This is a genomic window from Enterococcus sp. AZ194, from assembly GCF_051713825.1.
Lineage (GTDB): Bacteria > Bacillota > Bacilli > Lactobacillales > Enterococcaceae > Enterococcus_K.
Genome location: NZ_JBIOQR010000001.1, coordinates 798,726 through 856,396, shown reverse-complemented (window position 1 = coordinate 856,396; position 57,671 = coordinate 798,726). Strand labels below are relative to the sequence as shown.

General features: G+C 37.0%; 48 protein-coding genes, 1 pseudogene and 1 riboswitch (2 of these 50 cut by a window edge). Of the genes and pseudogenes, 11 read left to right on the top strand and 38 right to left on the bottom strand.

Annotated features, from left to right (window positions below; translation table 11 throughout):
* From IGI37_RS04035 to IGI37_RS04020, 4 genes are all read right to left on the bottom strand, one after another.
* On the bottom strand, window positions 1-793 hold the 5' end (the start) of the coding sequence (locus IGI37_RS04035) for a ribonuclease J (RefSeq protein ID WP_438760151.1). Its footprint begins 890 nt before the window's first position; 793 of the gene's 1,683 nt are visible here — the first part of the coding sequence; its start codon is at window positions 791-793; its stop codon lies off the left edge, out of view.
* An 18-nt stretch (window positions 794-811) separates the two neighbouring features.
* Window positions 812-1,684, bottom strand: a complete 873-nt coding sequence (gene dapA / locus IGI37_RS04030; protein WP_438760149.1) for a 4-hydroxy-tetrahydrodipicolinate synthase — start codon at window positions 1,682-1,684, stop codon at window positions 812-814.
* 23 nt (window positions 1,685-1,707) lie between these two features.
* Window positions 1,708-2,760 (bottom strand): aspartate-semialdehyde dehydrogenase, encoded by a 1,053-nt coding sequence (locus IGI37_RS04025; protein WP_438760148.1) that lies wholly within the window; start codon window positions 2,758-2,760, stop codon window positions 1,708-1,710.
* A 285-nt stretch (window positions 2,761-3,045) separates the two neighbouring features.
* Entirely contained in the window at window positions 3,046-4,290 is a 1,245-nt protein-coding gene (locus IGI37_RS04020; RefSeq protein WP_438760147.1) for a glycosyltransferase, read from the bottom strand.
* A gap of 318 nt (window positions 4,291-4,608) precedes the next feature.
* Here IGI37_RS04020 and IGI37_RS04015 point away from each other — a divergent pair, with 318 nt between their 5' ends.
* Window positions 4,609-5,073 carry an S-ribosylhomocysteine lyase gene (locus tag IGI37_RS04015; protein ID WP_438760146.1) on the top strand — a complete coding sequence of 155 codons (465 nt, stop codon included), beginning with the start codon at window positions 4,609-4,611 and terminating at the stop codon, window positions 5,071-5,073.
* Window positions 5,074-5,276: 203 nt separating this feature from the next.
* Here IGI37_RS04015 and rsgA read toward each other — a convergent pair whose 3' ends face one another.
* From rsgA to IGI37_RS03960, 11 genes are all read right to left on the bottom strand, one after another.
* On the bottom strand, window positions 5,277-6,248 hold the full coding sequence (gene rsgA / locus IGI37_RS04010; RefSeq protein WP_438760145.1) for a ribosome small subunit-dependent GTPase A: 972 nt from the start codon (window positions 6,246-6,248) through the stop codon (window positions 5,277-5,279).
* 359 nt (window positions 6,249-6,607) lie between these two features.
* The gene (locus tag IGI37_RS04005; protein WP_438760144.1) at window positions 6,608-6,817 is read right to left on the bottom strand and encodes a CsbD family protein; all 210 of its coding nucleotides are present in this window, start codon (window positions 6,815-6,817) and stop codon (window positions 6,608-6,610) included.
* Between the two features lie 72 nt (window positions 6,818-6,889).
* Window positions 6,890-7,492 carry an alpha/beta hydrolase gene (locus IGI37_RS04000; protein WP_438760143.1) on the bottom strand — a complete coding sequence of 201 codons (603 nt, stop codon included), beginning with the start codon at window positions 7,490-7,492 and terminating at the stop codon, window positions 6,890-6,892.
* Window positions 7,493-7,660: 168 nt separating this feature from the next.
* Window positions 7,661-8,695: an aldose epimerase family protein gene (locus IGI37_RS03995; RefSeq protein ID WP_438760142.1), complete on the bottom strand. Its 1,035-nt coding sequence runs from the start codon at window positions 8,693-8,695 to the stop codon at window positions 7,661-7,663.
* Window positions 8,696-8,904: 209 nt separating this feature from the next.
* A complete protein-coding gene (locus IGI37_RS03990; protein ID WP_438760141.1) occupies window positions 8,905-10,386 on the bottom strand; it encodes a helix-turn-helix domain-containing protein in 1,482 nt (493 codons plus the stop codon).
* A 193-nt stretch (window positions 10,387-10,579) separates the two neighbouring features.
* Window positions 10,580-12,319, bottom strand: coding sequence for a putative basic amino acid antiporter YfcC (gene yfcC / locus IGI37_RS03985; protein WP_438760140.1), 1,740 nt, complete (start codon window positions 12,317-12,319; stop codon window positions 10,580-10,582).
* A 384-nt stretch (window positions 12,320-12,703) separates the two neighbouring features.
* Window positions 12,704-19,372 (bottom strand): SpaA isopeptide-forming pilin-related protein, encoded by a 6,669-nt coding sequence (locus IGI37_RS03980; protein ID WP_438760139.1) that lies wholly within the window; start codon window positions 19,370-19,372, stop codon window positions 12,704-12,706.
* Between the two features lie 195 nt (window positions 19,373-19,567).
* Complete coding sequence (locus IGI37_RS03975; RefSeq protein WP_438760137.1) at window positions 19,568-20,599, bottom strand: glycoside hydrolase family 76 protein; 1,032 nt, start codon at window positions 20,597-20,599, stop codon at window positions 19,568-19,570.
* Window positions 20,600-21,853, bottom strand: a complete 1,254-nt coding sequence (locus tag IGI37_RS03970; protein WP_438760136.1) for an ABC transporter substrate-binding protein — start codon at window positions 21,851-21,853, stop codon at window positions 20,600-20,602. It abuts the gene before it with no gap.
* Window positions 21,854-21,869: 16 nt separating this feature from the next.
* Window positions 21,870-22,736, bottom strand: a complete 867-nt coding sequence (locus IGI37_RS03965) for a carbohydrate ABC transporter permease (protein WP_438760135.1) — start codon at window positions 22,734-22,736, stop codon at window positions 21,870-21,872.
* Between the two features lie 11 nt (window positions 22,737-22,747).
* Window positions 22,748-23,653 (bottom strand): carbohydrate ABC transporter permease, encoded by a 906-nt coding sequence (locus IGI37_RS03960; protein ID WP_438760132.1) that lies wholly within the window; start codon window positions 23,651-23,653, stop codon window positions 22,748-22,750.
* Window positions 23,654-23,853: 200 nt separating this feature from the next.
* Between IGI37_RS03960 and IGI37_RS03955 the strand changes: the two genes are divergently transcribed.
* A complete protein-coding gene (locus tag IGI37_RS03955; RefSeq protein ID WP_438760130.1) occupies window positions 23,854-24,951 on the top strand; it encodes a GntR family transcriptional regulator in 1,098 nt (365 codons plus the stop codon).
* Between the two features lie 340 nt (window positions 24,952-25,291).
* Here IGI37_RS03955 and IGI37_RS03950 read toward each other — a convergent pair whose 3' ends face one another.
* The 3 genes from IGI37_RS03950 to IGI37_RS03940 all read right to left on the bottom strand — a co-directional run bounded on the left by IGI37_RS03950 (window position 25,292) and on the right by IGI37_RS03940 (window position 26,309).
* Window positions 25,292-25,504, bottom strand: coding sequence for a DUF2922 domain-containing protein (locus IGI37_RS03950; RefSeq protein ID WP_438760129.1), 213 nt, complete (start codon window positions 25,502-25,504; stop codon window positions 25,292-25,294).
* Window positions 25,504-25,722, bottom strand: a complete 219-nt coding sequence (locus tag IGI37_RS03945; RefSeq protein ID WP_438760128.1) for a hypothetical protein — start codon at window positions 25,720-25,722, stop codon at window positions 25,504-25,506. The genes IGI37_RS03950 and IGI37_RS03945 overlap by 1 nt, the downstream gene beginning before the upstream one ends.
* Before the next feature lie 92 nt (window positions 25,723-25,814).
* Window positions 25,815-26,309 carry a hypothetical protein gene (locus IGI37_RS03940; RefSeq protein ID WP_438760126.1) on the bottom strand — a complete coding sequence of 165 codons (495 nt, stop codon included), beginning with the start codon at window positions 26,307-26,309 and terminating at the stop codon, window positions 25,815-25,817.
* A gap of 163 nt (window positions 26,310-26,472) precedes the next feature.
* On the opposite strand from IGI37_RS03940, the gene IGI37_RS03935 reads away from it, so the two are divergent.
* The 3 genes from IGI37_RS03935 (at window position 26,473) to IGI37_RS03925 (ending at window position 28,382) form a co-directional block, all read left to right on the top strand.
* A complete protein-coding gene (locus IGI37_RS03935; RefSeq protein WP_438760125.1) occupies window positions 26,473-27,282 on the top strand; it encodes a competence protein ComK in 810 nt (269 codons plus the stop codon).
* Window positions 27,283-27,407: 125 nt separating this feature from the next.
* On the top strand, window positions 27,408-27,680 hold the full coding sequence (locus tag IGI37_RS03930) for a hypothetical protein (protein ID WP_438760124.1): 273 nt from the start codon (window positions 27,408-27,410) through the stop codon (window positions 27,678-27,680).
* 72 nt (window positions 27,681-27,752) lie between these two features.
* The gene (locus IGI37_RS03925) at window positions 27,753-28,382 is read left to right on the top strand and encodes a helix-turn-helix domain-containing protein (RefSeq protein ID WP_438760123.1); all 630 of its coding nucleotides are present in this window, start codon (window positions 27,753-27,755) and stop codon (window positions 28,380-28,382) included.
* A gap of 307 nt (window positions 28,383-28,689) precedes the next feature.
* On the opposite strand, the gene IGI37_RS03920 is transcribed toward IGI37_RS03925, so the two are convergent.
* The 13 genes and pseudogenes from IGI37_RS03920 to IGI37_RS03860 form a co-directional block, all read right to left on the bottom strand.
* Window positions 28,690-30,471: a DNA-binding protein gene (locus IGI37_RS03920; RefSeq protein ID WP_438760122.1), complete on the bottom strand. Its 1,782-nt coding sequence runs from the start codon at window positions 30,469-30,471 to the stop codon at window positions 28,690-28,692.
* A 177-nt stretch (window positions 30,472-30,648) separates the two neighbouring features.
* Window positions 30,649-31,517: pseudogene (locus tag IGI37_RS03915) on the bottom strand (IS982 family transposase).
* A gap of 109 nt (window positions 31,518-31,626) precedes the next feature.
* On the bottom strand, window positions 31,627-32,574 hold the full coding sequence (gene rfbB / locus IGI37_RS03910) for a dTDP-glucose 4,6-dehydratase (protein WP_438760121.1): 948 nt from the start codon (window positions 32,572-32,574) through the stop codon (window positions 31,627-31,629).
* 194 nt (window positions 32,575-32,768) lie between these two features.
* Entirely contained in the window at window positions 32,769-33,653 is an 885-nt protein-coding gene (gene galU, locus IGI37_RS03905; RefSeq protein ID WP_438760119.1) for a UTP--glucose-1-phosphate uridylyltransferase GalU, read from the bottom strand.
* 2,043 nt (window positions 33,654-35,696) lie between these two features.
* The gene (locus IGI37_RS03900; protein WP_438760118.1) at window positions 35,697-36,830 is read right to left on the bottom strand and encodes a hypothetical protein; all 1,134 of its coding nucleotides are present in this window, start codon (window positions 36,828-36,830) and stop codon (window positions 35,697-35,699) included.
* Window positions 36,831-36,842: 12 nt separating this feature from the next.
* Window positions 36,843-38,240, bottom strand: coding sequence for a lipopolysaccharide biosynthesis protein (locus IGI37_RS03895; RefSeq protein WP_438760117.1), 1,398 nt, complete (start codon window positions 38,238-38,240; stop codon window positions 36,843-36,845).
* Between the two features lie 15 nt (window positions 38,241-38,255).
* On the bottom strand, window positions 38,256-39,191 hold the full coding sequence (locus IGI37_RS03890) for a glycosyltransferase family 2 protein (protein WP_438760116.1): 936 nt from the start codon (window positions 39,189-39,191) through the stop codon (window positions 38,256-38,258).
* Window positions 39,184-39,714, bottom strand: coding sequence for an acyltransferase (locus IGI37_RS03885; protein WP_438760115.1), 531 nt, complete (start codon window positions 39,712-39,714; stop codon window positions 39,184-39,186). The genes IGI37_RS03890 and IGI37_RS03885 overlap by 8 nt, the downstream gene beginning before the upstream one ends.
* Window position 39,715: 1 nt before the next feature.
* Complete coding sequence (locus IGI37_RS03880; protein ID WP_438760114.1) at window positions 39,716-40,846, bottom strand: glycosyltransferase; 1,131 nt, start codon at window positions 40,844-40,846, stop codon at window positions 39,716-39,718.
* Window positions 40,833-41,681 (bottom strand): LicD family protein, encoded by an 849-nt coding sequence (locus tag IGI37_RS03875; RefSeq protein WP_438760113.1) that lies wholly within the window; start codon window positions 41,679-41,681, stop codon window positions 40,833-40,835. The genes IGI37_RS03880 and IGI37_RS03875 overlap by 14 nt, the downstream gene beginning before the upstream one ends.
* Before the next feature lie 12 nt (window positions 41,682-41,693).
* Entirely contained in the window at window positions 41,694-42,143 is a 450-nt protein-coding gene (locus IGI37_RS03870) for an adenylyltransferase/cytidyltransferase family protein (RefSeq protein WP_438760112.1), read from the bottom strand.
* Between the two features lie 8 nt (window positions 42,144-42,151).
* Window positions 42,152-42,907 carry a DUF4422 domain-containing protein gene (locus IGI37_RS03865; protein ID WP_438760110.1) on the bottom strand — a complete coding sequence of 252 codons (756 nt, stop codon included), beginning with the start codon at window positions 42,905-42,907 and terminating at the stop codon, window positions 42,152-42,154.
* Between the two features lie 3 nt (window positions 42,908-42,910).
* A complete protein-coding gene (locus tag IGI37_RS03860; protein ID WP_438760108.1) occupies window positions 42,911-43,594 on the bottom strand; it encodes a sugar transferase in 684 nt (227 codons plus the stop codon).
* A gap of 402 nt (window positions 43,595-43,996) precedes the next feature.
* On the opposite strand from IGI37_RS03860, the gene IGI37_RS03855 reads away from it, so the two are divergent.
* Together IGI37_RS03855 and IGI37_RS03850 are read left to right on the top strand one after the other, a co-directional pair.
* A complete protein-coding gene (locus IGI37_RS03855) occupies window positions 43,997-44,263 on the top strand; it encodes a hypothetical protein (RefSeq protein ID WP_438760107.1) in 267 nt (88 codons plus the stop codon).
* Between the two features lie 119 nt (window positions 44,264-44,382).
* Entirely contained in the window at window positions 44,383-44,655 is a 273-nt protein-coding gene (locus IGI37_RS03850) for a hypothetical protein (protein ID WP_438760106.1), read from the top strand.
* A gap of 1,005 nt (window positions 44,656-45,660) precedes the next feature.
* On the opposite strand, the gene IGI37_RS03845 is transcribed toward IGI37_RS03850, so the two are convergent.
* From IGI37_RS03845 to IGI37_RS03830, 4 genes are all read right to left on the bottom strand, one after another.
* Window positions 45,661-46,242, bottom strand: coding sequence for a recombinase family protein (locus tag IGI37_RS03845; protein ID WP_438760105.1), 582 nt, complete (start codon window positions 46,240-46,242; stop codon window positions 45,661-45,663).
* Between the two features lie 450 nt (window positions 46,243-46,692).
* Complete coding sequence (locus IGI37_RS03840; RefSeq protein ID WP_438760104.1) at window positions 46,693-47,097, bottom strand: hypothetical protein; 405 nt, start codon at window positions 47,095-47,097, stop codon at window positions 46,693-46,695.
* Window positions 47,098-47,398: 301 nt separating this feature from the next.
* On the bottom strand, window positions 47,399-48,595 hold the full coding sequence (locus IGI37_RS03835) for a 3D domain-containing protein (protein WP_438760103.1): 1,197 nt from the start codon (window positions 48,593-48,595) through the stop codon (window positions 47,399-47,401).
* A gap of 274 nt (window positions 48,596-48,869) precedes the next feature.
* Window positions 48,870-49,748, bottom strand: a complete 879-nt coding sequence (locus IGI37_RS03830) for a putative ABC transporter permease (RefSeq protein ID WP_438760102.1) — start codon at window positions 49,746-49,748, stop codon at window positions 48,870-48,872.
* Window positions 49,749-50,025: 277 nt separating this feature from the next.
* Here IGI37_RS03830 and IGI37_RS03825 point away from each other — a divergent pair, with 277 nt between their 5' ends.
* Together IGI37_RS03825 and IGI37_RS03820 are read left to right on the top strand one after the other, a co-directional pair.
* Entirely contained in the window at window positions 50,026-51,756 is a 1,731-nt protein-coding gene (locus IGI37_RS03825; protein WP_438760100.1) for an ABC transporter ATP-binding protein, read from the top strand.
* Entirely contained in the window at window positions 51,746-53,536 is a 1,791-nt protein-coding gene (locus tag IGI37_RS03820; protein WP_438760099.1) for an ABC transporter ATP-binding protein, read from the top strand. The genes IGI37_RS03825 and IGI37_RS03820 overlap by 11 nt, the downstream gene beginning before the upstream one ends.
* A 138-nt stretch (window positions 53,537-53,674) precedes the next feature.
* On the opposite strand, the gene IGI37_RS03815 is transcribed toward IGI37_RS03820, so the two are convergent.
* A complete protein-coding gene (locus IGI37_RS03815; protein WP_438760098.1) occupies window positions 53,675-54,196 on the bottom strand; it encodes a folate family ECF transporter S component in 522 nt (173 codons plus the stop codon).
* Window positions 54,197-54,232: 36 nt separating this feature from the next.
* A riboswitch (THF riboswitch) is annotated at window positions 54,233-54,332 on the bottom strand.
* A gap of 135 nt (window positions 54,333-54,467) precedes the next feature.
* A complete protein-coding gene (gene mgsA, locus IGI37_RS03810) occupies window positions 54,468-54,890 on the bottom strand; it encodes a methylglyoxal synthase (RefSeq protein WP_438760096.1) in 423 nt (140 codons plus the stop codon).
* A gap of 198 nt (window positions 54,891-55,088) precedes the next feature.
* On the opposite strand from mgsA, the gene IGI37_RS03805 reads away from it, so the two are divergent.
* On the top strand, window positions 55,089-56,198 hold the full coding sequence (locus IGI37_RS03805) for an ABC transporter ATP-binding protein (protein WP_438760095.1): 1,110 nt from the start codon (window positions 55,089-55,091) through the stop codon (window positions 56,196-56,198).
* A gap of 300 nt (window positions 56,199-56,498) precedes the next feature.
* A complete protein-coding gene (locus tag IGI37_RS03800; RefSeq protein ID WP_438760094.1) occupies window positions 56,499-57,548 on the top strand; it encodes a bifunctional transcriptional activator/DNA repair enzyme AdaA in 1,050 nt (349 codons plus the stop codon).
* Window positions 57,549-57,610: 62 nt separating this feature from the next.
* Here the strand turns inward: IGI37_RS03800 and IGI37_RS03795 are convergent, their stop codons facing one another.
* On the bottom strand, window positions 57,611-57,671 hold the final stretch of the coding sequence (locus tag IGI37_RS03795) for a hypothetical protein (RefSeq protein ID WP_438760093.1). 569 nt of this gene lie beyond the right edge of the window; only the last 61 of its 630 coding nucleotides appear in the window; its start codon lies beyond the right edge, outside the window; its stop codon occupies window positions 57,611-57,613.

The following is a 57,671-nucleotide window of genomic DNA, read 5'->3' as shown; positions in this document are numbered from 1 at the left end:
GCATCGCTGTTCGAATAATTCGTTCAAAATCCTGTCCCGTCAAGACAACTTTTCGTTCTGATTTGTAAGCAGCATTTAAAACTTGTTGGACACGTTGTAGATTACTTGCCACACAAGCGACGATAATTCGTCCTTCCCAATAACGGATCGTTTCCAATACTTCATCAGCAATCTGCAATTCAGAAGCAACTGGTGTTGGATTTTCAGCGTTCGATGAGTCACTTAATAACGCAAGCACGCCTTCTTTGCCAATCTCAGCTAACCGACTATAATCCGTTTGATACATTGGAATAGCTGTTTGATCAAATTTGAAGTCACCAGTATACACGATGCTTCCTTCATTGGTCTTTAAGCTGATCCCGACAGAATCTGGAATCGTGTGTGTCGTTCTGAAAAAGCTGACACTTGTTTCACCAAAATCAATCTCTGTATGCTCATCCACTACATGAAACTCTTTGAAATTTTTGGTTTCTTCATTACGACTTACACTCAACTTAGCAAGCTCAATCGTAAGTGCTGTTCCAAAAACAGGAACATTTAGTTTTGAAAGGAAATAAGGCAATGCCCCGATTGCATCCGCATGTCCATGAGTCAAAAAGACCCCTGCCACGCGCTCTGCATTTTCCTCCAAATACGTAAAATCTGGAATGACAATGTCAATTCCTAGTAACTCGTTCTCAGGGTATTTTAGCCCACAATCAAGAACGAAAATATCTTCTCCTACCTCAGCCACGTACATATTCTTGCCGTTTTCTCGTACGCCGCCAAGAGGAATTAGTTTGATGGTACTCAAACACGTTCACCTCTCGCTTTATAAATTTAAAATGCTTAATATCTGCTCTTTTTCTTCTTCTGTACAAGCAACAAGCGGTAGGCGTAGACCTCCAACAGGAATCCCTAATTCGTTTAACGCTAATTTGACAGGTGCGGGTGAAGGCACTGAGAATAAAGCGTTGACTTTCGGTAAATACCCTCGTTGAATTTCTGCAGCAGCTAAAACTTTGCCTGCAGCCAATAATTGAAACATCTGATGGATCTCGTTACCATAAATGTGAGAGGCTACAGAAATAACTCCTTGTCCTCCCAATGCTTTCGTTGAAAAAGCCAGACCATCCTCCCCTGTATAGATCAGAAAATCTTCTGGTGCTTTCTCAATCAGCTCGGTAATAGCATCCATACCTGAACATTCTTTAATGCCAATGATGTTCTCAATCTCAGCTAAACGTAAAGTCGTCTCTACCTCAAGACTTGCAACAGTCCTACCAGGTACATTATACAACAAAATAGGTAAATCGCTTGCTTTGGCGATTGCTTCAAAATGTTTGTATAACCCTTCCTGATTCGGTTTATTATAATACGGGACTACCGCAAGACCTGCATCGATTCCATCCATGCTGGCAATTTCTTTGACAAAATTGACAGAATCTCTAGTATCGTTTGTACCCACACCACAAATAATTGGCACACGTTTATTCACGATTCGAATGACCTCTTCAAACAAAGTAATCTCTTCATCATGTGTTAATGTTGGTGACTCGCCGGTTGTACCCGCTAAAATAATGCCATCTGTATGACTCCCTAATAAGTGTTCGACCAATTTTGGTAGCTGTGAAAAATCAATTTCCCCGTGTTCATCAAACGGCGTAACCATTGCCGTGATAATTGATGCATTCGTTAATTTCATACTTAATTCCTCCCGAAAAACAATTAAACTCTTACCAAATTCATTTCATGTAACGTTTCAGCAATCTGAACAGAATTCCACGCTGCGCCTTTTAGCAAATTATCCGAAACAACCCATAGATGGAAGCCATTTTCTACATCAACATCTTGACGAATACGACCGACAAATGTTTCTTTTTTGCCTGTGCTTGTTAAGGCTTGTGGATAAATCTGTTGACTTGGATCATCTTGTAAAACAACGCCTGGTGCCTTCTCCATCAGTTCTTTGATTGCTTGAACTGATGTCTGTTCTTTTGTCTCAATATAGATCGATTCTGAGTGCCCCATAACGACAGGAATTCGCACACAAGTAGCAACTACTTTTAGCGTATCATCAGACATAATTTTTTTGGTTTCGCGAATCATTTTCCATTCTTCGTTGGTATAATCCTGCTCACCAAAAACATCAATCTGAGGTAATGCATTAAAAGCAATTGGGTAATGTTTCTTGTCTCCTCCCGCAGGTAAAATCTTGGCAGTCAACTCGTCAGCTGACTTATCTGCTAGGTAGTCCTTAGCTTGTGTTTTCAACTCTTCAATCGCACTCGCTCCAGCGCCAGAAACTGCCTGGTAAGTAGAAACTAAAATTCGTTCTAGCCCGACAGCTTGACGGATAGGCTCTAAAGCCACCATCATTTGAATCGTTGAACAATTAGGATTGGCGATGATTCCTTTGTGTTCTTTTAGTACTTCTTTGTTAACTTCTGGCACAACTAACGGAACAGCTGGATCCATTCGGAATTGGCTGGTATTATCGACAACTACCGCTCCTCGTTTGACCGCTTCTGGTGCAAAGATTTTTGAAATCCCACCACCTGCACTAAAGAGCGCAATATCAATTCCTTCAAACGATTCTGGCACGAGCTCTTCAATCGTTAATAATTGCCCCTTAAATGGTAATTGTTTGCCAGCAGAACGCTTAGAGGCTAATAATTTTACCTCTTTAATTGGTAGCGTTGTCTCTTCTAGCATCTCAATCATTTTTGTTCCTACCGCTCCTGTTGCCCCTACAACTGCAACATAATACCCTTTTTCCATTCTAACACCTTCTTCATTTTTTCATAGAAACATACTTTTCTCATTTTACCACAATTCCGATAATTACTATAGGCTCAGTTCATATTTTTCATTTGCGATTAATGAAACTTAAAAATCTGCCTATCGCTGTATATTTTGTTGTGCTGAATAAACGTTTAGCACGGAAGTAACTTCATCAAAAATAGAAAAAGGGCCTGAAACAACTGTCAGAAGACACTCGTTCCAGACCCATGAATTGTATATAAAAATGGCTCTCTAGCTAGATATTTCTTCTCCACCAGAACCTTATCTAGTCGACCAGCCTGTTCTCCAAAGAGTCAACAAAGCATAAATTCTTGCGACAAGGATAAAAAAGCCATAGATAAAACTATATAACGTTGACACTAAATACAAATGCCACCCATACTGTCTAAACCTTATTGCGTTGACTAGGGAGACTAAGACTGAGTAAATGACCCAAAACAAAATAATCTCAATAGAAACTGGTATACCTGTTGTAAATCCTATGTATATTGATATCACTAAATTGACTGCCCATAAGTAGGCTTCTAACATCTGGTATAACAACAACATTGGTTTTTTCCAGCAATGTCTAATCGAATAAAGCGATTGTAGATAAGCTGATTTTAGCCAACGTACCTGCTGCTTAAAATACTTCGGTAGCTTCTCTGGAACCTCAGTATAACAAATCGCTGTGTTTTGATAGACACTATCATATCCTTTTTGCTTGGAGATATCGGTTAACAATCTGTCATCACCGGCCACACACTTGATTCCAAAAAAACGTTCCTTCTTAAAAGTGTCTAGTGCTTCTTCATCAAAGATTTTTTTACGATGCATGCTCAACGCGCCTGAAGCTACGACAACACTCTTAAAGAGACTTTGCGAAGCTCGGCCTACTTCAAAAGCATTAAAGTAGATGATTTCTTGCACCCGTGCTAAAAAACCTGCATTGTAATTTCGAATCATAATTTTCCCGCAAACCGTTCCGACTTTTTCATCAGCAAATGGTTTTCGTAATTCTTCAATCGCATTTTCCTGCAACTCTCCATCAGAATCTAACATTAGGAGCAGTTCGTTCTTTGCATGAGTAATCGCCCAAAGAATTGCTGCTTTCTTCCCCTGGTTTTCTTCAAATCGATGAACAACAATTTCTACCTTCGCATGATTGTAAGTGGATAGATAATCAAAACATTCTGTATTTTGGCTCCCGTCATCAACGAAAATAATCTCATCTACCAAAACCGTCTGCTTCATCAATGAATCAATTGCTTTTTCGACTGATTCAAGCGTTTCGTTGTAACAAGGAATAATCGCTGTAATCCCCTGCTCAGCAATCTTCGAATCGACTGGCTTATAAAAAAATGATGTGACAACTTTAAATAACAAATAGCCAAAATTAACCGAGAGTAATACTTCAAACCATTTGTACGCATCATTTCGGTAACTCTTAAGCCAAAAAATAGCAACAATCAAAGCAACAATCAACACTACATTCATCAAAACGTTCGTTTTATATATTTTTCTCATAAACATCTCCTAACTTGAAACTCCTCATATGATAACATTTCCCCAACAAATTATCAATATACTCGCTATTAATCCGAGATTTCTCGCTTTAACAATAACGAATAAATCCATGCGGAACGAGAGGATGGGATTCAGATAGATTAGAAAAAAGAGTCTTTGTCAAAAAAAAAGCAAATTTTCGAATTTTCTTCCAAAACTCAATAAAAGTTATTTTTTTCTCAACGATTATCACTAAAAAAACCTAATCTTACAACCATTGAAAGAAGACAAAGTTTTTGCTATAGTAACGTTTATGAAAGAATTTTAGGAGGAAACAACATGGCACGTGTAGAAAGTTTCGAATTAGATCACAATACAGTAAAAGCCCCATACGTTCGTCTCGCTGGGACTGAGACAAACGAAGGCGCATTGATTCAAAAATATGACTTACGTTTTTTGCAGCCTAATCAAGATGCCCTTCCAACGTCAGCTATTCACACACTTGAACACCTTTTAGCTGTCAACCTTAGAGATTACGTCAAAGGAATTATTGACTTATCCCCAATGGGTTGTCGAACAGGATTTTATTTAATCGTTTGGGGTGAACATTCACCAGAAGAAATTCGCGATGCGTTAAAGGAAGTCTTAGAGAAACATGTCGTGGGAACAGATTTTGTTCCTGCCGTCTCTGCAAAAGAATGTGGCAATTACCGCGATCACTCGCTATTCTCTGCGCAAGAGTACGCCAAACAGGTACTTGAGGCTGGCATTAGTAGTGACCCTTTTAAACGCTTATTAGGGTAAGAGAAAATTGGGTAGCTTAAAAGATAAAAAATCACAAAAAAACTAAATTTCAGTTTTTTTGTGATTTTTTGTATAGCTAATAAACTTGCCTTCTATCAAAAAAGCCTGAACGCCACCAATGACGTGTCGTAACATCATCTATGGCGTTCAAGCAATTCATTCATTTACATTTTTGATTGTACGTATATTTATTGTTCGAAAGACTATTTTTTTCTTGATTTTTTGTTTTGTAGTTTCTCTTTATATTGCTGTCGGCGTTCGTTATGCCGTTTCTCAGCTTCTAATTTCCGATAATTTCTTAGTCGATCCGGACTCAAGGTTCCCTCTTTAATTGCCTGTTGGACCGCACATGAAGGCTCTGTCTCATGTTGGCAGTCGGTAAATTTGCATTGGTGTGTTAATGACTCAATCTCCTCAAAAAATGAGTGGTTCTCTGAAAAGCCAGTAACAATACCGACCTCTCTCATGCCCGGAGTATCGATAATACTACAACCATTCTCCAAATAAAAGAGTGTCCGACTCGTTGTGGTATGTCGGCCTTTTGAATCCTCTTCTCGTATTTCCTTGGTTTCTTGGCGAGCAGTTGCCAACAATTGATTCGTCAGCGTCGATTTTCCAACACCAGAGCTTCCGACAAAAACAACCGTCGCCTCAGCCGTCAAATAATCAGTCAATCGTTCTTCAATAGGCAAGAACTGGTTGATTGAAATAACTGGGACCCCCATCGTCGCTTCTTCAATCCTTCTAAGCTGCTCGACAGTTTCTTTTTCTGTAATTAAATCCGTTTTTGTTAATAAAATCACTGGATTCGCTCCACTATCCCACGCAATATACAGGTAACGCTCTAAACGAGGGAGATTAAAATCGTGGTTGGCACTCATACAAATAAAAACTGTATCGATATTGGCCGCAATCGGTTGACTATCAGAGGTCATACCAGCAATTTTACGTGTAATTAGCGAATGTCTTGGCCTAATAGCCGAAATAAGAAATTTGCCCTCATCATAGACAGTCCCTTCTACCCAATCTCCAATTACTGGAAAATCTGAAGGCACCTGCGCTTGTCTTTGAAAATGACCACTTACCGTTCCAATCAATTGTTCATTTGTTTCCATTCTGACAAAATATAAATTTTTTGTTTGAAAAACGACTCTTCCTTGTTGCAATTTTTCCATCTATTTCCTCCTAAAATTTGGAGGTTTTCTAGCTAGGAGAAACCTCCATTATGTTGGTAAAGCTTCTTGTGTTTTTCATATGACATTTCCCCTTTCTATAATAGAATTCGTTTTCATTATAACAGGTAAAATTGATTGATAGATAGTAAAAATAGATTTTGAGGTTTCGTATGCCTTTTTTCAGAAGCAATTTCTTGTGTCAAAGTATACGTATAAAATTGCGCACGCAAAAAAAAGAGGGTGGAGGCTGGGACATAACTTCATACGTTATGTCCTAGCCTCTCTTTATCCGAATAAACGGTGGGTACAGAAGCACCCTCTTTTTGGTATTACTTATCGACGGTTCCTGTTTACCCGTCTTATTTTGTAAATTTATCTTTTAAATTTTCGAAGCCTTCTTTTAAGTCATCGCCCAAATCTTGCGCCTTTTCTTTTAAATCTGCACCTAAGGATTGAGCTTTGCCTTCTAACTCTTTGCTTTTATCATCGGCCAATTTACCATATGTTTCTTTTGCTTCGCCAACAACTTTGTCTTTTAAATCATTCGCTTGTTTTTCTAAATCTGCCATTTCAAAAACCCTCCTTTATTTGATAAATCAAGCATAGCATGATTCAATCAAAGAAACAAAAGGAAGGCATTTTTATTTTTGTGTATGCTGCTCTAACCATTTTTTTGCCGCCGTCAGCTCAGGCATTGCCACCTGGTGACCTGTTTTTGTAGTTTCAACCGTCACTGCTGCCCCACGCTTCTGCAAATCCATTACCAATTCTTCAAACGTTGCCTTCTCAACAATTGGATCTCCCTCGCCAAAAGATAGCCAAACTTGTTTATCAGATAACTCTATAATGTTTTTTTCGCCACCCAAAGACATCGGATGTAAAAAAAGCCCTTTGTTCAGTTTGGTTTCGCTCGTTAAAAAGAGATGCGCAGCCAAATTCGCACCGTTTGAATACCCGACAATAACCCAGTCCTCCAAAGAAAAGCCTTTTTCCTGACTGATTCGGGTGATTTCTCCCAATAATCGCTGCCCCTCTTCCTCCAAGCTCTCATAGTCAAATTGATTCAACCCATTTCTCTTAAAAAAACGGTTCATTCCTTGCTCTTGAACTGCTCCTCGAAAAGAAAGAATGGTGCTCTCTTTATCTAAATAACGGGCAATCTCCACTAATGATGTTTCATCACCACCTGTGCCATGCAACAACAATAAAGGCTGGCCTTTTCCTTTTTCGAATAAATACTCCATATATTGTGCACCTTCTTTTACTTACTTATTATAAGTTGGAAATACCACGTTTCCAGTTAGTCGACAACTATTCCGCTTGGCAAAAGACTTTTCACCAATCCACCACAGAAAAAAGACGCCTAAAACACACGATTCTAGACGCCTAGCTCTTTATTCAACTGGTAACTCTTATTCAGAAATAACCTTATAAACCGTTTTTGAAGTAAAAACTTCATTTGGTTGTAAAATAATATGTCCGAAGCCCTCAAACTCAATCGCACCTGGCATCACTTGGGTTTCTAACGTAATCCCACCATGGTGAGCCAGCTTTTGACCACGCATAATCGGTGCCTTTTCACCAAACTGAGCTGTAAAAATTACAACAGATGGTTCTGTTGTTGATAGCTCTACTCGCAAACGATTGTCAGGAGAAATAATTGTCGCTTGTGGAGCAGGCGCCTCTTTTTCAAACACAAACGGGTGGTCCAAGCCGTCCACGAGAACGTTTTGTTGATAATCTGCTTCATACGCTTGGGTCATTTTTTGAGCAGCTCGAAAATCAAACGGCGTTCCTTCGACCGAACGAATCTCACCAGTCGCTGTCGTATCATCGCCTACAACAACAAATCGATCTGCCGCTACTTGCAATTGATGCGTGTCCGTTGCCTGAGTCACATCACCTGTCAAATTAAAGTAGACGTGATTCGTTGGATTAAATAAAGTCGCTTTATCTGTTTTAGCTTCATAAGCCAATTGCCAATCATTTTCATTCGTTAATGTGTAAGTTACTTTGACCTCTAAGTTTCCTGGAAAACCTTTTTCACCATCTGGACTTGTGTAAGAAAAAATCGCGTGCACGCCCTGTTCATCGATAGCTGTTTCCGTTGCCCAGTATACCTCTTCAAAACTGTTCGGACCTCCATGAAGAGTATTGCCATGTTCTTTTTGTGTCGCAACTTGATAAGATGTTCCATCAATTTCAAACTGACCCTTAGAAATTCGACCAGCTACACGGCCAATCGTTGCGCCAATATAAGTATCTTTCTCCAAATATTCTTCTGCCGAGTCAAAGCCTAACACAATGTTTTTTTCACCTGTTTTTGTAGGCACTTTGAAGTTTACCACTCTTGCCCCAAAATCTGTCACCTCTAGTTTGTATCCGTTGTCATTTTCTAAAACAAACAATGTAGCTTTTTCTCCAAAAGGTTGTTGACTAATCTTCATTATTTCCACCTCAACTATCAAATTTACATCTAGTTTACCACATTTTACTAAATATTTTACTTCTTTTTTCAAAAAAATTTAAACTTTCTCAACACTCCCTTCTGAACCTTCAAAATTAGCAGCTGTTAAAATCACGGAGACACTCCCTTTTATCACCTAACTAAAAATCGTAAGCTTCGTTCTCCGACAGAAACGAATCACTTACGATTTTATTTTTTTGCTTTTTCATTTTTACTTTTTACCAACTGGTCAAATTCTTCTCTCAAAATCAACCAGTCTCTTGTATTTATCTCTGAGCGAACAAAAATGGTCTTTTCAAGCTCCGTTCCTTGTATAGGAAAATTGGCAATCACAATGTCATAGTCCTCTTTGGATGAAACAAATTTCAAATCATATACCTGACCAAATGAAGTCGCCAATTTTTCTTTAATATGCTCCTCGAAAACTTTTGAAGAATCTATCTCAATCGCTACTACTAACTGCTTTTCTTTCTCCACTAGATTCAAATACTTCAACGCAATTAGCGCATATCTTGGAAATAGAAATTCTTTGTTAATAAAGGTTTCTTTATACGTTGAGCGTTGCAGTAAGGTGAAAAAGTCCTCTAGCTGCTTATTAAAAATGGGCAGCGTTTCCTTTAACTCATCTGAATACTGATAATGCGGAATAAATTTAATATCATGACGAAGTAGGTATGTCCGATAATGGCAACGAATCAGCTTTTGAAGAAGCTCATCCTTCTTGTCTTCTGGAAACGTCAAGTCAAAAAAATACTCAAAGGAAGAAATCCAAAATTGACTCACCTGATACATTGAGGTATTTTGTTGTCGATGCTGAAGTAACACACTATTCCAAGGCTGGCTATGATCTTCAATACCAGGGGTAATCTCTAATACAATCAAAACGGATAGAAATTCGGATTCATTTTGCAAAACTTGATTTCCAAAATAAAATCCCCCAATCACCTCTTTTAAAGAAGAATATAAGGTGGTCGTCTTCATAAACTCACGTAGAGCTGGCTCGAGATTGATGGCATGGCCCTGCCCTCTTCGAATCGTACTAATCGCATAGAAATAAGCAAATTTTTCTTTTGCACTTGGACTAAACGACAGTGATAGTTTGGTTTCCATCGCTTCAACCATGTGTAAAATATTTTCTCTGACAATTTGCGGAAACGGCCATTTTACGCCACGGAAAATCGTCCAATACAGCTGAAAATAAAAATGTCGGACATCTTCTTCTTTTCCTTCAATCGTCCGATCAATTAAAGAAATTTTCAGTTCCTTTTCTTTTAAAAAGCTGTTTACTTTTCTAATCTTACGCCTCATAGAAGAATGGCTAACGAATTTTTCTTTACAGAATTGTTCAAGTGAAACAAATTCATTGAATAACAACTGCTCTACCAAATTAAAAATAACGTTCTCTTCTAAAATAGAGAGATAGACATTCTGTATACTGAAATGCCTGCTTCTAAAATACTCAATTTTTTGATTGCTGACCTTTAAGAGAATATCTTCTGGTTCAAAATACGTATTAATTTGAATTTCTAACATCTCGAGGTATTTACGAACCGTATTCCGGGAATGCTCGGTCTCTTTGGTAATTCCCTCTATAGTATACGGAACGAGTTGACGATCAATTCGCTCTAGAAGCTCTAATTCGATTCGCTCATTTGCCTCTAACCATACCATTAAGCATCCCTCCTTTTAGGTAGATGTACTCATTTTGATTAAACCATTATTCAAATAATAAGTAAAATGATATAAACTTTTTTATTTTTTTGAATAAATTTACGCAAATTTATTCAATTCTGCAAAAAAGCCCCGCCCATTCGTGAACCACAGCTCACTAAATCGACGAAGTCTTTTTGGTTTTAATTATAAATTATTGTAAGCCTATCGCTATCGCAATCATAATAAAAATCGTTCCTAATATAAACAAGAAAGCTTGCATCTTGATTTGGAATTTCGCCCATTTTGCCCATTCAATTCGAGCAACACCTAAAACCCCAATCAAACTTGCTGAAACGGGAGTGAAAGCATCTACGAAACCCGCTCCTAATTGATAAGCTAATACCGCAATCTGTCTTGGTACACCCACCAAGTCCGCTAACGGTGCCATAATTGGCATAGTTAATGCTGCTTGACCAGAGTTTGAGGTCACGACTAAATTGAATAAACTTTGGAAAATATACATAATCCAAGCACCAATCATCGCCGGTACTCCCGTTAATAGGCTACCAATACTGTGCAAGATTGTATTCAACGCAGACGGAACATTAGCATCTGAACCACCTAAGACTAGGAGGATTCCTTTCGCCATCCCAACCACAATCGCCGTCCCGGCTAAATCTGCTGCGCCCGATTGAAAGGCCGTCGCAATATCATTAACTTTCATCTCATTTAGTTTGAAGATAACCGCTATAATTCCGGCTAATAAACCCATCACAAAGAATTGAGAGGCAATTTCTGGAATATAATAGCCCTTTTGCGTAACTCCCCAGACGATCCAAATTAAAACAGCTAACATTTCCACCAAAATCAATTTGTGACCCAAAGTGAAGGCAACTTTTTCATCTGAGGTTTTCTTAATATGATCTCTGAAATATTGATCAGATTTGTGTGTTAAGGATGCTTCTGGATTCTTTCTGACTTTCTCCGCGTAAAACATCATATACGCTGCAGATAATCCTGTAACAACGACCCACATAATTAAACGGAAAGTTGCTCCTGACAATACAGGAATTCCGGCAATCCCTTGGGCAACCGCCACACTAAATGGACTCATCCAAGACGTCGCATTCCCAATTTGAGAAGCGACATAAGTGACGGTGACCGCGACTATGGAGTCATACCCCAACGCAATCACAAACGGAACCATAACCATCGAAAATGGAATAACTTCCTCAGCCATCCCAAACGTTGCACCCCCGAAAGAAAAGGCAAAGAACAAGAGTGGCAAAGCTAAACGTTCAAGTCCTTTGGTGCGGCTAATAAACGCAAAAATACCTGCATCAATTGCCCCAGTTTTCATAATGATTCCAAACGAACCACCCACAACTAAGATTAGCGCAGCAATCCCGACCGCCGATCCGTACTTATCTCCTGAGACTAAGCCTTCAAATATGAAGTTTAAAAAGCCGAAACCATTAAAATCATCCGTTCCCCAGATTTTTGCCGTTTTGTGAAGCTTTTTAGATGTATCATACATTTTTGTGCCGTACGCATCATATAAAACATCATCCGTTAGTGAAATTTCATCCAGCTTCTCTTGCGTTAAATTCTTTTCTCCATCTGAAAGAACCGCTTCTAAGCCCTCTTCAGGAACCTCTAGTGTACTCATCTCATCCGGATTTTTTGCCAAGTCTTCTAATTTATCATAAACAAAAGCTTTGTCTAGTGGATAATCATAACGAAATGAATCCTGACGAAGAACGGTTCTCGTGCTAGTCTCCCCATTAGCATCCTTATATTCAATTTCTTGCGTACTAAATTTCCCTGCTGGAACTAAGAATGTTAAGATCCATGCAGCAATAACCACCCCAAAAATAATCACATAGGTGTGCGGCGTTCGCATTTTGGTGAAATCTTTTTTCGACTTCACTTTTCCTACTTTTTCTTTCATTTTCTGTTTCCCCCTACCCTTTTCTATATACAAAAAATAATTGCGTTTTGCATAAAAACTCAAAAACCATTACAAATTATAGCATGATTTCTTTGTCAAAAACATAGGATTTCAGTAAAAATTTTGAATTTTTAGCAATCCTACAATTGTTTGGTTTTTCTTGACAAAAACTTTCACCCAACCTCTCTTACTGTATCTTAACCCGTTAATTCCCTGACCAAAATAGAAACCAGTCGTCAGAATACCGTCTATAAAAATAATTTACAGTCTAGCCCGCAAGCGACACTAGAAAGAGTCCGAACAACAAACAGAAGGCCAAAAATCATCCAACGATTTTTGGCCCTCTAGTTTATCTATTCGGTTTGATTCGATTCAGAAACTGTCCTAAAAAATTTCTTTATCTCTTTTTTTCCTTCGCCAAATGGTTAATCCTGCAACCACTAGAATCATCAGACCACCATAAATGATAAGTGTTCCATTCGTTTGCTCATTCGTTTGAGGTAGGAAACGAGAAATACCTGATTTTTTCCCTGGTAGACGTTTGCCTGTCCCACCATTCTTAGGCTTGCCAAGATCCTCAGGTTTTTCGGGTTTCTCAGGAGTCGGTTTATCTGGCTTCTCTGGTTTGTTTGGTTTCTCTGTCGGAACCGGTAATTCTTTATTTACGAACAAACCGGCATCCTGAACAGCTGGCTCATTTTCTGCTTTTGCTTCTATTGTAAATGAAACAGGTTTATTATTGAGCGCATATCCTTTCGGTGCCTTGACCTCAACAAATTGATACGTTCCCGGAGCCAAGCCGTCAACCATTACTTTTCCTCCCACATCAGAAATGAGATTCGCTGCTACTACCTCAGCGTTTTGATCAACCACTTTGAATTCTGCACCCGCCAATGGTTTTTCTTTCGTATCGACTTTAGTTAAACTAGCTACACCGCGATAATTAATAAAATGCTCGCTAATATTCACGACATCTGGTTTCCCCATATGAGTGGCTTCAATCGCAAAGTTGATTCCCTTGGTGTTGAGAATATACGTTTCTGGTGCCTTCACTTCCACTAATTGATAACTTCCTGGAGATAAATTCTCTGCTCTCACCACGCCATTTGCATCTGATACGATCTTCTCTTGAACGATTTTCCCTTGGCTGTCCACAATAGCAAATTCCGCACCCGATAAGGCTTGGTCTGCTTCGTCAACTTTGGTCATGATTACACTACCTTTATAATTCACCAGCTCGCCTGTCACACGCAACGCCTCTTGCCCATTGGCCTCATTAGGAATCACTACTTCAATTGGTTCAGTATTGATGATATATCCTTCTGGCGCCTTGGTTTCTACTAGATAATACGTTCCCGGTTTGATTCCTTGTGCCAAAATGTGGCCCTCAACTGCCTGCAATTCGGTAGTCGCATTTCCCTCTCTATCAATGACCGTGATTGGCTCACTTGCGTCTTTAGTGTTTGATAAAACGAAGGTTCCCCCTGCAAGAGGTTCCTGTTTCTCATTGACTTTTGTTATATCCAGCTTGCCTCGGTAGTTTTCAATCGTACCCAAATCAAGAATATCTGGTTTTCCTGACTGTTCAGTAATTTCAAATCCACGCTCAGTCAAGTCTCTCACATACCCTTCTGGGGCTTTCGTTTCAACTAATAAGTAGCGCCCTACAGGAAGACCTGCTGCATAAATTTGTCCTTGTTCATCAGAAACGACTGTCTCAGAAGGCTGTCCTGTCTTATCCGTAAAAGAAATAGGACCCGCGCCTTCCTTCCCCTCTTCTGTTTGTTCATAAATTTGAAACTCAGCACCGGATAGACCGGTTTCAGTCAGCTGATCACCATCAACTTTTTGACCAACAAGCTCTGATTGATAGTTCTGGAATTCAAAATGATCGACTGCTTCTTGGACATCTGAGTCTACCACAAAATAAATCGGTTGACTGTTGATAATGTAGCCAGGTGCCGCTTTGGTTTCCACTAGTTTATAGTAGCCTGCCCCCAAATCCTCAATAGGTAAGTGACCCGACTCAGGAACGATAACCGTTTTTTCAAATTTTTCTTGCCCATTTTCTATCGTCATCAAAGCAAACTCAGCACCGGCAACGGAACCATTCTCTCCTGTTTTTTGAATCTCCGCTCTTCCCTTGAAGTTTTGGAACTGCCCTTTATCAATCCGAACTGGTTGATTGTCGGTTTTGTTCGGAATTACCACTTCAACAGGATAAGGATTCATCACATAATCCGTGCCATCCGCTAATTTAGGCGCTTTGGTTTCAATTAAATAATAGGTACCTGGAGCCATTCGTTCAAAACGAACCTGACCATCTTTACCTGAAGTTGTCTTATCTACTTCATTCATCTCCTTGTCATATAGAGTAAACTCGGCTCCTTCTAACGGTTCATTGGCTGTATTAACCTTCTGCAGAATGACTTCACCAAGATAGTTTGTCAAGGTGCCTGCAAAAACAACGGTTGGTTTCCCATTGGCGACCTTTGGAATACTAAATGCCGTCGCCTTTGTGTTTAAAATGTAACCAATCGGGGCTTTCGTCTCAACAAATTGATACTCCCCTGGCGCTAACCCTCTAACGTTCACTTTCCCATTCATATCTGAAACGAGATTTTCTCTGATCGTTTGTCCCGTCTTATCAATCACTTTAAAATGAGCATCTGATAAAGGCTTCTTATCCTGATCTTCCTTTACCAACTCGGCGGCCCCTTGATAATTGATTGCTTGGCCACCCGTTACGATTGCGGGTTTGCCTGCTGCTTTCTCATCAATCGTGAAAGAATAGCTTCGTGTATTCAAGATATAACCTGTTGGTGCCTGTGTTTCAACAAAAGCATAAGTCCCTGGTGCCAATCCTGTCACTGAAATTACTCCCTGACTATTGGATTTTAGCCCTGCTTGAATCGTTTTTCCTTTTTTGTCAATGACTTTAAATTGTGCCCCGGCTAACCCTTTGCCTTCTTCGGAAACTTTCATTATTTTCGACGTTCCTTTATAATCGACCATCTCCAGCTCAACTGTTGGAATCTGGTTTTTCTGATTCCTTGCGACGGTAAATTCTAGTGGGGTCGTATTGAGCAGATAACCTTTAGGTGCCTGCGTCTCAATCAACCGATAATCACCCAATGCCAAACTATCAATCACCAAAACGCCTTGTGCATCTGTCATAAACAAGCCTACTGGAAACCATAACAATCCCTCTTGTTTCTCCAACCGGAAAAGTGCATTAGCTAATCGTTCCCCCTGCTCGCCCGTTTTTGTCAAAATAACCCGATTCGGTGTATTAATGATTGCAACAGGTTGAGCTGTACTGGAGGAGGTCTCTGCAGTGATTGATACGCGACGTCCATGAACTAGCTCATCAGGAATCGTGTAGCCAGTCGGTGCCACTGTTTCTACCAGCAAATAATCCCCTAACTGTAAATTTCCAAACGTAATTTTGCCATTTGCATCTACTTGGCCTTCACGAAGAACCTGTGATTTAGTGGTGTCCCACAACTGAAAATAAGCGCCCGTCAAAAAACTGATTTTGTCTCCAGCAATCTTTTGAAACGTAATTTTCCCTTTCTTTCCTGAAGCTGAACCGCCGCTATGGTCGATGGAAACTGTGACTTCTTTCCCACTGGTATCAGAGACTGTTTTTTCTCCAGCACCCGTTACCACTGCTTCATTTGTGACCTTATCTTGGCTACCCGTCGCAGAAGAATTTATCAACGCTCGGTAATTCATCATATATGCTGTACGAATCTCATGAAGAAAGCTTACCTCTATCGTTTGTTCACCTGTCACATTATCTGTGTTTAGAACCAGCGAATAGTCAGTGTCACGGATTAAACGTTTCTCTTTATTAACTGAGATTGTCCCATCCACAGCAACCATCGTTTCGTACAGTTTGATAGAAGCTTCGTCCACAATTTGATTGGCAGACGGTTTATCGACGACTGTCACATTCTTTAAAACAGACTGAGTTGGATTAATCGTCAAATGCCAGTTGACGTAGTCAGGGCTCTCTTTGTCTTGTTCTCCCGCCTTTTGGATGTGTGCGCCACCATTTTTGACTGAAACCTCACCAATTACGTCCCTTTTTTGCCCATCATTTTCGTAGGTCGCCTGATTGTCATAATGACTTTCTATCTCAATCACTTTACCTTCCAACGACGTCTCAAACTCAAGTAAATACGTATGCTGACTTTCGTTAGGAAAATGAACCTCCACCGTCTGATTATTACTTGCAGAAGGCTGAATAATTGAAGGCATCTGCTGATTATCCGGTTCTTCATCTAGTTTGGTTACCGTGCCGTCTGGATTAGTAGTCGCCTCATAAACCTGTAAAGAATCTGCTACATACGATTGATTATTTAAGATTGGGTCAATAAATACTGCGTCCTTCAATAAATTGCCACTCAAATTGACTGCTGTGGTCCATTTAATTGTTTTTTTCTGCGCGTTATACGCCCCACTTTTTTGGGCATTTAAAGAATATGATGGATTAGGTTTGAAGGTATCTTTGTCCTCTGAGTGACGAGACTCACCTGTTTCTGAGATCCAATCCGCGCGAATATCATTTGTAAAATGATCAAGTGCTGAATTATTGGGATCAATCAACTCAATATCAAAATTAGTTGTATAGGTTACGGTAAAGTCGGTATTCGTCGGATTATAGGCTCCTATAAACTTTAACACGTAGCCAGTTTGTTGCCCCTCTTGATTAACCGTTGGCTCCACTTGATAATCCACGCCCTGTTTTAATACCTTGCCAGTTGAACTTTTGACCGTCATTTGATAAGCCGTTAAATCGACTGTTTTTTTCAATTCAAGACCTGGTACTGGTGAAAAAGTATCCGTCAACGTCAAATCAAACATTTCATAATGATTTTTATTCACTTGGATAGTCCAATCAACGGTCTTATTCTGATAATCAATACGATCTTTGATCAATGACTTATTCACATTTTGTTGATTGGCAGTGCCTTTGCCTGTGCTTGTTTCCCCTGTACCGACTGAAACGTTATTCTCAATATCAGTCGGCTCAGTAATAATACCGTTCACTTTTGTTTTATAAGTGACCTTATAAGCATGATTTACCTCATGTAAAAACTTGATTACAAAGCCGTTCCCCGAAGGATTCTTGACTAACTCATAATCCGTACCCGCAACTAATGGTGTAGCCGCTTTAATCTCTTCCCCTTTTTCGCCAAACACAATTGGATAAATAATCGGATCTTCTGACAAGCTCATATTGGGGCTCATCTCATCTTGAATAATAGCCTGTTCTTTCGGTACCACTTTTTCACCATAATTATAGTGAATCTCCCAAGAAAATTCTTGTTTCGTTGAGCTATAGCCCGTCTTCTTTTTCTCAACCATTTTACCAAACGTATTGGTGACCGAAGCTTTTGCATCCAACCCGTCCGGGCGTCCTTTATCCGTCAACGTCGCGGTATTAGTGAATGTCACTTTCCCACCTTGCTTAGGAATTGCACGTTCTTCAATACGGGTCACATAGTCAATCCGATAAGCATCCGTCACTTCCCCTTTGAAGTGCGCATTGCCATTACTATCCACCGTATATTGACTGTCGGGCACCTCTTCACCCACCTGTTTCACCGTACCATCAAAATTCATCACTAGTTTATACACCTTAACGGATTGATAGATTAGCCCAACTGGCCATTTTTCAGAAATAACAGGATTGTCTAACACATTCATCGCTTGGTTAAAATCAACCTGCCAAGCCACTTCAGTCGGATTAGGCGTTCGATCAAACTGACCTTTTTTCGCAATTGAAGTCTTTGTATTTGGCTTAATAACCACTTCTACCGGTGGAATTTTATCCTCGGTTGGAAAAGTGATTTGATAATCGCCCGGTCCGTCAATCTGCACACGGTTAAACTCCGTGCTAAAGTCAAAAGTCCCCTCTATATCAATTTCTTTTGAGACTCTCTCATTAAAAACAATGACCACTTGACCTGTTTTATCTATAGTATAGCTCGCATACGCTTCACCAGCTGCATTCGTTAATTCCCCTGTCTGACTCTTGACCGGAACCACACCTTCTGGTAGCTGAAATGTAAAATGATCTCCTGCTTGAATTTGTTTTCGAACGACTTCTGGAATTGACCATTCATAGTGAATTCGAACCTGCGCATCAACAGGAACTGTGCCCTCTAGCTGCTTCCCCTCATTATCATAGAAGGTCACTTCTGCCTTATCTAAAATTGTTCCTTGACCGTTTGGAAAATAGGTCCGAATATCCATCCCTGATTCAGCTAGCCTACCTGCTTTGTTCGTTGGATTTTGTTTCTCTTTAGTGGTGGTTGTTTCAGTTTGTTCTGAAGAGTCCTCTGTCTCAGTAGGAACCTTCAAATCTGTTGAACCCGTCGACTCTGCTATAGCTTGAGCTGCTGTTGAGCTAGTTGTGTTCGTTTCCTCGGAATCACTGGAAATAGAAGCACTCGATTGATTTAGGTCGCTTCCCTCACTCGAAACAATTGCTTCGGAGTCTACCTCGGAGTCGTTGATTCCCTCTTTTTTTGTTTGCGACTGATTCGTTACTGATGTAGTCTCTTCAGCTTCGTTCGTTGGGTTGTCAAGAACCGCTCTCTTAATGCTATCTGGTAAGACCACTGGAATCTTCTGCCCATCCAATAAAAGAGTTAAACTCTTACCCAAGGTTTTTCTATCAATCGCTACTTGAATAGAAAATTCTCCATTACTTTTCTGCTTTAAATCTATCCGCAATTGATCAGATGTAGTCGTATAAGTTGCTCCACGAATCCCCAATGATTGGCTTTCCTTAGGAAGAAAGTGAGTTGCTTCAGCAAATGAGAGCGTCTTTTCTAGCTCATCCTCACCAGGAACCACAGTCCCTTCAAGAGTCAAGTGTGCTGTTTGAGCATCCACTGCACTAACCTTCGCGCTTTTTACAGTCATCGTCGCTGGATTTTTTGTCTGAGCAATCGCCAAAATAGGCAAAAATGATTGCGTGAAAATCAGTAACGTCATTAAGCTATAGATGATTTTTTCAATTTTTTTATTTTGCATGTTTAACTCCCTCCTCACCCAAATTATATGAAGAAACTTCCACCAGCTCCAATGATATACACTTTAAATTTCAGGAGTCGTTTTCTTCAAGTCAAGCAGCCTTTCGATAGTAAAAAGCTCTCCTTGACAGCTCACAAAAAAGACAAACCTCACGAATAAAATGTGGTTTGTCTTTTTTATTTGATTTATATTTGATTAATCTAAACCGGCTGCACTTTCTAACGCCATCACTCCACTAAGCTCATCTGACAAGTAGATACTCTTTGGTAAATCCTTTGTCAACCAATCACGATACGCCAAAATTTTGCCAGAGTTTGAAGCATTTTCAATTAGAATATCGCAACTATTTTCGATAAATGATTTTATAAACTGCTCATTTGTTTCTTTGTATAAAAGATGTAAATAACGATAGAGGATTCCTTTAAATAATCCGATGTCTCCCCCATCTCCTTGATCGTCAAAGACCCCCTCTTTTGTCAGCGTATCAATTGCTGTTTTGGCACAGGTTAATGCTTTTGACAGATAAGTCTTATCTTTTGTTACTGAATAAAACTCTAACAATGCGCCGATATACACTCCTTGATTATAAGTAAAGCGCCATTGAGTATCAATTTCTCCGTCATTATTTCGATTAATCCCGTCCTCCGCAAACTGAGTGTCTGGCTGAATTAGAGTCTTTTGCAGCCACTCCAACGTCTTTTTACTAGTTTCTATATAAATTTCCTGTGGCTCTATTTTGTACAAGCGCATAGCTAACAATATGATTGGCGCATTGACCGGTGTGTTTTTGTAAGTCATCTGCGTCCTTTTCCAGGCGAAACCGCCACCCATCGTTTCATTCCAAGCAGTATTAAAAATATCCAAGCAAACCTCCTTCGCATCTTCAAAATACACAGTTTCGTCGGTGATTTTGTACAATCTTAATGCAGCAAGAGCATTCCAGAGCATATCATCATAATATTCATGTAATAATGTGCCCTTGTTTCTCGATTTGTTGTATTGATATGTCTCTTTGGCCATCTCTAAATATTTTTCGTCTTTCGTTCTCAGATAGGCATCTATTCGAATATCTACCAAATGAGCTAACCACCAATAATTAAATACTTCATTCTCTTTTTCATCAGTTAATGGATATACGTTATTCATAAATTGTTTCTCGTCATTTGACTTATAATAAAAATCTAAACTTTCCTGTGCTACATTTGCATATTGATTATAATTTGTCATTTATTTTCCTGCTTCCTCTTTCAGAATTTTATCCCCTTGTTCTTGAGCTTTCTCTAATCCCTCATTTATCGATGATTTCCCTGAAACAATATTTTCCAACTGTGGAATAAGTGCTAACCCTTCTACATCTGAGTAGCCTGCGACGGTTGGACGGATTTTCGCAAAGTCCATCGTTTCTATGAACGCTTTATATTTTTCATTTTCTGTAAAATATTTATCTTGTGCAGCTACCTTATTTGCAGGGAGCCAATTGGAAATTTTTGCAAATTCTACGCCATTCTCAGGCTTGGTTGTCCACCATTTTATGAAGTCCCAGGCACCTTTTTGATTTTTAGCCGTTTTAGGAATAACTAAGCCGAAACCACCTGTTGAGGCCCCTTTGTCTCCATTTGGTCCAGTGACAGGAGGAACAATACCATAGTCAAGTCCGTCTACTTTATCATAGTCAGACAACGCCCAAGGACCGTTATATGCCATCGCAACCTTGCCTGCAGCAAAAGCATCAGAACCATCATTAAATCCTAATTGATATACTTTTTTATCATTTAACAATGTCTGCCAATACTCCAGAACAGCTTTACCTTCAGGGGAATTAAAACTTGTTTTTGTTCCATCCTGACTTACGACACTACCACCTGCCTGTTGAATCCAGATGTTAAATAAGCCTACATCATCAAGTGAAAATCCGGCTTGAACTAACTTTTTACCCTCCCATTTTGTTGTTTTTTCAGCCGCAGATAATAATTCATCCCAATTTGTTGGTGGCTCAACTCCTGCTTCTTTTAACAGTTTCTTGTTATAAAACAGTGAGCGATTATCAACTAATAAAGGAATCCCATACTGCTTATCTTTGTAGTTCATTTCTTTAACAGTCTCTTCATAAAAATCATCTAACTTAATATTATCTTTACTAATCAAATCATCTAAATCTAATAAAGCATTTTTTTCGGCATACATCCCTGTATTAAAACGATCCCATAAGATGACATCCGGGATTTCCCCACCAGCCATTCCTGTTAACAATTTTTCTTCTACATTATCCTGTACTTTGTAGGTTACTGTATATTTCTCTTGACTATCATTATATTGCCCAATCAATTCGTTTAATTGCGCTACTTGATCACCACTCCAGGAACCCCAAAAAGTTATCTGCTCTTTTTCATTTCCTGAGCTGTTCTGCTTTCCATCACCACCACATGCAGAAAGGACTAGTAGACTGCCAATCGCGATAAATCCTGTTATCCATTTTTTCATCTTTCATTCCTCTTTTCTATTTTATTCCTGCCTCAGCTAACCCTTGTACATAATTTCTTTGAACGATGACAAACAAAACAAGTACAGGTAGCGTTGCAAGGATAGTGCCTGCCATTAACGGACCATAATTGGTATTATAGTTATATTGAAACGCAGCTAGACCAACTTGAACGGTTTTCATTTCATCGGAATTTAAGACAATCATCGGCCACATAAAGGCGTTCCAACCTGCTTGAAAAGTCATAATTCCTAATGTTGTAAGTGCGGGCTTAGCTAGAGGTAAATAGACAGTCCAAAAAATTTTGAATTCGCTAGCGCCATCCATTCTTGCACTCTCACCTAATTCTTTTGGTAACTGCTCAAAAAATTGTTTCATAAAAAAGATTGAGAAAGCTCCGGCAGCACCCGGCAATAGAATTGCCCAATAAGAATTAATCAAGCCAAGGCCACCTTCACCAAATAAATTGTTTCCGCCTGCTAATGGAAAACTTCTCAATACCATAAATGTTGGAATCATTGTCACAATACTAGGAATCATCATGGATGAGAGAAACAATAGGAATAAACTCTTCTTCCCTATAAATCTTAGTTGCCCAAAAGCATAACCCGCTAGTGAACCAAAAAAGAGATTCGTCGCCACCCCACCCAAAGCTAAGATCAGTGAGTTTTTCAAATACCTTTGAAAAGGCATCGTTTGAAATACTTCTTTATAGTGATCTAGCGTGAATTGCTTTGGAATAAGATTCATTGTGCCACTCAAAATTTCGCTATCCCCTTTAAACGATGTCGAAATCGTCCACAAAAAAGGGACGACAGTGGTCACACTTATCAATACAACTGCAAAATACCATAGGCTTGTGTGTATATGTTTACTTCTCCTCATGGAACCCCTCCTTAATTTATTTCTTTATTTGTTACTTTCATATTAAGTAAAGAAAAAACAAAAATAATTAAGAATAAGATAAAGGATAATGCTGAGGCATACCCCATCTGCAATCCACCAAATCCTTCATTATAAATGTAATACACGATCGTAATCGTTGAATTCCCCGGCCCACCTTTTGTCAGCATATATGCTTGATCAAATACCTGAAATGCGCCAATCACTAACTGAGTTGTCACTAAAAAAGTTGTTTTGGATAGCTGAGGCCAAGTAATACTTCGAAACTTTTGCCAACTACTCGCTCCTTCTATATCGGCTGCCTCATATAATGCTGGGTTAATCCCTTGAAGTCCTGCTAAAAAAATCATCATATTTCCACCAAAGCTCATCCAAACACTCATAATAACAATCGCTGTCATTGCCCAGTTGGAACTATATAGCCAGGCTGGACCATCAATACCAAATACCCCTAAAACTTGATTAAATAGCCCATATTGCGGATTAAGTAACCAATACCAGATAGTCGCTGTGGCAACAGAGGAGCATAGAACAGGTAAGTAGAAAAACGTTCTAAATAAACTGACCGTTTTCTTCCGCTGATTAAGCAACATCGCTGTTACCAGAGATACTATAAGCCCTAAAGGTACATATAAAGCTGTATAGATGAACGTGTTCTTTAGCGAAATAAAGAAAAACTCATCAGAAAAAATTTTCTTAAAGTTCTGTAGCCCAATAAAATTAGGCTTTTCAATAATATTGTAATCTGTCATGCTGTAAAAAATTGCCATAATAATTGGAACTATTGCAAATATTATCAGTAGCAGTATCGGTACCCCAATGAATAAGTACGCGATATTTTGTTGCTCGTTAATCCCTCTTCTCTTTCGTTTCTTACTAGGAATCGTCGACTGATTCATTTCTCCCCCTCCTTCTTATACGCATATTTAATATATCTAACAACTATTAAATATATTAAATATTTTATAACCACATTATATATATCCAAAAAGAATCTGTCAACGCTTTCAAAAAAAGTTTTTAAATTATTCTCATATACATTCGATCATATTTGTTATATATTATATTTAATATAATATATAACAAATGGAGGAACCTTATGAACTCACCTTTATACCATTCAATCTATATAAAGCTAAAGGAACAAATCGAAAATGGATTTTATCAGCTTAACGACACACTTCCAACCGAAAAAGAGTTATCAGAAGTTTATAACGTTAGCACAATTACAGTAAAAAAAGCTCTGGATCTTCTAAAAGAGGATGGATTTATTGTCCGAAAACCTCGAAAAGGCTCCATTGTTGTTAGCCAAAAAAAATTGGAGTTTCTGTCTATAAAATCAAAACCCGTACTAGGATTGATTACAACAAATTTTACGGATTTTTTTGGGACTCAAATTTTACGGAGCATCTTGGCGCATTCTGATTCGGAACTAAACTTTATCGTAAAAATAAGCTATGGCGATCCAGCTAAAGAAGAAGAGCTGATTGAAGAGTTGTTAGCGCTAGGTATTCAAGGGTTAATTTTGCTCCCTACTTCGTCAGAATATACCTCGCCAAAACTACTTGAGTTGATTTCAAAAGACTTTCCCATCGTTGTCATTGATCGTATTATGGCAAACCTGCCTATCTGTAATGTCCAAACAGATAATTTTAATGCTACTAAGGATTTGACAAAATATTTGTTTAATCATGGTCACAAAAAGATTGGCTTGATTACCTCAGATAGCCAAGTAACAACGATTGATGAACGAGTGAACGGCTTTTTATCTTCACATATTGATGAAAATATCGCGGTTAATCAAGATCAAATTTTATCAACCATTGATTCTGTCGTTCCCAATTCAACCCGTGATATTTCAGAAGATATTAATGACCTATGTACCTTTATAAAAAAAAATAAAGACATGACTGCAATGCTGACGACGGAGTATAATATTGCACTCTTAGCAAAGAGTGCTGTCGAACAGTTGAATCAATCAATTCCAGAAGACTTCTCAATTGTCTGTTTTGATCATCCCACTGTCAATATTTTCGATATTAATGCTTTTACTTTCACTCATATCAAGCAAGATCAAACAAATATCGGAAATAGCGCCGTTCAACTATTGTTAGACAAAATTGCAGAGCCAACTCTTATTAAAAAAATTAGCTTAGGGTATAATTTAATTGAAGGTCAATCCGTTCGACAGATCTAAACTCTAACACTCAATTTTATTAAAATAGTAAGATAGGTTAAAATAACTAAGGTGTTAAACTAAAGGCTCCTAGGTAGAATCTGTAGGTATTCGACTTGAATGATATCCTCTGATTAGACCTATAAATTTGCACAAACTATAACAATTGTATTATAATTGTCCATGTAAAGAGTTTTGGGGAAAGCTCTTTCGTCAGCGTGTATGGGAGAGACATTTGATTGGTCTCTCTCCTTTCTTTTGTTAAATCCACATTTAATTTACTTATTTCAAAACAAAAAACTAGCCACTCCTGTTAATTGGAGTGACTAGTTTTTTTATCTAATTGATAGACTAATTTTGATTAAAACAATTCTGTTTCAAGCGTTTGAACATATTTCGCACTGTCTACTTCGCAAAATAAATCAACTTCATCTTTTTTAAAGATGTGTAACGCTTTAAGAGCTTCCATCTTGGTACGAACTTCATCTGCTGTCCAATCCTCTTTGGCTAGGCTTGGGATAAATGTGTGTTTTTTTCCTTCTGAGTTTTTAAAAGTTAAGTGTAAGACTTTCATTAGGCTTCCTCCGTTCTTGTATAACTAACTTGTTCGGTCTTAAGAACTGACGCACAAACGGTTGTTTCTGGGGCAAAACTCTGGATAACATCCCCGAGCGCTAAAATCTGCGCTTCCTCTGGGTTTGCGATAATTGTCGCGATCGTTTGTTTTTGATCTTTCTCAACACCTGGTTCGTTTAAAATGACAGTTAATTTTGTACTTTCTAATGTTTGCATTTGGTCCATCTCCTTAGTTTTTGTTAAGCTGTGCACGGCTTACATTAGTAGTAACGAAAGTTAATCGCCAAAACAAACATTTTTTTTGAAATTTATTTAAAATATTTATTCAATAGGCGCTTTTTACGCGTCCGAATCGCTTGTGGACTGACTTTGTAGTGTTTTGCTAAAGAGGTCACTTCCTGATTCTTTAATAAAGAATAAAGAAAGGCTTTTTCCTTTTTGGTCGCAGAGGCCCAGATGCTTTCAAACAAACTCAGCTCCTCCACCTCATCTTGCCCTTCTTCATTGACAACTTCTTGATAGTACACGGTCATCCGCTCAAGCAAGTCCTTTTGATGCTTCTCAAACCGTTGTAAGTCCACAATCTTCCAACGTAATTTTTGAAACAGATACCCGACAGGATAAGCCTCTTTAAATAGCGCTTCCGTGCGAAAAGATACAGATAGCTCAAAAAACGCAATTCTCAGATACTGCAGGTAATCCTCATATGCAGGACTGTTCAGATACACGTGACACTTTGACAGCACACTTCTAAGTAACCCCTCATAACTAACTAATAAAGTTTCAAACGCTCTTTCTTCCATGGTACACACCTTTTTTCGGTTATTCCGGCCGGTACATAAATCATAGAACGACTTTATTCATAAAACAAAAATGAAAAACGCACGAAAATAGGCAAAATAGCCGCACTATTCTTGCTTTTTTCATGGTACACTATCTCTGAGCGTTCAAGAGGAGGAGTACTTTATGCGGCATCACTATATCTTTAGAAAAGAAGAAATTACGAATCAACCATTCTATCAGGCAGACACCGATTTTCAGACATTTATCGAGGCGCAACCCGTCCATTCACTTACTAGCTGCACGCAGTATGCCAACCAATTAACACTCCACTTTTCTGAAGAATTTCTTGATGAAGTCTACGCTTTATTTCCTATTGGTACTCAACCGCGAACCCTCATTATCTATAAAGATCATATACGCTTCGTCAACCATACCCCCATTAACTGTGCACAAATGATCCTCACCCAACATCACTATCTCAATTATGTCACCTACTGTAAGACAATCTCTCTGCTCTTTTCAAAAACCATTTACAAGATACCTGTGGCCACCAAGGACTATGTTTTATTTCCCATAGAAGCGCCAACCAATCAACGATCAACCGTTTGGGTCAACCCTGCACAAATCTCAACCATCGATCCTACTGACTTTTCCACTATTGTGACCCTGTCAAACAACTTCTCTTTTAATAGTCCTGTTCAAAAAAGAGCCCTCCAAAACTTGATGACTCGCGCGTTTATTGTATGGGGAATCGTCCATCAAGAATATGTTTCCCCTGATAAGTTGCTTAGCCGTACACACCTTGCAGAATTCCTCCATGTCAAAATCACCCCACTAACCTCAGAAATTTTCAGTAAATTACACCCATCAGACTATGTATTTGAGAAATGGACATTCACGCAATGCTACCGCAAATCCACTGAACTAGAACTTATGCAACAATTAGAGGGAGAAGTAGACCCTCTTTATCACAGGAACAAAACGAATGAATAGTAGGCCCATTATAGCTCAATAAACGCTTCAGACAAGGCTTCCTAAAAGAGGTAACGAGAGAAAACACTAGCTATTTCACTCAAAAAATGCTAAATTAGTACTAGTCGATGTTGGAGGTAAGATTTTTGAAATTATTTAAATTTATATGTGGTCTATCACTATTTTTATTTGCCATACAGTTTATAGCCTCTTCCTTTATGGATCTTTCACAAGGAATTCGCTACTTTTTTATGGGCGCTCAAGGACTATTGCTCCTAAGTTATAGTTTATTATTTATCACTTACGTACGCGTACGAACGAGTTACAACAAAAAAAAGCAAGTAACAGTAGAAGAGAAGACACCGACTATTGTACGAACACGTAGTAGCTATCGGAACAAACGCGATAACGCTGCGTAAACAGCCCCCTTCACCCATTCTTTATTTCAAAGACTGCGTGAGGGATTTTTCATATTATGAGGAGAAAACATCATGAACAAAAAACAAATTCAACACTGGGCACAAATTGCTCAGTTTTTTATTCATATCAGTACCACCCCGTGCGAAGTTCTCCTTCAATCGGTTGGAAGCAATGCCAAAATTTTGGAGGTCTGGTCTAAAGGCGAACCGACTTATCAAAAAGATAAACCTCTACCCTTTTTCTCAAACACGATTTTAGAAGGGAGCAAAGAGCGCTCATTCGACCAATTTTTTGTCGACACCTCCCTTACGCCCACAAAAAAAGCCGTCACTTTGTTGATTCGTGAAGAGAACAAGCTCATTGGTTTATTCAGTATCATTCAAGACTACTCCGCTTATCAAGAAGCCGCCTCAAGCCTTCTCTCATTAGTCAATTTAAGTCAGCTCCTTGAAGAAAAACCAACTGCCATCACTACAGGAGCAAAAGAGACGACAAATCTGATTTCTGATATTATTCAAGAAGTGCTCTTAGAGTTGCAACTAGAAAGCCACCGCAAATACAACAAAAAACAAAAACTGGCCATCATCTCAAAGCTAAAAGAACGCGGTGTCTTCCACACAAAAGGTGGCGTCTCGGAAGCCTCGAAGCTACTAGAGATTCCCGAACCCAGCATGTACCGCTATTTATCAAGTCTGTCATAAACATAGGACTGCTCATCTTTTGGTAAGCTTGAGTGATACAGCGGGATCGTTTGGTTCGTAGAGCGGTTCGCTATACTCGCTAGATTCGTTGTATTTATTACGTTTGCTTAAAAATGATTCAGTAGCCAACGTCTTGACTGCTTTTAATTTATTTGCCAGAGAACAAAAAAATATCCTCTCAATCTTCAACTAGCAAATTTCTATGACAGAGAACAAAAAATACCTGCTAAAAAGCCGTTTGAGCTTTCTAGCAGGTATTCTATTTTATTTGGAGAAAAATGGAGACTCTCATTTTAAAGAGAAGCGTTTATTCTAACCCTTCAATCACCAAGTTTTCAATCGTCGCGGCTTTGGCTTCGGTTGTCACAACTGCTTTGAAGGACACCTTATCGCCTTCTTTTAAGAAAAGAGCCATCGGACTGTTATTGGTCGTTACACTGTAAATTGTTTTGTCTTTATCTAGTAAGAAAGAAACAACCGTCTGTGCTTCAGCCGCAACAATCGTCACACGAGAAACCGTTCCCTCAATCGTCTCAAGCTGACTTGCGTCTGTACTTGTATTGTTACTACCTTTTGTCGCAAGCTCAATCCGGTACGCATCCAATGCGCTCTGTGCTGCATCAGCATCCACTACGATATCATTATCTACAGCATTGATATATACATACTTTTTGAAAATCCCTTTACTATCCATCAGTGAAACAATCCACGTAGGAACCCCATCAATATTGTACAGAACTGGCATACTTGCCTTCCATTTTTTCTCAGGGTAAATTTTGGAAGCAATCGAAATAGCTCCATCACTATCCATAATCCCGACTTTCGAATCACGGTAATAAGTAACTTGACCCGTTCTCGCATTAATTAATGAATAGCCCAACGCAGAATCCTGATCCTCATCACCACTTGTAAAGTCAGTGAAATACAATAATTGTTGCCCTTCTGTATCCATCATTGGTGTAATTTGGCCTGATGCGTAAATACCATTTTCAGTTGGTACCTTAACATCCTTTTTCGCACCAAACATGGTTTGATTCCACCAGCCTTGACTATATCGGCCAAAATACTCATTAATACTATTCGCCGCCGCACTTGTAATCGGTGCATCCACAAAGCTTGGCGCCTTCAAGCTGTCATATACCTTAACTTCACCAGTGGTCGCATTTAGAACGGCAGTCTTAAACTCATTGTAGTTCATCCGACCAGAAACGCCATACTCTTTATATAAGGTTTGAATATAGTATGGATTTCCTTCTTCGTCAATCTCTAAGTTAATTTTACCCGTCGCTGCAAATCCTGGGAAGGCCGCATAAATTTTACGCGCCGCATCTTTGCCAAAATAAGCGGATGGTGTATAAACAATTGGTTTCTCAACAAACTCAGGCTGCGCATTAATATCTGTTGCACTAATAATAAAATAGCCTGGCACCTCGCCTAACTTCATCCACTTGAAGAAGCCGTTAAACTCCACCGTCGCCACGTAAACATACTCGCCATTAACGACTTGTGCGGTAATCCCATCCAATGTAAACATGTTCGAGTTGGGAATTACTGAGAATTTCTGAAGCATCTTTCTTTTCGCCGTTTCTGGTGCAATCGCAATCGGCGTTTCCTTTGCTGAAGTCAAGACCTCCGCCTTTTCCTCCGTCTTCAAAGGAATCGTGTTATACACTTCATCCGTTGAAGTCAGCTGTGTAATTGAGCTTATAGCAAACAACGCAATCATCCCAACAATACTAAGGCCAAGAACCCGGCCAGACCAATCATTTGATCTTCCAGTAGTTTGAACAACCTCTTTACGGCTTTTTCCTTTGCGTATAACCTTAGCTGTCGCTACACTCACCGACCCAAGCGCTACAAGAAACCCTGCTGCAACCGCCGCTCCAAGTAGATTAATCCATAGAACTGTCGAAAGTGTCTTGCTTGGCAACAGCACATAAAGTGTAAGACCTAAAATAACCAATTCAAAAACAAGCAACCCAATTGTACTCTTCCATTTACTCGCTTTGGTCACAATTAAACTAATCACATTCGCCAAAACAATTCCAATCCCAAAATACAACGTTAACCCTATAAAATCTATAAACATCCTTTTCCCTCCTTTTAGATACTAAAATGCTCCCACCAAAGGCAGAAGCATCACTTGTGATAAATTAATTATAGTGGATAGGCTGTCCACTTACAACTGCCACGCTGAAAAATCGGTCTAAGGACGTAGAGATTTGTTTGTGCGAACCCTACTATTGTATAGTATATACGCGTGGTGCTAGTTAGTCTCAATATCAAAATAGCCCAAATTGTACACTAATAGAACACACTCTATTTTCACTTGAAATCCTGTCAAGCTGCGTGCGATGTTTCGCTCGATGCCATATTCTTGTGCTAAAATGGCAAATCGACTTTCGATGGTTCTTCTAATAGACTTTAAAGGGTCTTTATTATGTTTTTTTGCCCCAGCCATGTTGGAACGGTAAGGTGTCCAAAGCTGATCCCCTTGTTGGCGAAACTGCTCTTGAAGTTTTGTTCCCAGATAACCAGCACCCGCAAGAATAAAAGGGCGCGGACAATCACGAATCAATTCTGGTGCTTCTCTGGCATCATGGATAGCGGCAGGCGTAATGACATAATTGACTATATAGCCTGACGGTATGACGACAAAGTGCCCCTTAAAGCCGTAATGCCACATTTTTTTGTTGAATTAAACCCGATATCAGCATACCCCGAAAAGAGTTTCGTTCGGAAGTTTCTGACTGGTTGACAGAGAGGGATCGGTAGGTTATCAATAATTGCCACTGTTTCATCTTCTATGTTATCTGCTGTTAAACTATTTCCAATAGCATTTACATGTGACACACTCTCCGGTTAAAACGAGAGCGCTCAATTGGGCATTGTTGTGGAAAGAGCAGTTGAATAACTGAAACAAATTTTCTTTGAGAAGAAACGCCTAACATTGTTTGTAAGCAAAGAAAGTGCCAAACAAGCGACATCACTTATTTTCGCTTGATTTACATTACGACGGTCCATAATAGAAGCGGGACAGTACTCTTGATACAGCATGTTGAAAAGACAGCGTAGTTTATAAAAATCTTCTTGAAATTGGTGACGATAAGGTTTAAAGTGAAGGTGATCTAACATAGTCTTGAACTCCTTTATTGGTTTTATCACCTTTGTGTTTAACTGTGTTAGGCCTTTTGTTAAATATTTTGTCAACTAGCACCACGCGTAGTATATATAAATTACTATTTTACAAAAATGAATTATCTTCATACCATTGAATAGTATTTAATATACCTTGCTCGAAACTATAGTTAGGAGACCAGCCAAGAGTAAAGTGGATTTTTTCAGCACTCAGAGCATAACGAAAATCATGACCTTTTCTATCCTTTATATAACGAATATTTTTTTCTACATTCATATACTTACAAATTTGTTCAACTAACTCATTATTACTTAACTCTTGATTCGAACTAACATTATATATCTCGCCAGGAATACCTTTTTGTATTACTAAATGAATAGCGCTACAAAAATCCTCAACGTACAACCAATCTCTAATATTTTCACCGTTTCCATAGATTGGGATATGCTTTCCACTTGTCAAATTAGTAATCATTTTAGGAATAAGTTTTTCAATATGTTGTTGTGGACCAAAGTTGTTGGTGCTTCGTAAAATATTCATATTAATCTGGTGCGTTTTGTAGTAAGCATTCACTAGCATCTCTGCTGAAGCTTTAGTTGCTGAGTATGGATTATTAGGATGAATAAGACTTTTTTCAGTAAATTTATCCTTCCCCGCTATTGATCCATATACTTCATCGGTTGAGATATAAATGAATTTTTTGATAACCTTTGACACACAGCAATCTAATAAATTCATTGTTCCAATTATATTCGTTTCTACAAAAGGCTGAATATCAAGAATACTTCTATCTACATGACTTTCCGCCGCAAAATGAATAATATAGTCTATTTTAAATTGTTCAAATATAGACTTTAGAAACTTTTTATCTCGGATATCCCCTTTTCTAAATTGATAGCGTGGGTCATCTATCACAGTCGATAAATTCTTCGTGTTCCCAGCATATGTCAGACTGTCAATATTGATAATGGTAATATTCTCCTGACATTTTAGTATATATTGAATATAATTAGATCCGATAAATCCGCATCCGCCTGTAACAAGTATATTCATGTGTTTCCCTCCCTAGAACCAAACATCGACGAACAAAATTATCTTACCTTCTAAAATAAAAAAGAGGTTGGGACAGAAGAGTTTAACTCCGAGAAATAAGAAGGATCTGCTTCTTTACCCATCGTTTATTCTGAGAATAGGAGCATGGGCATAATTTTTAAGTTATGCCCATGCTCTTTAGAAACTCATTTGACTTATAAGTCCTTCATTAAGTCCTTCATTAAGTCCTTCAAATAAGTTTTTAATTCAGCAGAAATTTCAGGGTGCTTCAAACCAAATTCAATATTTGTTTTAACAAACCCTAGCTTATCACCCACATCATAACGAGTTCCTTTAAATTGATGAGCAAACACGCGTTGTGTATTATTTAATGTGTTAATCGCATCTGTTAATTGAATTTCACCACCAGCGCCAGGCTCTTGATTTTCTAAAATTTCAAAAATCTCAGGCTTCAATAAATAACGACCAATAATCGCTAAGTCACTAGGGGCATCTTTTGGATCTGGTTTTTCAACAAAACTAGAGACATTATATAAACCCTCAGAAATCTCAGACTCCGGATTAATAATCCCATAACGAGAGGTTTCCTCATGAGGAACATCCATAACAGCCAATGTAGATGACCCTGTCTTTTGGAAATTATTGATTAGTTGTTGCGTCAATGGAATCTCATCTTCCATCACATCATCTCCAAGCATAACAACAAACGGTTCATTGCCAACAAATGCCTTCGCCTGTAGGACAGCATGTCCTAATCCTTTAGGATGAGATTGACGGATGAAGTGGAGATTGACATCTGTTGTCTCCTCAACTAGCTTCAATAATTCTATTTTTTCTTTTTCACGAAGATTCGTTTCCAATTCAATATTCGAATCAAAATGATCCTCAATCGGGCGCTTCCCTTTCCCTGTAACGATTAAAATATCCTCAATACCTGATTTTAATGCTTCCTCAACGATAAACTGAATCGTTGGTTTATCAACAATCGGTAACATTTCCTTAGCAATCGCTTTGGTAGCCGGTAAGAAACGAGTCCCTAATCCAGCTGCCGGAATTACCGCTTTACGTACTTTTCTCATAATAATAACTCCTCGTAAAATATATTTTTAAGTACCTAGTTTGGTACTTACACATTATTTTTAAAATTGAAATAAATTATATCTAACACTTTACCTGAAATCTAGCAATCCAAAAAGAGTCGCAGCAACTTGAATGATTTTATATTTGAAGAATTTTTGCCTTGATATAGTGCTTTTTAGTATGTAATAGTCTATGAAAAAAATCCAAAAGAGATTTTCTAGAAGATCCTTTCTATCCAAATTTATTTATAAAAATAATTATTTGAATACTTACAACCGAATTTGAAACAATTACAAAAGTATATTTTGAAAAGTGAAAAAATAGATATAGATAGCTCTATTATAGCTACTGATGACATTTTATTGCATCTATAGAGTTCCTATTGTGGATAACTATATTTCTTTTAGAAAATAGTCCTGGGAAACATATAAGTTTTTTATTAATTTGATAAAAATATTTCAATGTGTACTCAGCATCTACAAGCTATAATAACCGAATAGCTTAATACTGTTCAGGCTATCCATTCAAAAAATACACTACTTTGAAAAAATTTTGTGAATAATTGATTCAACGTTTGAGTTAGTCCATCCAATAGGCTCGCTAAAGATGACAAAGCAGACACTCAGTCCAGCTCCTTCACCTCATCACATAATTCATAAAATAAACCACCTAATGCCCAAATGTCTGTCGCATACTGCTGCTAGCTCAACACAGTGTAACGAATAAAGACGATGGTTGTGTGACAAATAATCCTGTTGAAATTCCGGGTTTGGATTTCTTTCGCTAACTTCAATAACGATTTTATGACTTAAAAAACGTTTCGATGTCCCAACGAGTGCCGCATCGCTTCACGATTTCTTGTGAGCTTAACGTCATATCCGTTGTCATGATAGCTAACCAATCGCTTTTCTCTTATTTCGGTTTTGAATAAAAATAACATGCAGAGGGATTCCTGCCTGTAGTTTGGCGGAGACTGTACAATCACAAAATTCATCTACCAATTTCTTATAGATATCTTCTAAACGATAGAGTTCCCCTTGATAAAGATACTTTTTTTAACTATCCCAATCACATGAATGCCAAGTTCTGTCAGAAGTTTAGTAAAGGTGAGCCAGCTACCCATTAACACATAGCTAGCATAAATTCCAATAACAATGCACGAGCGACCATTTCCACAATAAGTTTTGGCGGGGTCATTTGTGCTTCTTTCGCTCAAATTCCACCACCTGAAAAACTGACTGACAACATGTGAAAGATTTTGTGGGTACGGTGTACAGCATGATCGTATTACCAAGCAAGATTTTTAACTCGCTGACTACGTAGGTGATAAAAAAGGAGCCATCAACAATCAAGACACGTACTTGTGAGGAGATATCAGTTAATTGGTGTAGTTTCCCAACAACGAATGTGCTACTACATCAAAAGAAATTTTTGCCAGTTATTCAACGGATTATTAATAAAACGAAAAAACGTATTTTTTGAAGTTCTTGGATGAACGTCAATTGGTCATCAGGGAAAATAGAATAGAGTAATGGCTGACGTGCCTCTCGCTTAGATAATCCCCGCTTTTCTTTAAGAAGAGAGAGCTTTAACTCAGAAAATTCATGAAATAATTTTCTGAGTGGACTTGGCTTAACATAGGGATGGGACATCCTTTCTTTTGTTGATTTGTTATAGTAAACCAAGTATAAACGATGACTGTCCTTTCTGAATTTTTTAAATCAGAAGTATTGAATTTCCTTTGTGCCTTACAAGATAGTTGGGCTTTAGTGATCCTTCCATGTGCGAAACTTGAGTAATGATTTAAGAACATAGTTTTTCACCAATATTCTCGATATTAATACCTTATATTTCTTGAAATTCAGGAATTATTAACAAATTTTATTTGAATAAGAAAAATTCAACCCATCTAGAATTCTAACCTAGATATATTTTCCCCAAAGTAATCAGTGAGGAGGCTCTAATTCATTAACTTAAATCTCACTGCTTTTCGACTTCCTACAACTATACCACAAATCAAATTAAACTCGATATTTTCGTTTTCAAAGTTCACCCCGTCTTTTTGAATAATATATATAGTTCATTATTATTATATAAGAGAAGTTAAACTCAAAAAAAGTAAAGTAGGATTCCGAAAATCCAAATATGATAAAGATCAGGGCATAAACAATTCGCTTTTTTTGATCGTATTTCCAAGTTTGATATAATCCAATCATGAAATAAGTACACAGTATGACTGTAAAAATAATTCCGAATTTCAATAGAATTGACATATATGCGTTATCCAAAATTTTAGTAGTTGCACCAATAATATCTTGCGCTTTCTCAGTAGTTAACATTTCAATTTTATTTCCTAATAAACTAGGTGGTGATTCCTGGTAAAACATATTAGCAAAACGGACTCTCCCACTAAGAATCTTGTCGATTGAAATCCAAAAAGCATCAATGTTAGAGTAACTTTTCGCAGCCCAAGTACTGATAAAAAACGAGAAAGGTAATAGTAAATAACAGGAAAAAGTCAAAATCCTATTTGAAGTTATTATCTTAGAAATTAATATTATACAAAAGCCCACTATTAATGATATAACCGCATTTCTTGAACCTGAAAATTGATTAGTGCTGTACAAAGCTAATAGAAATAATACTACGTTTAACTTTTTACTCTTATCACCATATATATATATATATTCAAAAAACAGCACAAAAATAATTGCACCAAAAAAGTTCGGATGTGAAAATCCGAAAGAATGACGAATCGTACCATCCCTTACTAAGATAAATTCTGAGATTGTTCCAAAATAGTTTAGTATAACCACTAATAAAAATGCGGAAAAAGTTGCAAAAAACATACTCTGTATAATCTTCTTCAAATTAAATTCTTTTAATGCTAACAATGATAAAAAAGTAATTATCCATGTTTCATTCTTTAAATGAACAAATTGAACTACCAAAAAAAGCAACACTATTAACAATATCAATATCTCATCTATATAAAAGCGGCTAGTTAATACTACTGCTAGTGCAGAAAGAAAGTAAACTACTAGAATAATATTATAAAATTTCATAAATGAAACCTGATCATTTATTTTACTGTACTTAATATAGAATAAAAAAATGTGTAAAAAGAACTGGATGGAGAAATTAAATTTTATTACTTTTTTTAACTGTATATTCATAATAGTAAAACCTCATCTGATTTTCTTTATTATTGATATTGAATTCCTAATTTTGTCTTTTGTTATGCAAAGATATGCTACGACTAATAATGAGTAACAAAAAAAGGCAACTACTTTATTGAAAGATATATTTAATAGAACAAAACCAAAAGTCATCATCAACTCAAATAATATCAGATAGTTATACTTAACATCAAGTAGCTTTGTTACATATAGTTCTGATAAATTCGACCTTATTATGATAACAAATAAGATTGAAAATACTGCAAAAGTTAAACTATTAATTGCTATTGACACTATTGCCATTATAATACTCATACTTAAACTGATAATATTAATTAATAAAATTGTTTTCTCTTTTCTGAAAGTTTTTAAAAAAGTATTTGACAACAACGAAACTTTTCCTTCATAAATAAATATTGGAAATAATACACCCATGTAGAAAATACTGTCTTGATAGCTTGGTAACCAATATGAAATAAAAATCTGAAGCGGATAATATAAAATTAAACTGACAAATGAGAGAGGAACTAAAATATTTCTGAAACTACTAAAAATATCTTTTTGACTTTTCTCATCCATTCTTCTTAGAATTGGAAATAATACAACACTGACTGCATTAATGAATGTCATCATCATATTCGAGAGACTAAGAACTAGCGACACTTTACTAAAATCTTCAATTGACCACTTTAACTCGATTGAAAATCTTATTATACCTATTATCAATATACCAGCTACATAAGATAGCATAAGTTTACTACCTATAAGTATATTGTTTATCGCTTCAAATAATGCATTTTTCCATTTTATTAATCCTGTATGAACAAATATATCTTTCATGACAATCATAAGGAGAAATAGTACAACTGATTTAGCCATAATATCCAAACCAATTACTACAGTATAATTATTTCCAATAAATAAAACATAAAATATACTAGAACAAAAAAACAATATTCTATCTAGTCTAGTATATTTTGCATATTCTTTAATCCTATTTGTTGTTTGTAGAATAAACAACAGATAGACTTTTAAGTTAGTCATTACTATACTCAATATAGATAAACTTAATACCATTTTTTTTGTTGAATCATTAGAAAAACCAAAGAAAAATATTGAGATGCAGCCTAGAAGAATACTCATAATACTTAAGATTGTAAATTGACCCTTCAACATATTTTTATCTAATTGTTCATAATATTCCCCACCCAATTTCAAATAGATACCATCTGGAAGTCCAAAATGAAAGATACTTGCATATGATGTGTAGAATAAATATAACTGATAAAACCCATAGTTAGAAACACCCAATTTGCGAGGAAGTACCAATGTTATTATAACTGATATTACCAAAGTTATTGAATTTGCCGCAACTGTATATTTTAAATTTTTCAGTATATTTTTCATTAGTTTCTTCCATTTCTATAAAATTCTACTAAGAATTCCCAATTTATTTTTAATCGACAATTCTCTATTAACACAAATAAAAAAGATGTTTTCTTTTATAAAGGAAATCAATTTTTTATTCATTACTATGTCGTCAGAAAACTTTAATAGCTTATTGGCAACTATAATCTTTTTGGTTTTGACACTATTACTTATAATACTAGAATTTTTATACCTTTCAAATAAATAATTTTCAAGAAACAAGATTGCCTCCCATTCATCAAAATTTTGATTAGAAAAAGTTTTTTGATACCTTATCTTCTTCATAGCACCTTCATTATTTATTCTATATCTATAGATACATTCATTAGTTATTATAAGCTTATTTACTTTAGTCAAGTATATCCCCAAAAAAATCAAGTCTTCTCCTATTGATACATTTTCGTTAAATTGAAGTGTATGTCTCTTGATAATCAAACTTCTGAACATCTTATTCCATAGACTTGATTTTACACCTGTCTTATCCACCAGCATATTTTGAATGACATTCTCAGCACAAGTCGATGAAATATTACTAAAATCAGATACCAGTAATTTGTTTTTCTCATTATTAAAATAGGTATAGCCTCCAATTACCATATCTATGCCTATTTCAAAGTAACTATACAATACTTGTACATAATTTGGCTCTAGTATATCATCCGAGTCAATAAAGCATAAAAACTCCGCCGTAGAATTTTTTATACCTATATTCCTTGCCTTTGAAACACCATTATTTTCAGTGGAAATAATTTTCAAACTAGATATTTCACCCTCAAAAGCCTGACATATTGCCAATGAATTATCTGTTGAACCATCATCAACTATAATTAAATTAAATTCTTTGTAAGTTTGATTTAATATACTATTCAAGCATTCTTCAATCACACCCTGAGCATTATAAACTGGAAGAATAATATCAATCTTATTCATTTCTTGTACCCACTTCATAAAGATCTTGTTTAAGTCTACTCACTAACATTTTATTGGTATCAATATTATCCTTCACTATCGTTCCAGCAGCCACCACAGAATTATCGCCAATAGTAACACCTTTTAAAATCACTGAATTTGCACCAATCCAGACATTATTTCCTATTTTTACTGGCTCACAAATAAAATTTTTTAAGTCATTCTTATAATCATGATCATGATCCACAATAACCACATTATTTGCTATTTTGCAATTATCACCTATTTCAATTTTCCTCATGGAAGTTACACTTACATTTTGATTAAAAAAACAGTTCTTTCCAATTGTCATATTCCCTGATTTTAAAGTTCTAAGCGTAACATAGTTTCGAAAAGTACAGTTTCGATTTATAAATAGTTTTGATGTATCAAGGCATTTAATTGAATCATTTTTCCCTAGCCTTATATACCCAACTATCTTCAGTCTATTATAATTCTTAATTACTAATATATATTTTTTTAGAATATTAAACGGGTTAATCATTTTATTCACTCACTATTCGTTTATAAAAACACTCATATTTTTTAGTCACATCATCAATAGAATATCCAGCACTTATTATCTCATCTCTTTTAGACTTTCTACTTTTATCTATATTTTTTGAAAGTATATTATCTATCCATGCTTCTTTATCTCGCACATTAATAAATTCAACTGAATCAGCAATATTTACTTCGTCGGTAATCTCACTAGATGCAATCAGTTTCAAACCTGTTGCCTGTGCTTCAACACCAACTAATGGTAACCCTTCATATAATGACGGCAACACAAACAAATCGAATGCTGAATATAAAGAATTGATATCTTTTGTCTCATTAATCAAAAATACATTCTGATTTAAATTCTTTGCATCAATAAATTTTTTTATTTTCTCATAATAAGGCCCCTTTCCAATCAAAAATAAAACAAATTTTTTATTGGACTTAACAACCTCTTCAATTACTTCAAGTAAAAAAATTTGATTCTTTTGATAAGACATCCTACCGATAGAACCCACGACAAAATTATCTTCTTTAATCCCATATTTTTTTCTAACACGCTCCCTTTCTGGCAAGCTATAACTGAAACGCTCGATATCAATAGCGTTAAAAAAAATTGAGACTTTTTTTAAATACCACTTTGGAAACATAGATAATGCTGCAGACTTAGAACAAGCCAACTGATAATCACTAGTCCAAATTAACAGTGGATTTAATATTTTCACTAAAACTAACTTTAGAGTTAGTTTTTTTTCCAATGAGTTATGAGAATGAATGATTACCTTTGCATTCATCTTGGCAAATTTCAAACCTAAGGAAACGAATAAATTGAATAAGAAGCTCCCTGAATTGATATGAATAACATCATAATCGCTCTTTAAAACAAACTTTCTAATCAACACCATTGAACTTACTAATTTCGAAAACCTTTTCTTGGTTATCCCAAATTCAAACAATTTACCTCCAAATTTTTCTATGTCTTCTTTTACCAAACCATAAGTAGTAAATTCAGGAGTTAAAAAGTCAAAAATCACTTCTTCCTTATCTATTTTCATAAATAAATTATATAGTATAGAAGATACCCCACCAAACTCCTTAGAACCTGAATTAATCTGAAGCACTTTAATTTTGTTCACTGCTCGTAACCTCTTCTTTAATTACTAAAGTTTCATGTTTATTTTGCTCAGATTCATCTGGAATTTGCATATAGTCACCATATATTTGAGTCAAATATTCATGATAATTTTTAGGTCCATTAAAGTAGCGCCCCTCAAAACTGTAGTCTGCTCCATCACCATAAATATTTTTTTTATTTAATATGCTTTTAAATTTATACGAACCCATAAAATTCATATATGTGTCAGATTTATCTTCTGGAAATCGTTTTAACGACCGAGTAATTGAATCCATGATTTTTTTTGAATTTAGTTTATTAAATAAGTTTGTATTTTTTCCTATCCACACAAAAATCTTCTCAAGTAAAGGTCTATTCTTCTTATTTACTTTAACAATTTGGTTAAAACTAGACATATTATACATATATCTTTTAAAAAGAAGTATTTTCTTATGAAAATATGCCCGTATAGCATTGGATGGAAGTCCATCTAATGGGAAGATATCTACCCATGCAGGTATTATTTTTTCATCTACAGTTGATCTATCTAATAATAACACAGAATTATCTACTACTTTAGGTACATAGTAAGGATAGCCTAAGTCAAAGCGATAATCTTTAAGTTCAAAATTAGCTTGCAATTCTTTTTGTGCAATTTCAAGAAATCTGTCAAATTGTTTTCTCGGCATTGCAATGTCAGCATCATCATCCCATGGAATAAAACCGTTATGTCTAACAGCACCTAAATACGTTCCACCACTAATATAGTATGTAATTCCATTCTCATTACAAATTCTAACTATTTCATCAATTATAGCTAATTCTGCCAATTGGACTTTTCTTAATCCATTCACCATTTAAACAATCTCCTAATCCAGTTTATGATACTTCCTATTTAGCTCACTATCAATTATTTTTTTTGATAAAATAGTTGACGATACATGCTCAGTATACTGTAAAAACTCCAAACTTACTCCTTTTTTTGTTAATGCTTCTTTTGCATCTTTATACCTCTGAGAATTTTTATAATCTGACCCTATAAAAACAACATCAAATTTAAATTTATCATAAGCATCAATTTTGTCCAAATTATTCATCAAGTGAACTTCATCTACATATTTTATTGCAGAAACAATTTCAAGACGGTCATTTTCGCTTATAAGCGGTGTTTTATTTTTATAATTTTCTACAAGAGCGTCCTCATTTATACCTACTATCAACTTATTACACATCATCTTTGCAGATTTCAACAGATGTAAATGCCCTACATGAAACATATCATACGTTCCTGCTGTAAATCCAACATCATACTTTTTCATGTCGTACCTCACTCATTTACAATTTTATTTTTTACAAACTTACTACCTTTTTTTAACCAATTCTGTCTCTCAGTAAATTTATAAGGAATCTCTCGATAGTTAACTTTTTGTTGTTCAACCCATACATCTAGTAGTCTCTCAGAAATAAACCCAAATACTCTTTTTTGATACGGGTCATACTCACTAGTATCGATTTCTTCTTCTAACGCAAACAAAATATCAAACAGCCATTCGGCATACTCATGAAACATTTCCTTACGCATAACAAACATATTAAATCTATGACTTGATTTTTGTTTCTCGACTTTTTCAAATGATGCGAGAAATTCAGGATACTTGCGTTCAATAATTCCTTTCGTTTTAATTAAATCTTGGATATTATGATTGTGTTTATAATGACTCCACATATTTTCAATAAAATAATTCCTTTTTTTTGGCAACAGTACATCTACCTCATTGAACAAAGATAACAACTCTTCTTTTGGGGCAATATTATTTTTATTGTCTCTTGACATAAAAAATCTTCTGTAATGAACAACCCCTATGTAATCAGCATCCAAATTTTTCCATGCCCAATACATCGCAGTTAATTCACAGTAGTTTTCATTTTTCTCGCTTATGTTATCACCGCTATCATCTCTATAAAATACCTTATAGTTCAATTTTTTTTTGTTGCGTCCCACAATTGTTGGTACATATAAGTCACTATCCTTTGGCATAGGACTGTCTTTATGTGTTACAACCATAATTTTAATACTAGGCACTCTTTAATACGCTCCTTCTTTTTTTAACACTTTATAAAAAGTCTTAAAAATAATTTTCAAATCAAAAATAATACTTGTATTTTTTGAATAGCTAGTTTCCAAGTCTACTCTTTCAGGATAGCCAATAGTACTTCTGCCAGATGTTTGCCAAACCCCAGTAATCCCTGGCTTCATAGATAGAAATTGCTCTTTTTGAGACAATCTTTCATATTCATTTAGCTCTTCAACAACAATTGGTCTTGGTCCAACTAAGCTCATATCGCCTTTTAGTACATTAATAAACTGTGGAATTTCATCAATACTATACTTTCGAATAAAAAGACCCAATTTAGTTATACGTGGATCCTCATCTGCTTCCAACTTATAATCATTTTCTATATATTTTTTATATAGATATTCATTTTTTCTTAAAATAGCATCTGCGTCAACTTTCATTGAGCGAAATTTATAAACATAGAATATTTTCCCCTTTTTTCCAACTCGTTTTTGCTTAAAGAATATCTCTCCTTTATCATTCCCAAACTTATATGGCACAAAAAGAATCAGATAAACTAGTAAAATTAAAATGACACCAACTAATCCCCCTATGATATCTAGAAGTCTTTTACAAAACAGATACGATATCATTTTACCCGAGCTGTTCTGTTTGGGTCTTTCAACGCTAACATCTTCATTCTCTTCATTCATTTAAATACTCCTCCAAAAAACTATTTCAACTTTCAAATGTTGATACCTAAATTCCATTCTTACGATATTATATCTGCACTTTAAACTATAGACTTAGACCAACTGTCTTCTCCGGTGTATATGTACATTTTGTTAATATTTTAGTCATCTATTTTTTTATATACACCTATAGCATTTAACAACACACTATCAGTGACCTGTTCCAAAACAATCGTTATTAACCTGATGTGTATAGGTTCTCTTAAATTATATAAAGATTTTAACCTAGTTACTCAGATGAATCAATTTCATAATTATAAGCACTTACTACAGAGGGATTCATAAGCATAGAAAAAAGAGCCTCCCCATGTGTCACAATTAGTTAGTCTGCTAAGGGTACGTTATCATAAGGAGAGGCTCCCTATGACCATTACGCAACAACCTACGCTTTTTAAGTTAGATATTTTAGCAGCTGTTGAGTGCCATTATGAAAGTCTTATTCGTGCTGTTTTGACGCAATTTTTAGAGCAAGTAACCACAATGAATGAGCCGATTCGACGTCCAGAAGAAGACTTTCCCTTCAAACTAAGCTCATTCTTTTTATATTCTAAAGTCGTCCCTTCTAAATCAACAGCCTCTCGCGTGCTCACCATACTTTCAGAAAATATTATGCTATTAGAGAGAGCCTAACATAAGAACTCTTTCAAACAATTAATCAAGAAGTTCCTGTGCTTACCTAACCTGTTTCGTTTGACACAACAGAAGTGGTTACTCATACGAGTCATCGAAAAATAAAAGACAAGAAACTGATGAGCACTGTTTTGCAGCAATTGTTACCAACAGAAGCCCTCTTAAACGAGCTTCCTCCTCATCCAATGGGGGTGACCAAAGCCAGCTGTGAAGGAAAACATAATTATTGTTTGGGGTACGAAGTCCATCTAGCTGTATCTAGCCATATTCAATACATTTTGTCTACACTAACGATGAGTGTCTTTGTATCTAACTTGTCTGTTGCAATTCCTTTCATGCGAAGTGTCTTTTTGCTTGGAAGTACCGGAGTGTATGCGATTTTATATAAATGACATGATGCAACAGCCATTTACGAAGAAGCATATACACTGAGACTTGAACCCATCCTACCACTTAAACGCTTTGCAAAGGGCGACAGTACAATAGATAAGTACTTTGCGCTAACCTGCTTAATTGAAGAAAGTTACCTCTATAACAGCTATGGCAAGCGATATGCGTATTAAAATATGTACGCCCGAAAGCGTATTGTCAAGAATGTCCACTAAAGAAAGAAGGACTCTGTCAAAAAGTACAAAAGATTAAGTAAACAAAAAATTTTCGTGGCTATGCCCGCCTCGGTCGAGGAACGAATGGAATAAAATTTATTAGTTGCGAACAGCAGTTGAACGAGTCAACGCTTATTTGAAACGCTCGTTTCAGCTCAATGATACGAATCATTTTCAAGGCAAAAGAGTAAACGCAGAACATCAGCTAATTCAATTGATTTATAATGCAACAAAATTTACGATCCATCAATTACAAAAAAAAATAGCCGCTTAATAAAAAAAATTTTTTTAAATTGGTCGAGTGTTTGTCTTCTATAAAGAACTAATTATGAAATTGATTCAAACATCAACGCAAATAACTCTTATGACATTTTATCATACATAATTGACAAAAAAAACGTCTAATTCACATAACCTTGCTTATATTTAATGTTTTTCCTCCTCTACTCCCCTTTACTTAGCTAATTCTGTCCTGATTTTTTGTTTTAAAAAAGTTCACGTTATTTTCAACGCTACCTTTTTTGCTATAAACCTAGAAATATCTTCGTTGCATTTGCTTATAACCTCCATTTTTAATAGATAGGGCTGAACTATTCTTCTTTCTTTTAAGAACCGAACGAACGTTTAACACACCAAAAAAAAGATGATTCGAATGGTTAGATGAATCCCATCAAATCAACTTCTGTATGTATATAATAATTTTATCCGTTCACTCGTACTAAACGTTCGTTTGGTTCTTCCTAATAACACAACATAGATATGTTACCACATTTCTCTATAAAGACAAAGATTCTATAAGCATTTTCTTATCAGTTTATTTCTTTTCGCAACATTATAAACAGTTCTTGTACAAACATGACATTTTTCAGCTATTTCGCGTTGGGTAAGACTACTATTTTCATAAAGGTCGACAATCTCCACTATCGTTTTCTTATCTAACCCTTTATTCCCGAGTTTAACCCCTTTTTTCTTGAGTTCTTGTAAAGCAGAACGCGTTCGCATCGATACATTCTCACTTTCCATCTCTGCAAAAGTTGCTAAAATATTAAAAACTAACCTACCCATTACAGTTGCTGTATCGATATTTTCATGAATAATCTTCAGATGAATGTTTTTCTCACGCAAGTCAGCCTCCAAATTAATTAATTGACGAACACTTCTGCTTAATCGGTCGATTCGGTAAATCAGAAATGTGTCTCCAGTCTCCAAACTACTGAATGCCTTAGCTAACTCCTCTCTATCTTCTTTCCTTCCAGAGACTTGTTCTTGAAATATCTTATCAGGTTCGTAGATTCTAAACGCCTCTAATTGTACCTCAATTCCTAAATCTTGTTTGCTTGTGCTGGTACGGGCATATGCCACTGTCTTGCTCATATGACAGATTCCTCCTCTAAATTTTTCGTATTCAATGATTGCAAATACTATTGTCTCATAGAGAATTCGGCGATATTTTCTTGCGCCGCTTTAACGCCTTCCACAAGAAAATGAACCATAACATTCTGAATTTTTCCTAGCTACACGAATCCCATCTACTAAGAATTTTTTACTCTTAGATAAATCATCCAAAAAAGCAGTATAAATGTTTTTATTACTTATGAATAGCAATAACAAATGTCTCGAAAAGATTTTTGAATCATTCCTTTCATCAGTCCCTTATACAACAAGATAATGGATAGAAACTCCACCTTTCCAAAGAAAAAAACAACCCTTCAGACGAAAGGTTGTTCCAGTCTCCTTTATGTATATATACAGGCGCTCTAAAAATTACAGATTACACAAAATAAATAATTTTTCTATCTATTGGCCCCACTTCTCTTTGAGTTCTTACTGAAGCTCAACATTTTTTACTTCGTAGAGTTTTTTCAGTGAATCCAGACCGACTTCATGGCGATCAGCTTCTGAGACATTATCAGCAACATATTTTGCTTTTTTGTCTTTTTCAACTTTATATAAATGGTAGTCAACGCTTTCTGTTCGGTTCTCTTTTTTCATTTTCTCTAGCAAGATGTAATACGCATCATCCTCTTCTCCATCATAGACTGTCGCATTAGACTTATCCTCGACAAAACGTGGTGTGTCTGCTCCTTGTTTTTTCGATTTTTCTTTTACATACTCATAGACGACGGCAGTTACTTGCTTCTCATCGTCACTCGTCTTCTCTTTAGCACTACAACCGACTAAACCGATTGTCACAACCAAACCTAAAACGAATAGCCAAGTTTTTTTCATACTCATTCCCTCCCTCTGACTTCTTTTCGATTATATCAAAAAAAATATGAGTAACGAACGTTTTTTTATGAATTAATTTCTTTTATAAAAAAGCGCCCGTAATTAATATTCCATTCATATTTCTGACAGATTAAACAGTCCTATTTTTTGTTATTCTTTCCATTCTAAATTGGGGGACTTACTCAACGATTTCAGCTAAATTATTTTAAAGAAGTATTTGAACTAGGACATAGAAAAAACTCCTCAAAATTGTGTTACCAATTTTGAGGAGCATCATTTATTTAATTCGAATAACTGCTGTTTACATCACTGTTACTTGCACATTATAACGACGTCCCCAGGCATAACATTGATCTCTTGTTGGGAAATGCACATCAATAATGTGACCTTTAATTGCGCCACCGGTATCTCCAGCAATTGCCACACCATATCCTTGGACTTCAACAACTGATCCTAATGGAATGACACTTGGATCAACCGCAATCACCATTGGATTTTGACGAAGATCAATTCCTGTTGCTGTATAGAAACTAGCTCCGGGCTCTGAATAAGAGTAGGCTGTTGATTCCATCAGCATAGTTTTGCCACCTGTATTTCCAGTGTTTCCTCCATTGTTGCCACCATTCCCAGTATCACCAGAATTGCCATTATCATTTGGTTTGGCAGGTGGATTGGTTGTGCCGGAATTGTCATTGTCTGTATCTGAACCCTTATTATCGGTGTCAGTACTTGGTTTTCCTTCATTAGCTGCTTTATTTGCTTCTTCTGCTTCCTTAGCTGCTTTTTCTTGTGCAGCTTTGGCTTCAGCAGCTTCTTTGGCTTCGCGTTCTTTACGAGCTGCTTCTGCTTGGATTCTTGCTTCTTCCACTTCTTTGCTTTGAGCAATCTGCGAAAGAACTGCTTGATTATCCGCAAGCTGTTGTTTTAAGCCACTCACTTTTCCATTCAAATCCTTCATCTCTGATTCAAGATCAGTTTGGTTATCTTTGAGTGTGGCTTGTGTTGCTTTCACTTCGGCTTGTAAGTTCTCTAGTTTGGTTTTTTCTTCATTTAAACTAGTTACTTTTTCTTTTTCAGCATTTTGCATAACAGACATTCCGTATGCTCGATTGAAAAAGTCACCAAAGTCCTCAGCTTCTAATAAAGCTTGTAGCGTTCTTTCTGCGCCACCATTTAGCTGAATATCTTGTAAACGTTCTGCCATCGCATCTTTACGTCTCTCAATATTTTGTTCGGTTACTTCTATTTCGCTCTGCGCCTCTTTTAAAGAGCTCTCGTTTTGAGAAATCTTTTCTTTCAGCTGCTCTACCTCAGCGTACTTCGCGTTGACATCATCTAATGTCGCTTGCACCTGTTGGCTGATTGCTTCCCCTTGACGCATCGCTGCGCCCTCTTTTTCATTTAAAGTATCGAGCGATTCTGCACTAGCAAACATAGGGAACAGTAAGTTTGTTGTAATAAACAAGGTTACTATCGCCTTAAGTTTTTTTGCTTTCACTGAATCCAACACCTTTCCTATGATTTCCACCCTTTCTATTATACAAATGAATACGGCTAGAAATATTTCATAAAGATTACATTTTGTTACAATTTGAAAAAAATGCACAATTTATGTAACACGATTTTAACCTTCGTCTTACAAACAAACAGGCGACAATTCCTATCCAGTCAATGTAAATAGCTATTGTATTTTCAAAATAAGGATGGTTTTTTGAATGTACGTCCAATGACATCTTCACAAACTCTAGATAAAAAACGCGTAATTCCGCCTCTTACTTTCTTTTATCTTTCTTTTTAGTCTTCAACAATTCAACTAGTTGACGAACCTCTTCTGTATTTTTCACATCATTTAGTTTCAACTTAGGAAAGCTTTTTAAGACTCGACGTTGTGTAAGATTCAATTTAGGTAAATTCGCTTTTAATTTAGGATTTTCTTGGAATGAACGTAACCACTCGCTTCGACCATCTGATTTCTCTTTTCGATAGCTTGCCACATCACTAGCCAACCGATCCAAACGAGAGGTCGCATTCTCTTTTGCTTCCTCGACTTTTTTTGTGAACTCACCTTTTGTTTCATCAAAGCTCGTTTGCAGCTCGGCTTTACGCACCTCGATGGCTTCACCCATTTGTTGCGTTGCTTTCTTAAAGGCGGCCATATTCACCACCGTATAGACGAGATCAATTCCTGTAATCACTAACAGTAGCATAGGTAAATACACGCTAAATCTTTCGGATAAAAACTGTTCTAAAAGTAACATTCTTGGGTGAATCACACGGACAATTAAGACGCAGCCAATTCCCCAAAATAAAGAGACCGGCAACGCCACTCGACCATTCAAATTTAAGGGCACATCATGATAATCCCACCACGTCGCATGAAATAGTTTTTCTAATGCATAACTGGTGATGTATTCCAAAATTGTCACCAATAGCGTCGAAAGGACATACAACAACACTAGATTCTTTTGAAACGGCTCAATAAAATATAATACGCCTAAAATACCGAAACCATAAATAGGTGTAATTGGGCCAACTAAAAATCCTCGATAGACAAATTGTTTGGCCTTTAAAGAACAGTAGACCGTCTCCCAAAGCCAACCGACAAAGGAGTATAGAAAAAATAATAGCACGATTCTGATAAACTCTTGCATACAAGTCCTCTTTCTTAATTTTATTTATAGACACCCTACATTGTAACAAAGTTCAGATAAAATCCCTACTCAGAACAAAAAAAACTATCCCTTTGCTTTATCTAAAGAAGCGATTGGGATACAATAAACAAAGGAATTCCCTCAACCTGGATATTTCCAATCAGACTATCTATGAATTGACCGAGTTCCTTCTATTATAAGATAAAAGAAAACCGCCTCTTTTTAGTGAACGCTGAGGTATTCAACAATAGACGAAAAAAAGTAGTGGAGGAAATATATGATTAAATTACTACGTTTTGCGAAAAATTACCGAAAAGAAATCATTCTGGGTCCAGTTTTTAAATTTTTGGAAGCTGTTTTTGAACTTATTTTACCTTTATTAATGGCACGGCTCGTGGATAAAGGGATCCAGCTAAACGATCGGTCAACGGTCATTCAGATGAGCTTGTGGATGGTTGTAATGTCTGCTTTAGGACTGGTTTTTGCCATCACCTGTCAATATTACGCTTCAATTGCTTCTCAAGGATTTGGTACGGAACTTAGAAACCAGCTGATGAAAAAAATCAATACATTTTCTCATTCTGAACTCAATCATTTTGGAACTGACACCTTGATTACACGGATGACTAACGACATTAATCAACTTCAATTAGCTTTAGCCATGCTGATTCGTTTGGTCATTCGAGCACCCTTTTTAAGTATCGGCTCTGTCATCATGGCTTTTTACATCAACTGGCAGATGGGTCTCTTATTTCTGATTCTTCTTCCAATATTCTGTGTTATTCTCTACTTTATTATCAGAAAAACCGTTCCTTTATACAAAAAGGTCCAACAAAAGCTCGACCATTTAAACGAGTTAGTCAATCAAAATTTAACTGGTGTTCGCGTTATTCGTGCCTTTGCTCGAACAAAAACAGAGACAAGTCAGTTTGCTGAGACCTCTGATGAGTTATCCGCAGTTTATGTTCGTGTCACCAATATCTCAGCACTCCTAAGTCCCCTCACTACGTTGATTATGAACGGGGGAATTATTCTTCTATTATATGTTGGCGGAATAAAGATTAATGTGGGTGGTCTTCAACAAGGGGAAGTTCTGGCCCTAATCAACTATATGAATCAAATGCTTTTAGCGTTGATTATTGTCTCGAACCTGGTGATTATTTTTACACGTGCACAAGCTTCAGCAAACCGAATAAATGAGGTTTTCGATACAGAAAACCGGTTAACGGAACCGAAAAAAGCCAAGACAGCTTCATCGCAGACTCCTCTGTTTATTGATTTTGATCATGTTGATTTTCGATATACAGAACATTCTGGACTTTCCTTAGAAGATATTACCTTCCAGCTACGTAGAAATACTATTTTAGGGATTACAGGTCCAACTGGTAGTGGGAAAACAACGATTGCCCAACTAATCCCACGCTTTTATGATGTCTCAAATGGTTCGATTGAAGTGGATCGTTTGGATGTTCGTGAGTGGTCGCTTACGTCTCTTAGAAGTAAAATCGCCTTAGTGCCACAAACTGCTGTGTTATTTAGTGGCACCATTCGTGAAAATCTACAATGGGGCAAACGTACAGCAACGGATGAAGAATGTTGGGCGGCACTTGCTACGGCCCAATGTCAAGACTTCGTTCAATCTCTTCCTAAACAACTCGACACGCTGATTATGGAAAATGGTAAGAACTTTTCTGGTGGGCAAAAACAACGTCTGACTATTGCACGTGCTTTAATTGCTAAGCCTGAGTTACTCATTTTAGATGATTCTCTTAGCGCTTTAGATTATCAGACCGACTTGGACTTACGAAATGCTCTTCAAAAAGATTTACACACAACGGTCATTATTATTTCGCAACGTATCCGCTCGATTCAACAAGCGCACCAAATCTTGGTAATGGATAGCGGTAAGTTAGTCGGTAAAGGAACGCATCAAGAATTAGTACAAACATCCGTCGCCTATCAAGAAATTGTGACGTCTCAAGAAGAGGAGGGGCAACATGAAGCCTAAAAAGATTCGTTTTAAAATGTTTATTCAGTTCATGCCCTATCTAGCGGCCTATCCAAAAGCAATTCTGTTGGCCACAATCTTAGGACTTCTTAGTGGGGTCACTTCGGTGTTTATGACATATGAAATTGGTCAAGCCATCGACCAAATGGTAGCAGTAGGGCAGGTCAACTTTACCAAACTAGTAGAAATTCTACTACTCTTTGCCGGAATCGTTCTCCTGACCGTCATCAGTCAATGGCTGATTCAACGCTTAGGCAATCGGGTTTCTTATTTAGCGGTCACTGATTTGCGAAAAGATGCGTTTAAACATTTGAATCAATTGCCGTTAAGTTACTATGACCAAAACTCTCATGGAAACATTGTCAGCCGTTTCACCAATGATATGGACAATATCTCCGTTGCTTGTTCAGCGGTCTTTAATCAAATTTTTTCCGGATTTGCTACCGTACTTGTTGCCTTTTTATTCATGATTCGACTCAGCCCGTTACTAACCTTTGTGGTGCTACTATCTACGCCGATTATTTTTTTAGTCAACTGGTTAATTGCTAAAGCCTCACAAGCAAACTTTTCAGCGCAACAGCAAGTGGTTGGAGATATTTCCGGCTATATTAATGAAATGATTGGCAACCAAAAAATTGTCAAAGCATTTCAACAGGAACAATACACCCAAGAAACCTTCGAGGCCTTAAACCAGACCCTTTATGTTCGCGGTCAAAAAGCTCAATTTTCTTCATCCCTTTCAAACCCTAGCTCACGATTTGTCGATCATTTATCTTATGTCGCTATTGGGCTAATTGGTGGGTTGATTGTTCTTTCAGGTAATCAGCTTGTTACGGTGGGCGTAATTTCCAGCTTCACCATTTACTCGACTCAATTTTCAAAACCGTTTATTGAGTTATCTGGTATCACGACCCAAATTCAGACAGCCTTTGCTGGGATTGAGCGAACCTTTGAAATTCTGAATCAACCAATTGAACTAGAAGCTGCTGACAATGAGTCAATTGATGCCTACACAACTGCTGCTTCATCTCGAGTGGTAAAAGGACAAATCGAATTTGATCATGTTTCCTTTTCTTATACACCAAAACAGCCACTTATTGAAGACTTCACCTTTACAGCTCTACCTGGTCAAACCATCGCGATTGTTGGGAAAACTGGTGCAGGCAAATCGACGTTGGTCAATCTGTTGATGCGTTTTTATGAAGTCAACAAAGGAACAATCCGCATTGATGGAATCGATATCCGTCAAATGGCTCGAGAAGATTTGCGAAAAAGCTTTGGTATGGTGCTTCAAGATACTTGGTTGTTTGAAGGAACCCTTCGTAAAAATTTACAATATGGAAACGACCAAGCCTCAGATGAAGAAATCTACCATGCCCTAAAAAGAGCCTATATGTATGATTTCGTAATGCGTTTACCTGATAAACTAGATACGGTCATTGGCGAGCAAGGCTTAAAAATATCGGAAGGACAACGTCAGCTGTTGACCATCGCTCGAACGATGTTGAGTAACCCGCCTATGTTAATCTTGGATGAAGCAACAAGCTCTGTTGACACGCTCACTGAAGCCAACATTCAAGATGCCTTTTTACAAATGATGAAGGGCCGAACTAGCTTCGTGATTGCTCATCGACTTTCAACCATTCGAAACGCAGACAAAATCCTAGTGATTGAAAAAGGACAGATTGTTGAAATTGGTAGCCACGAGGAACTATTAAAACAAAACGGGCCGTACAAACAGCTATATGAAGCACAATTTACCATTCAGGCTACTAGCTAGCTCGTAATCGAGAATATCGGCGCTAAAAAATACCCTCTCTAAATTCAACATACAAACCTGAATTTAGAGAGGGTTATTTTTGAAGCTATCGTCTTGGGATGTTTGACGATAATCGACTATTTATTTTGGACTTTTATCTCAAGCAAATTTTTTGACCCATTTTCTATAAGGTAAGGCTGCGCCCACCATATAGAGCATAATTGTCTCTACAGGCAACATGATCGCGACCTTCACCAAACGCGGACTCCAGATCGCCCAGCTGGTTAATGAGACATTGTACATCATAGATAACCATAATGGCGTCAATATCAATGAAATAAGAAGCGTATTCGTCAAGGTACATAAAAAAGCACGCATCAGAGTGACTTCTTTTTTATGGAAATAAAGACCATACACCACACCACCGATAAAGGCATTAATCGTAAAGCCAATAAAAAAAGCGGCTTTTGGAAACAGCATCATTCCGATTACGTCGGCAATTGCCGCACCTATTCCTGTCCATAAGGGACCAAACAGTAACCCCATGATCAACTCAGGCACAAATGTAAACGTAATCTTGATAAACTGAAGCTCAAAACCCAATACTTGTGATAGGACAACCATCATTGCAATCAGCAGCCCCATTATTGCGATCATTCGACCGTCAATCTTTCTTTTCATTTCTAGCATCTCCTCAAAGAGTTGCTACACAAAATATGCAGCGAATGCGAAAACAAAACCGCGAATTTTTCAATTCTTCGTCCAAAAGGCAACATCCCATCCTTTTAGCACTTAACGCTTCGTTTCCTACTCTGATTTTATTTAGGCCAAGGCCTACAAAGAATATAGCACAGACTTTCCCTTATAAGCAATAAAACAAGCGCCATTCCACTACTTTTTTTGAGAAATGTTCGGTGTTTTATTTGGTTCAATAGTCTGTGCTAAAAAACGGTTAGATTGAGATAGGGCGGTTATCGTTCTCGTGGATAATTTCTCTAAAGTCAGCGAAACCAACATCTAAGCCTCGAATTAAAATTTCGGCGGAACCAATATTGGTTGCTAACGGAATTTCGTACACGTCACTTAAACGAATTAAAGCTGTCACGTCAGGTTCGTGCGGTTGCGCTGCGAGCGGGTCACGCAAAAAGATGACCATATCTAAGTTATCCTCAGAAATCATGGCACCAATTTGTTGGTCGCCACCAAGCGGGCCTGATTTGAAGCGATGAACGGGCAAGCCTGTCGCCTCTTCAATTCGCAAACCTGTTGTGCCTGTTGCAAACAATTCATGATTTTCCAAAATATGTTTGTAGGCCGTCGTCATTTTTACCATTAAATCTTTCTTTCGGTCGTGAGCAATTAATGCAATTTTCATTTATTCTCCTCCTCAAGCTACTTGTTAATACTAGTTTACCAAAACCTTCAGCAACTTGCCCAAAAACTTTCTATCCTTTGTCAATCTGACGAAAAACAATCTATTTTCTTGTGCACGTTACCATTGAATACAGATAACGCTTTCAGTTATACTTTCAATATAATAAAAAACAAATAAACAAGAAAGAGTGAATTCAATATGGTAGAAATGGCATTGAAACACGTTTATAAAAAATATGATAACGCAGAAAATTATTCTGTAACTGACTTTAACTTAGATATCGCAGATCGCGAATTTATCGTTTTCGTAGGACCTTCAGGTTGTGGGAAATCGACAACTTTACGTATGATTGCAGGTCTTGAAGACATTACTGAAGGTGAATTAGAAATCGGTGGAAAAGTCATGAATGACGTGGCTCCAAAAGATCGTGACATCGCGATGGTATTCCAGAACTACGCGTTATACCCACATATGACCGTATTTGATAATATGGCATTTGGTTTAAAACTTCGTAAATATGACAAAGCAGATATCCAAAAACGTGTCGACAATGCAGCTGAAATCTTAGGCTTAACCGAATACTTAAAACGTAAACCAGCCGCTTTATCTGGTGGACAACGTCAGCGTGTTGCCTTAGGTCGTGCAATCGTTCGTGATGCAAAAGTCTTCCTAATGGATGAACCTTTATCTAACTTAGATGCAAAACTACGTGTAGCAATGCGTGCTGAAATCGCAAAACTACACCAACGTTTAGAAACAACAACTATCTACGTTACCCATGACCAAACAGAAGCGATGACAATGGCTGACCGTATCGTTATCATGAAAGACGGTTTCATCCAACAAATCGGTTCTCCAAAAGAAGTTTACGATACACCAGTTAATGTATTCGTAGCTGGCTTTATCGGATCACCTGCCATGAACTTTTTCAATGTAACATTGAAAAACGGCGTAATTTCTGATGGACATGGATTAGAATTACGTATTCCAGAAGGTAAAAACAAAATTTTAGTTGAAAAAGGCTACGATGGCAAAGAAATCATCTTTGGTATTCGTCCTGAAGATATTCATAGTGAACAAGTTGTTTTAGATGCTACACCTGAAGCAGTTGTTCGTTCTGAAGTTGTCGTTTCTGAATTACTAGGAGCTGAAACAATGCTTTATACAAAAATTGGTGATACAGAATTCATTTCAAAAGTTGATGCACGTGACTTCCACCGCCCTGGTGAAGTAGTTGACTTAGCATTCAACATTAGTAAAGCTCACTTCTTCGATAAAGAAACTGAAGATGTGATCAAGTTACCTTAATCTACGGTCCCCCTTTTCTAGGCCTTGCTGTTTTATTACAGCGGGGTCTATTTTTTCCTCTACACATTTGACATGACGGCTAGTGACAGTCACCCCTTTCTTAAAAAGTGGTGATCCCGAAGCAACGCCTTCTTTTCAGTTGAACTTCTTCTCGAGGAATCTTTTCCACCACCAACCACTTCTTTATCAAGCTTGAAAACATCTAGCCCAAACAAATAAAAAATTAGTTGTTCACTTTTCGAAAGAATTTTCACTCTTTCTCGTTTATACTAGGCTTAGATAAGAAAGGAGCAATCATTCATGATAACTTCTGAAGAAAAAATCCAAGAATACTATCAAGCGTTAGTTGAAAAAAAGCCAAGATATGATGGCATCTTTTTTGCAGGTATTAAAACTACTGGTATCTTTTGTCACGCCACCTGCACAGCGAGAAAACCCAAAATTGAAAACTGCACATTTTTTGAAACGGCTGAGGAAGCCTTATTAGCAGGCTTTCGTCCCTGCAAAATTTGTCACCCTTTGTCTTACCCTCAAGAAATTCCTAATGAAATAAAACAACTCATTGCAGAGATAGAAAAAAATCCTGAAAAGAGATGGCAAGAGGCTGACTTTAAAGCCCTAGGGTTTCACTCTGCCACGGCTAGAAGAAAATTCAAACAACTCTACAACATGACCTTTGTTCAGTACGCGCGCGCACGTCGGATGGGCTTAGCCTTTAAAGAATTATCGGCCGGTTCCAAAGTCATCGACCAACAGCTATCCACAGGCTACGATTCAGCAAGTGGTTTTAATGATGCCTTTACAAAAATCATGGGCAACCCACCAAAGAAAACCGGGGTCTCGGTGATGTACACTGCGATAATCTCAACTCCTTTGGGACGAATGATCAGTCTCTCTGATGAGAAATTTTTATATCTACTAGAATTTTTGGATAGACGCGGGCTTGAAAATGAAATTAAACGACTGCGAATCAGACACAATGCCCGAATAATCCCAGGAGAGACAAAGATTAGCCAGCTACTAGTTGTACAGCTAGCAGAATACTTTCAAAAAAAACGGAGTCATTTTACGATTCCTTTATATCGTGCAGGGTCTCCCTTTCAACAAAAAGTTTGGGCAATTCTAGACACCATTCCTCTTGGTGAAACTTCTACTTACCAGAAAATCGCGCAACAGCTAGGGAATCCTCAGGCTGTCCGAGCTGTTGGAAATGCCAATGGAGCCAATCAACTCGCAATTTTGATTCCTTGTCACCGCGTCACAAAATCAAACGGGGAACTGGGTGGTTATAGTGGTGGACTTGAGAGAAAACGCTACTTACTTGCTTTAGAAGAAGAAATAAAAAAGTAATCAAAAAAGAGTTGAAGCCACTTTCCAATCCTAACGATGAGTGACTACCAACTCTTCTTTTATTAATTCAATCCCTTTATCTTATCAGGAAAGGCAGAGCGATTCTCTTTTTTAGCTTTCGCC

Bases quoted from the DNA above. Each gene is read 5' to 3' on its own strand.
- IGI37_RS03935 (WP_438760125.1), top strand. From the start codon at position 26,473: ATGCGGCATCACTATATCTTTAGAAAAGAAGAAATTACGAATCAACCA.
- IGI37_RS03970 (WP_438760136.1), bottom strand. From the start codon at position 21,853: ATGAAAAAATGGATAACAGGATTTATCGCGATTGGCAGTCTACTAGTC.
- IGI37_RS04015 (WP_438760146.1), top strand. From the start codon at position 4,609: ATGGCACGTGTAGAAAGTTTCGAATTAGATCACAATACAGTAAAAGCC.
- galU (WP_438760119.1), bottom strand. From the start codon at position 33,653: ATGAGAAAAGTACGTAAAGCGGTAATTCCGGCAGCTGGATTAGGGACT.
- IGI37_RS03850 (WP_438760106.1), top strand. From the start codon at position 44,383: ATGAGCACTGTTTTGCAGCAATTGTTACCAACAGAAGCCCTCTTAAAC.
- IGI37_RS03805 (WP_438760095.1), top strand. From the start codon at position 55,089: ATGGTAGAAATGGCATTGAAACACGTTTATAAAAAATATGATAACGCA.
- IGI37_RS04025 (WP_438760148.1), bottom strand. From the start codon at position 2,760: ATGGAAAAAGGGTATTATGTTGCAGTTGTAGGGGCAACAGGAGCGGTA.
- IGI37_RS03945 (WP_438760128.1), bottom strand. From the start codon at position 25,722: ATGCAAACATTAGAAAGTACAAAATTAACTGTCATTTTAAACGAACCA.
- IGI37_RS04005 (WP_438760144.1), bottom strand. From the start codon at position 6,817: ATGGCAGATTTAGAAAAACAAGCGAATGATTTAAAAGACAAAGTTGTT.
- yfcC (WP_438760140.1), bottom strand. From the start codon at position 12,319: ATGAAAGAAAAAGTAGGAAAAGTGAAGTCGAAAAAAGATTTCACCAAA.
- IGI37_RS04020 (WP_438760147.1), bottom strand. From the start codon at position 4,290: ATGAGAAAAATATATAAAACGAACGTTTTGATGAATGTAGTGTTGATT.
- IGI37_RS03950 (WP_438760129.1), bottom strand. From the start codon at position 25,504: ATGAAAGTCTTACACTTAACTTTTAAAAACTCAGAAGGAAAAAAACAC.
- IGI37_RS03870 (WP_438760112.1), bottom strand. From the start codon at position 42,143: ATGAAAAAGTATGATGTTGGATTTACAGCAGGAACGTATGATATGTTT.
- IGI37_RS03830 (WP_438760102.1), bottom strand. From the start codon at position 49,748: ATGCAAGAGTTTATCAGAATCGTGCTATTATTTTTTCTATACTCCTTT.
- IGI37_RS04000 (WP_438760143.1), bottom strand. From the start codon at position 7,492: ATGGAGTATTTATTCGAAAAAGGAAAAGGCCAGCCTTTATTGTTGTTG.
- IGI37_RS03965 (WP_438760135.1), bottom strand. From the start codon at position 22,736: ATGAGGAGAAGTAAACATATACACACAAGCCTATGGTATTTTGCAGTT.
- IGI37_RS03815 (WP_438760098.1), bottom strand. From the start codon at position 54,196: ATGAAAAGAAAGATTGACGGTCGAATGATCGCAATAATGGGGCTGCTG.
- IGI37_RS03925 (WP_438760123.1), top strand. From the start codon at position 27,753: ATGAACAAAAAACAAATTCAACACTGGGCACAAATTGCTCAGTTTTTT.
- rfbB (WP_438760121.1), bottom strand. From the start codon at position 32,574: ATGAATATACTTGTTACAGGCGGATGCGGATTTATCGGATCTAATTAT.
- IGI37_RS03920 (WP_438760122.1), bottom strand. From the start codon at position 30,471: ATGTTTATAGATTTTATAGGGTTAACGTTGTATTTTGGGATTGGAATT.
- IGI37_RS03955 (WP_438760130.1), top strand. From the start codon at position 23,854: ATGAACTCACCTTTATACCATTCAATCTATATAAAGCTAAAGGAACAA.
- IGI37_RS03825 (WP_438760100.1), top strand. From the start codon at position 50,026: ATGATTAAATTACTACGTTTTGCGAAAAATTACCGAAAAGAAATCATT.
- IGI37_RS03895 (WP_438760117.1), bottom strand. From the start codon at position 38,240: ATGAAAAATATACTGAAAAATTTAAAATATACAGTTGCGGCAAATTCA.
- IGI37_RS03845 (WP_438760105.1), bottom strand. From the start codon at position 46,242: ATGAGCAAGACAGTGGCATATGCCCGTACCAGCACAAGCAAACAAGAT.
- IGI37_RS03960 (WP_438760132.1), bottom strand. From the start codon at position 23,653: ATGAATCAGTCGACGATTCCTAGTAAGAAACGAAAGAGAAGAGGGATT.
- rsgA (WP_438760145.1), bottom strand. From the start codon at position 6,248: ATGGAAAAATTGCAACAAGGAAGAGTCGTTTTTCAAACAAAAAATTTA.
- dapA (WP_438760149.1), bottom strand. From the start codon at position 1,684: ATGAAATTAACGAATGCATCAATTATCACGGCAATGGTTACGCCGTTT.
- IGI37_RS03855 (WP_438760107.1), top strand. From the start codon at position 43,997: ATGACCATTACGCAACAACCTACGCTTTTTAAGTTAGATATTTTAGCA.
- IGI37_RS03890 (WP_438760116.1), bottom strand. From the start codon at position 39,191: ATGAATAAGATTGATATTATTCTTCCAGTTTATAATGCTCAGGGTGTG.
- IGI37_RS03875 (WP_438760113.1), bottom strand. From the start codon at position 41,681: ATGGTGAATGGATTAAGAAAAGTCCAATTGGCAGAATTAGCTATAATT.
- IGI37_RS03860 (WP_438760108.1), bottom strand. From the start codon at position 43,594: ATGAATGAAGAGAATGAAGATGTTAGCGTTGAAAGACCCAAACAGAAC.
- IGI37_RS03820 (WP_438760099.1), top strand. From the start codon at position 51,746: ATGAAGCCTAAAAAGATTCGTTTTAAAATGTTTATTCAGTTCATGCCC.
- IGI37_RS03990 (WP_438760141.1), bottom strand. From the start codon at position 10,386: ATGGTATGGTTAGAGGCAAATGAGCGAATCGAATTAGAGCTTCTAGAG.
- mgsA (WP_438760096.1), bottom strand. From the start codon at position 54,890: ATGAAAATTGCATTAATTGCTCACGACCGAAAGAAAGATTTAATGGTA.
- IGI37_RS03980 (WP_438760139.1), bottom strand. From the start codon at position 19,372: ATGCAAAATAAAAAAATTGAAAAAATCATCTATAGCTTAATGACGTTA.
- IGI37_RS03975 (WP_438760137.1), bottom strand. From the start codon at position 20,599: ATGACAAATTATAATCAATATGCAAATGTAGCACAGGAAAGTTTAGAT.
- IGI37_RS03840 (WP_438760104.1), bottom strand. From the start codon at position 47,097: ATGAAAAAAACTTGGCTATTCGTTTTAGGTTTGGTTGTGACAATCGGT.
- IGI37_RS03885 (WP_438760115.1), bottom strand. From the start codon at position 39,714: ATGATTAACCCGTTTAATATTCTAAAAAAATATATATTAGTAATTAAG.
- IGI37_RS03995 (WP_438760142.1), bottom strand. From the start codon at position 8,695: ATGAAGATTAGTCAACAACCTTTTGGAGAAAAAGCTACATTGTTTGTT.
- IGI37_RS03940 (WP_438760126.1), bottom strand. From the start codon at position 26,309: ATGGAAGAAAGAGCGTTTGAAACTTTATTAGTTAGTTATGAGGGGTTA.
- IGI37_RS03900 (WP_438760118.1), bottom strand. From the start codon at position 36,830: ATGAATATACAGTTAAAAAAAGTAATAAAATTTAATTTCTCCATCCAG.
- IGI37_RS03800 (WP_438760094.1), top strand. From the start codon at position 56,499: ATGATAACTTCTGAAGAAAAAATCCAAGAATACTATCAAGCGTTAGTT.